The sequence below is a fragment of the Kitasatospora humi genome (assembly GCF_020907985.1).
GTDB classification, from domain to species: Bacteria; Actinomycetota; Actinomycetes; order Streptomycetales; family Streptomycetaceae; genus Kitasatospora; species Kitasatospora humi.
Genome location: NZ_JAJJPA010000044.1, coordinates 1 through 57,345, shown reverse-complemented (window position 1 = coordinate 57,345; position 57,345 = coordinate 1). Strand labels below are relative to the sequence as shown.

At 71.5% G+C, this 57,345-nt stretch carries 46 protein-coding genes and 5 pseudogenes; 22 read left to right on the top strand and 29 right to left on the bottom strand.

The genetic code is table 11. The features are described 5' to 3' along the window. Nucleotides 1–1,574 (bottom strand): hypothetical protein (locus tag LN042_RS29330; RefSeq protein ID WP_230054431.1); only part of this gene is annotated, 1,574 nt, incomplete at its 3' end. Nucleotides 1,575–2,040: 466 nt separating this feature from the next. Here LN042_RS29330 and LN042_RS29325 point away from each other — a divergent pair. Together LN042_RS29325 and ligA are read left to right on the top strand one after the other, a co-directional pair. Continuing rightward, nucleotides 2,041–2,967, top strand: a complete 927-nt coding sequence (locus LN042_RS29325; protein WP_230054430.1) for a L,D-transpeptidase family protein — start codon at nt 2,041–2,043, stop codon at nt 2,965–2,967. A 246-nt stretch (nt 2,968–3,213) separates the two neighbouring features. Then, the gene (ligA, locus tag LN042_RS29320) at nt 3,214–5,250 is read left to right on the top strand and encodes an NAD-dependent DNA ligase LigA (RefSeq protein ID WP_230054429.1); all 2,037 of its coding nucleotides are present in this window, start codon (nt 3,214–3,216) and stop codon (nt 5,248–5,250) included. A gap of 57 nt (nt 5,251–5,307) precedes the next feature. Here ligA and LN042_RS29315 read toward each other — a convergent pair whose 3' ends face one another. Both LN042_RS29315 and LN042_RS29310 read right to left on the bottom strand, forming a co-directional pair. Then, nucleotides 5,308–7,986: an amino acid permease gene (locus LN042_RS29315; RefSeq protein ID WP_230054428.1), complete on the bottom strand. Its 2,679-nt coding sequence runs from the start codon at nt 7,984–7,986 to the stop codon at nt 5,308–5,310. A gap of 237 nt (nt 7,987–8,223) precedes the next feature. Next, on the bottom strand, nt 8,224–9,393 hold the full coding sequence (locus LN042_RS29310; protein ID WP_230054427.1) for a hypothetical protein: 1,170 nt from the start codon (nt 9,391–9,393) through the stop codon (nt 8,224–8,226). Nucleotides 9,394–9,692: 299 nt separating this feature from the next. Here LN042_RS29310 and LN042_RS29305 point away from each other — a divergent pair, with 299 nt between their 5' ends. The 6 genes from LN042_RS29305 (at nt 9,693) to LN042_RS29280 (ending at nt 18,152) form a co-directional block, all read left to right on the top strand. Then, nucleotides 9,693–11,294, top strand: coding sequence for a PP2C family protein-serine/threonine phosphatase (locus LN042_RS29305; RefSeq protein ID WP_230054426.1), 1,602 nt, complete (start codon nt 9,693–9,695; stop codon nt 11,292–11,294). A gap of 327 nt (nt 11,295–11,621) precedes the next feature. After that, nucleotides 11,622–11,957, top strand: coding sequence for a helix-turn-helix transcriptional regulator (locus tag LN042_RS29300; protein ID WP_230054425.1), 336 nt, complete (start codon nt 11,622–11,624; stop codon nt 11,955–11,957). Nucleotides 11,958–11,964: 7 nt separating this feature from the next. Further along, a complete protein-coding gene (locus tag LN042_RS29295; protein WP_230054424.1) occupies nt 11,965–14,175 on the top strand; it encodes a hypothetical protein in 2,211 nt (736 codons plus the stop codon). Next, entirely contained in the window at nt 14,172–14,882 is a 711-nt protein-coding gene (locus LN042_RS29290; protein ID WP_230054423.1) for a helix-turn-helix domain containing protein, read from the top strand. The genes LN042_RS29295 and LN042_RS29290 overlap by 4 nt, the downstream gene beginning before the upstream one ends. Further along, nucleotides 14,879–17,194, top strand: coding sequence for a DEAD/DEAH box helicase (locus LN042_RS29285; RefSeq protein ID WP_230054422.1), 2,316 nt, complete (start codon nt 14,879–14,881; stop codon nt 17,192–17,194). The genes LN042_RS29290 and LN042_RS29285 overlap by 4 nt, the downstream gene beginning before the upstream one ends. A gap of 28 nt (nt 17,195–17,222) precedes the next feature. Beyond that, the gene (locus LN042_RS29280) at nt 17,223–18,152 is read left to right on the top strand and encodes a hypothetical protein (protein ID WP_230054421.1); all 930 of its coding nucleotides are present in this window, start codon (nt 17,223–17,225) and stop codon (nt 18,150–18,152) included. Between the two features lie 64 nt (nt 18,153–18,216). Here LN042_RS29280 and LN042_RS29275 read toward each other — a convergent pair whose 3' ends face one another. The 4 genes from LN042_RS29275 to LN042_RS29260 all read right to left on the bottom strand — a co-directional run bounded on the left by LN042_RS29275 (nt 18,217) and on the right by LN042_RS29260 (nt 21,882). Continuing rightward, nucleotides 18,217–19,233 carry a zinc-dependent alcohol dehydrogenase family protein gene (locus LN042_RS29275; protein WP_230054420.1) on the bottom strand — a complete coding sequence of 339 codons (1,017 nt, stop codon included), beginning with the start codon at nt 19,231–19,233 and terminating at the stop codon, nt 18,217–18,219. A gap of 268 nt (nt 19,234–19,501) precedes the next feature. After that, nucleotides 19,502–20,197 carry an alpha/beta hydrolase gene (locus LN042_RS29270; protein ID WP_230054419.1) on the bottom strand — a complete coding sequence of 232 codons (696 nt, stop codon included), beginning with the start codon at nt 20,195–20,197 and terminating at the stop codon, nt 19,502–19,504. Between the two features lie 546 nt (nt 20,198–20,743). Further along, a complete protein-coding gene (locus LN042_RS29265; RefSeq protein ID WP_230054418.1) occupies nt 20,744–21,280 on the bottom strand; it encodes an EF-hand domain-containing protein in 537 nt (178 codons plus the stop codon). A gap of 47 nt (nt 21,281–21,327) precedes the next feature. Then, nucleotides 21,328–21,882 carry a hypothetical protein gene (locus LN042_RS29260; RefSeq protein WP_230054417.1) on the bottom strand — a complete coding sequence of 185 codons (555 nt, stop codon included), beginning with the start codon at nt 21,880–21,882 and terminating at the stop codon, nt 21,328–21,330. A 653-nt stretch (nt 21,883–22,535) separates the two neighbouring features. Between LN042_RS29260 and LN042_RS29255 the strand changes: the two genes are divergently transcribed. Then, on the top strand, nt 22,536–23,786 hold the full coding sequence (locus tag LN042_RS29255) for an alpha/beta hydrolase family protein (RefSeq protein ID WP_230054416.1): 1,251 nt from the start codon (nt 22,536–22,538) through the stop codon (nt 23,784–23,786). Nucleotides 23,787–24,207: 421 nt separating this feature from the next. Here the strand turns inward: LN042_RS29255 and LN042_RS29250 are convergent, their stop codons facing one another. Beyond that, complete coding sequence (locus tag LN042_RS29250; protein WP_230054415.1) at nt 24,208–24,840, bottom strand: HAD family hydrolase; 633 nt, start codon at nt 24,838–24,840, stop codon at nt 24,208–24,210. A gap of 383 nt (nt 24,841–25,223) precedes the next feature. Here LN042_RS29250 and LN042_RS29245 point away from each other — a divergent pair, with 383 nt between their 5' ends. Beyond that, nucleotides 25,224–26,450 (top strand): serine hydrolase domain-containing protein, encoded by a 1,227-nt coding sequence (locus LN042_RS29245; protein WP_230054414.1) that lies wholly within the window; start codon nt 25,224–25,226, stop codon nt 26,448–26,450. 281 nt (nt 26,451–26,731) lie between these two features. On the opposite strand, the pseudogene LN042_RS29240 reads toward LN042_RS29245, so the two are convergent. From LN042_RS29240 to LN042_RS29230, 3 genes and pseudogenes are all read right to left on the bottom strand, one after another. Beyond that, nucleotides 26,732–26,995 (bottom strand): annotated as a pseudogene (locus tag LN042_RS29240) (IS481 family transposase); the annotation flags it as partial. 109 nt (nt 26,996–27,104) lie between these two features. Continuing rightward, nucleotides 27,105–27,560 (bottom strand): hypothetical protein, encoded by a 456-nt coding sequence (locus tag LN042_RS29235; protein ID WP_230054413.1) that lies wholly within the window; start codon nt 27,558–27,560, stop codon nt 27,105–27,107. Between the two features lie 499 nt (nt 27,561–28,059). Then, on the bottom strand, nt 28,060–28,788 hold the full coding sequence (locus LN042_RS29230) for a ricin-type beta-trefoil lectin domain protein (protein WP_230054412.1): 729 nt from the start codon (nt 28,786–28,788) through the stop codon (nt 28,060–28,062). Between the two features lie 263 nt (nt 28,789–29,051). On the opposite strand from LN042_RS29230, the gene LN042_RS29225 reads away from it, so the two are divergent. After that, complete coding sequence (locus LN042_RS29225; protein ID WP_230054434.1) at nt 29,052–29,324, top strand: hypothetical protein; 273 nt, start codon at nt 29,052–29,054, stop codon at nt 29,322–29,324. 103 nt (nt 29,325–29,427) lie between these two features. After that, nucleotides 29,428–29,688, top strand: coding sequence for a hypothetical protein (locus tag LN042_RS29220; protein ID WP_230054411.1), 261 nt, complete (start codon nt 29,428–29,430; stop codon nt 29,686–29,688). A gap of 29 nt (nt 29,689–29,717) precedes the next feature. On the opposite strand, the gene LN042_RS29215 is transcribed toward LN042_RS29220, so the two are convergent. The 9 genes and pseudogenes from LN042_RS29215 to LN042_RS29175 all read right to left on the bottom strand — a co-directional run bounded on the left by LN042_RS29215 (nt 29,718) and on the right by LN042_RS29175 (nt 42,236). Next, entirely contained in the window at nt 29,718–30,218 is a 501-nt protein-coding gene (locus LN042_RS29215) for a metallophosphoesterase family protein (RefSeq protein ID WP_230054410.1), read from the bottom strand. A 420-nt stretch (nt 30,219–30,638) separates the two neighbouring features. Next, nucleotides 30,639–32,177 carry an FAD-dependent oxidoreductase gene (locus tag LN042_RS29210; RefSeq protein ID WP_308191880.1) on the bottom strand — a complete coding sequence of 513 codons (1,539 nt, stop codon included), beginning with the start codon at nt 32,175–32,177 and terminating at the stop codon, nt 30,639–30,641. 22 nt (nt 32,178–32,199) lie between these two features. Then, a complete protein-coding gene (locus tag LN042_RS29205; protein ID WP_230054409.1) occupies nt 32,200–33,411 on the bottom strand; it encodes a lycopene cyclase family protein in 1,212 nt (403 codons plus the stop codon). 34 nt (nt 33,412–33,445) lie between these two features. After that, nucleotides 33,446–34,467 (bottom strand): annotated as a pseudogene (locus LN042_RS29200) (DUF5914 domain-containing protein). Next, nucleotides 34,464–35,456: a phytoene/squalene synthase family protein gene (locus tag LN042_RS29195; RefSeq protein WP_230054408.1), complete on the bottom strand. Its 993-nt coding sequence runs from the start codon at nt 35,454–35,456 to the stop codon at nt 34,464–34,466. The pseudogene LN042_RS29200 and the gene LN042_RS29195 overlap by 4 nt, the downstream one beginning before the upstream one ends. After that, nucleotides 35,453–36,985, bottom strand: coding sequence for a phytoene desaturase family protein (gene crtI, locus LN042_RS29190; RefSeq protein ID WP_230054407.1), 1,533 nt, complete (start codon nt 36,983–36,985; stop codon nt 35,453–35,455). Before crtI ends, LN042_RS29195 begins: the two co-directional genes overlap by 4 nt. A gap of 542 nt (nt 36,986–37,527) precedes the next feature. Beyond that, a complete protein-coding gene (locus tag LN042_RS29185) occupies nt 37,528–38,031 on the bottom strand; it encodes a hypothetical protein (protein ID WP_230054406.1) in 504 nt (167 codons plus the stop codon). Nucleotides 38,032–38,817: 786 nt separating this feature from the next. Continuing rightward, nucleotides 38,818–40,257, bottom strand: coding sequence for a nitrosuccinate lyase (locus LN042_RS29180; protein WP_230054405.1), 1,440 nt, complete (start codon nt 40,255–40,257; stop codon nt 38,818–38,820). Continuing rightward, a complete protein-coding gene (locus LN042_RS29175) occupies nt 40,254–42,236 on the bottom strand; it encodes an FAD/NAD(P)-binding protein (RefSeq protein ID WP_230054404.1) in 1,983 nt (660 codons plus the stop codon). Before LN042_RS29175 ends, LN042_RS29180 begins: the two co-directional genes overlap by 4 nt. Before the next feature lie 916 nt (nt 42,237–43,152). Here LN042_RS29175 and LN042_RS29170 point away from each other — a divergent pair. Continuing rightward, a complete protein-coding gene (locus LN042_RS29170; protein ID WP_230054403.1) occupies nt 43,153–43,530 on the top strand; it encodes a hypothetical protein in 378 nt (125 codons plus the stop codon). Between the two features lie 906 nt (nt 43,531–44,436). Here the strand turns inward: LN042_RS29170 and LN042_RS29165 are convergent. Then, nucleotides 44,437–44,973, bottom strand: a complete 537-nt coding sequence (locus LN042_RS29165) for a phenolic acid decarboxylase (protein ID WP_283843944.1) — start codon at nt 44,971–44,973, stop codon at nt 44,437–44,439. Between the two features lie 111 nt (nt 44,974–45,084). Between LN042_RS29165 and LN042_RS29160 the strand changes: the two genes are divergently transcribed. Then, the gene (locus LN042_RS29160; RefSeq protein ID WP_230054402.1) at nt 45,085–45,522 is read left to right on the top strand and encodes a MarR family winged helix-turn-helix transcriptional regulator; all 438 of its coding nucleotides are present in this window, start codon (nt 45,085–45,087) and stop codon (nt 45,520–45,522) included. Between the two features lie 69 nt (nt 45,523–45,591). Here LN042_RS29160 and LN042_RS29155 read toward each other — a convergent pair whose 3' ends face one another. Next, nucleotides 45,592–45,912: a hypothetical protein gene (locus LN042_RS29155; protein WP_230054401.1), complete on the bottom strand. Its 321-nt coding sequence runs from the start codon at nt 45,910–45,912 to the stop codon at nt 45,592–45,594. Between the two features lie 691 nt (nt 45,913–46,603). After that, nucleotides 46,604–46,999 carry a hypothetical protein gene (locus LN042_RS29150; RefSeq protein ID WP_230054400.1) on the bottom strand — a complete coding sequence of 132 codons (396 nt, stop codon included), beginning with the start codon at nt 46,997–46,999 and terminating at the stop codon, nt 46,604–46,606. Nucleotides 47,000–47,676: 677 nt separating this feature from the next. Between LN042_RS29150 and LN042_RS37450 the strand changes: the two are divergent. Then, a pseudogene (locus tag LN042_RS37450) lies at nt 47,677–47,916 on the top strand (transposase); the annotation flags it as partial. A 74-nt stretch (nt 47,917–47,990) separates the two neighbouring features. Here the strand turns inward: LN042_RS37450 and LN042_RS29140 are convergent. After that, nucleotides 47,991–48,743, bottom strand: coding sequence for an aminoglycoside phosphotransferase family protein (locus LN042_RS29140; protein ID WP_230054399.1), 753 nt, complete (start codon nt 48,741–48,743; stop codon nt 47,991–47,993). Between the two features lie 334 nt (nt 48,744–49,077). Here LN042_RS29140 and LN042_RS29135 point away from each other — a divergent pair, with 334 nt between their 5' ends. After that, nucleotides 49,078–49,353, top strand: coding sequence for a transposase (locus tag LN042_RS29135; protein ID WP_230054398.1), 276 nt, complete (start codon nt 49,078–49,080; stop codon nt 49,351–49,353). Further along, nucleotides 49,350–49,847 (top strand): transposase, encoded by a 498-nt coding sequence (locus tag LN042_RS29130; protein ID WP_230054397.1) that lies wholly within the window; start codon nt 49,350–49,352, stop codon nt 49,845–49,847. The genes LN042_RS29135 and LN042_RS29130 overlap by 4 nt, the downstream gene beginning before the upstream one ends. On the opposite strand, the pseudogene LN042_RS38110 reads toward LN042_RS29130, so the two are convergent. Together LN042_RS38110 and LN042_RS29125 are read right to left on the bottom strand one after the other, a co-directional pair. Next, nucleotides 49,804–50,350 (bottom strand): annotated as a pseudogene (locus LN042_RS38110) (hypothetical protein). The gene LN042_RS29130 and the pseudogene LN042_RS38110 overlap by 44 nt on opposite strands. Nucleotides 50,351–50,458: 108 nt before the next feature. Then, nucleotides 50,459–51,373 carry a CPBP family intramembrane glutamic endopeptidase gene (locus LN042_RS29125; RefSeq protein WP_230054396.1) on the bottom strand — a complete coding sequence of 305 codons (915 nt, stop codon included), beginning with the start codon at nt 51,371–51,373 and terminating at the stop codon, nt 50,459–50,461. Between the two features lie 127 nt (nt 51,374–51,500). Between LN042_RS29125 and LN042_RS29120 the strand changes: the two genes are divergently transcribed. Both LN042_RS29120 and LN042_RS29115 read left to right on the top strand, forming a co-directional pair. Continuing rightward, entirely contained in the window at nt 51,501–52,727 is a 1,227-nt protein-coding gene (locus tag LN042_RS29120; RefSeq protein WP_230054395.1) for a sensor histidine kinase, read from the top strand. After that, a complete protein-coding gene (locus tag LN042_RS29115; RefSeq protein ID WP_230054394.1) occupies nt 52,715–53,365 on the top strand; it encodes a LuxR C-terminal-related transcriptional regulator in 651 nt (216 codons plus the stop codon). Before LN042_RS29120 ends, LN042_RS29115 begins: the two co-directional genes overlap by 13 nt. 142 nt (nt 53,366–53,507) lie before the next feature. Here LN042_RS29115 and LN042_RS29110 read toward each other — a convergent pair whose 3' ends face one another. Next, nucleotides 53,508–53,831 (bottom strand): hypothetical protein, encoded by a 324-nt coding sequence (locus LN042_RS29110; RefSeq protein ID WP_230054393.1) that lies wholly within the window; start codon nt 53,829–53,831, stop codon nt 53,508–53,510. Between LN042_RS29110 and LN042_RS29105 the strand changes: the two genes are divergently transcribed. Then, nucleotides 53,818–54,033: a replication-relaxation family protein gene (locus LN042_RS29105; protein ID WP_230054392.1), complete on the top strand. Its 216-nt coding sequence runs from the start codon at nt 53,818–53,820 to the stop codon at nt 54,031–54,033. The genes LN042_RS29110 and LN042_RS29105 overlap by 14 nt on opposite strands. Before the next feature lie 508 nt (nt 54,034–54,541). Here LN042_RS29105 and LN042_RS29100 read toward each other — a convergent pair. Continuing rightward, nucleotides 54,542–55,393, bottom strand: coding sequence for a hypothetical protein (locus LN042_RS29100; protein ID WP_230054391.1), 852 nt, complete (start codon nt 55,391–55,393; stop codon nt 54,542–54,544). A 28-nt stretch (nt 55,394–55,421) separates the two neighbouring features. Here LN042_RS29100 and LN042_RS38240 point away from each other — a divergent pair. Together LN042_RS38240 and LN042_RS29090 are read left to right on the top strand one after the other, a co-directional pair. After that, nucleotides 55,422–55,843 (top strand): annotated as a pseudogene (locus tag LN042_RS38240) (transposase); the annotation flags it as partial. A gap of 175 nt (nt 55,844–56,018) precedes the next feature. Beyond that, nucleotides 56,019–56,525: a hypothetical protein gene (locus LN042_RS29090; RefSeq protein WP_230054390.1), complete on the top strand. Its 507-nt coding sequence runs from the start codon at nt 56,019–56,021 to the stop codon at nt 56,523–56,525. Between the two features lie 275 nt (nt 56,526–56,800). Here LN042_RS29090 and LN042_RS29085 read toward each other — a convergent pair whose 3' ends face one another. After that, nucleotides 56,801–57,217, bottom strand: coding sequence for a hypothetical protein (locus tag LN042_RS29085; RefSeq protein ID WP_230054389.1), 417 nt, complete (start codon nt 57,215–57,217; stop codon nt 56,801–56,803). Nucleotides 57,218–57,345 lie beyond the last annotated feature (128 nt).

The window sequence follows — 57,345 nt, the reverse complement described above, 5'->3', positions numbered from 1 at the left end:
CGGGTGTTCCAGTTTCCGGTGCCGTCGGTCGGTTGGTACTGGTTGGTGTACCAGAACGTGCAGTCGTCCACCGGGTCGATCGCCATGGAGGTGTAGTCACCCCAGCGGTTGCTCCCGGTCTGGGAGCCCGTGCCGGTCCACACGGTGGTCTCGCGGAAGGTCATCACGTTCTGCGGGTCGTTCGCCAGGCGTCCCGTGACGCGGATCGAGGGATGGGTCCGGGAGGACGACGACGAGTATCCCAGGGCGATGTCGCCATCCCCGTTCTGGGCCGCGGAGCCCATCCACCGGTTGCCGGGGCCTGGCGCGTAGGTGCTCTGCTGGTGAACGACCGGTCGGCCGTCGTCCAGCCGCAGTTCGTACCAGCGCACGCCCACGCGGCCGCCCGGGGCGTCGACCGCGTGGTTGACGACCAGGGACTGGTGGTCGCCGAAGTTGCGGTAGGCGAGCCGGTACATGGCGGAGTAGGAGAGCGAGTCCAGCTTCTGGGCGGTGCCGGCCTGGGGGACGCATTGAGTGGGATCGGTACTCGCGCAGGCCGGGGTGTAGGGGGCCACCTGCAGCTCTCCCGGGCCGGCGACGGCGGTGCGGGTCTGGTCGGCCCAGTCGACGTGGAACCGCCAGTACTGCAGGCTGTCGTGGGCGGGGTTGAGGGCGATCAGCAGGTTGGGCTCGCCTTGCGGGGGCGGGGCCGTGCCGTCGAGGTCCGAGGTGAGCGGGATGGTCGGTGACGCGAGGGTGTAGCACTGCTGGTCGGCGTCGGCTCCGCGCAGCATCCTGTGCCGGTCCCAGGCGCACGTCTCGAAGAACGCCCCTGCGGTGAGGGCCGCGTAGTAGGCGTCCGGCCACACGGAGACCTTCGGGTGGTCGATGAAGTGATGATATCCGAAGTCGTACCGGTAGTACTCGCCGGTGGCGTCTGCGGTGCGGGAGACGGCCACGCACAGTCGATTCGTGTTGCCTGCCTGGTCGAGGGCGAACTGGTTGAGGATCCAACGCTGGGCCAGGGAGTCCCAACGGACCACGGGGTCCCCGATGTCGGCGTTCTGAGCGGTCTCGCACGGCCCGCCGAACCCGCTGAACAGGGTTTGGGTCGTCAGCGGGCCCAGTAGCGTGGCACCGGTCTTGGAGTACACCGCGAGATCGAAGTTGGTGATCTCCACAATCTGGCGGGAGCCCACCGAGGCGTTGGGGTCCGGCGGCACGCCCCCGCCTTGCCGGATGCCCTCGAAGCCGACGCCCAACGGGATCCGCCCCCGGCTGCCGTCGCGGTCCTGGACCGCCTGGTCGGCACTGGCGGCCTTGGCGCGGAACGGCTGCGGCGCCTTCGCGGGGGGCATGACGCTGGGGACGGACGGGCGCCGGCCGGTTCTCTGCGAGAGTTCACGCAACGGTGGCGAGGTGTCATGGTGCACCGCGGGGCCGGAATCAGTGGACCGATAGGCATGGGTGTGGACGGCCGGATTGGGCGCGGCCCTGGCGCCGGGCGTGACGGACCACGCCGGGGAGGCCACCAGCGCCGCTCCCACCGAGGCGACGGCGATGATCGAACGAAGGACACGGGATGCGTGCATCAATCCTCCGAGCAGGTCGGTGAGCCGACCCGCTCGGCCGCCTGGTGGCGGCATCGTCCGAGGCAACCCCCACCCGCTGCGGCGGGCTGACGCGGCCTTCCGGCGCCCGGGTACGCCGGGCGTGTTTCGAGGCCGCAACACGAGGCGGTCGACAATGAGGTGGGCGGCTCATGTGATGGTGTGACGAACGTAGTTATTCATGCCGCCCGCACGACGCCCGGGTCATCGGTGTCGTGTCGGTCGCGACTCAGCCGTACGGCGCTGCCCGCATGACGGCCATCGGGAGCGATCCTCCGCCCACCGGAAGCACGACAGGCGTCCACCTCTGCTTCACACCTACCAATGCCTTCTCGCAGCTGCTCCAGGAGTGGGACGGCCGCGCCTGGCTGCCCGTGGCGCTCACCGGGGAAGGGGCGCCGGTGCTCATGATGGTTCCCAGTGGATTCCCATGCCAGGAGGGACTTCGATGCCCGCGTTCCGGGACCGTCTCGCCAAACCTCGAGCGTCGGTTGCCCGCCGCGCGGCAGCCGCCGCGCTCGGGGCGGCCGCCGCTCTCTCCGGGCTCGCCGCTGCCAACGGCGCGCGAGCCGGCGCCGCCCCGCCCGGCACCGTCCTGGCGTCCGGCTACCTCGTGTGCGCGGACGGCCTTTCCGGCTCCGCGCACGAGGAGCGCGCTCCCGGCAGCTGTCCGGCGCCCGCCGTCGCGAACCGCGCCGGCCCGTCCGGCATCGACCGCCGGGACGGGAAGCCGGTTCTCCCAGCCGGCCCCCATGTCGGCAGCCACACCGCGAGCCCCTTCCCGGTGCCGGTGGCAGTCGGTCGGGCCACCCAGGTCATCACGGTGAAGGCATCCGGTACCTACGCCGCCGTCACGCTGTGGGCCAGGACGGCTCACTCCTGGCACACGATCACCTCCACCACCGCGGCCCGGATCGGCTCCCACGGCATCACCGACGGGGCCACCCGCATCCAGGGCAGCGACACCACCCCCACCGGCACCTACACCATCACCGAAGGCTTCGGCGTCGGCGCCAACCCGGGCACCAAGATGCCCTACCACCAGGTCACCGCCCACGACTGGTGGGTCCAGGATCCCACCAGCGCCTACTACAACCAGATGCGCACCGACACCCAGGGCGGCTTCCACCTCACGGAGACCGGTGACGACGGCAGCGAACACCTCATCAACCACCCGATCCAATACCACAACGCCCTGGTCATCAACTTCAACACGAGCCCCGTCGTCAAGGGGCGTGGCGCCGGGATCTTCCTCCATGACCTCGGGCCCCAGGCCGGCCCCACCTCAGGCTGCGTCGCCGTCCCGGCGGACTTCATGACGCGGGTCATGCGGTGGATCAACCCCGCTGACCACCCCGTCATCGCCATCGGCTGACCGCCGCGACCCGAACAAGGTCATCCCCGGCGCGCCGGGCACCACACCGCTGCGCCGCACCGCGGACCCCACCCTGATCGACGCCCACCGCGCCCGCGCCCTACGCCCATCCCCGCGCCCTCCACCCATCCCCGCGCCCGCCACCCAGCCCCGCGCCCGCCGCTGAGAGCGCCGTGACATCACCACGACGCGCCCCCCGTCCCCGTGGCCGGCACCGCTGTCAGTGCCGGTCGGGATGATGAACGCATGACCGACGCAGCCGCTCCGACCTCGCGCACCGCCTACGCCGACGCCGTCACCACCGCCGTCCAGGCGGCCGCGGCCTACTACGCCGACGGGTCCTCACCGCTCGGCGACGACGAGTACGACGCCCTGGTGCGCGCGATCGAGGCCTATGAGAGCGCGAACCCGGACCAGCTGCTGCCCGACTCGCCGACCGGCAAGGTGGCCGGCGGCGCGGTCACGGGCGATGTGCCGCACTCGGTGCCGATGCTCTCGCTGGACAACGTCTTCTCCGCCGAGGAGCTGGCGGCCTGGGCCGAGGGCCTGGAGCGCCGGCTCGGACACCCGGTGGGCGGCTGGTGCGTGGAGCCCAAGCTTGACGGACTGGCCGTCGCCGCCCGCTACCGCGCCGGTCGGCTCCAGCAACTGCTCACCCGGGGCGACGGCCTGGCCGGCGAGGACATCAGCCACGCCGCCGACGCCGTGCTCGGTCTGCCCGCCGAGCTCACCGAGCCGGTCGACCTCGAACTGCGCGGCGAAGTCCTGCTCACCCACCGGCAGTTCGAGCACGCCAACCAGGTGCGCACTGCCCACGGCGGGCTCGCCTTCGCCCATCCGCGCAGCGGCGCGGCCGGCACGCTGCGTGCCAAGGACCGCCCCTACCGGATCGAACTCACCTTCTTTGCCTACAGCGCGGTCGGCCTGGACGACCTCGGACACGCCGCCCTGCTGGAACGCCTGGCCGATCTCGGCGCCAACACCGCGGCGAGCACGCCGGCCCGCCCGGTGCGCTGCGAGACGCTGGCCCAGGTGCAGCAGCGGGTGGCGGAGATCGCCGACCTGCGCGCCTCGCTGGAGTTCGGCATCGACGGCGTCGTGGTCAAGGCCGACTCGGCCGCCGACCAGCGGCAGGCGGGCTCCGGCTCGCGCGCGCCGCGCTGGGCGGTGGCCCGCAAGCTCGCTGCGCAGCACAAGGTGACCCGGCTGCTGGCGGTGGAGTGGAACGTGGGGCGGACGGGGATCATCGCCCCGCGCGCGGTTCTGGAGCCGGTGGTCATCGACGGGGTCACCGTCAGCTACGCCACCTTGCACAACCCGGCCGACATCACGCGCCGTGGCCTGCTGATCGGGGACCAGGTCTTCGTCTACCGGGCTGGGGACGTGATACCGCGCGTGGAGGCGCCGCTCGTGGCGGAACGCACCGGAGCCGAGACGCCGATCGCCTTTCCGGAGCGCTGCCCGCGCTGCGGGGACGCCATCGACACCACCGAGCAGCGCTGGCGCTGCGTGCGCGGCCGGGGCTGCCGGGCGGTGGCCTCGATCCGGTACGCGGTCGGGCGCGACCAGCTGGACATCGAGGGTCTGGGCGGCACCCGGGCGGTGCAGCTGGTGGAGGGCGGGCTGGTGTCCGACGTCGCCGACCTCTTCACCCTGACCCGTGACCAGTTGCTGGCCCTGGAGCGGATGGGCGCGGTCAGCACCGACAACCTGCTCGCCGCGATCGAGACCGCGCGCAACGCCCCGCTGCACCGGGTCTTCTGCGCCCTGGGGGTGCGCGGGACCGGGCGCACCATGTCCCGCCGGATCGCCGCCCACTTCGGCAGCATGGCGGCGATCCGCGCGGCCGACGAGCAGGCGCTGGCCGCTGTGGACGGGATCGGGACCGAGAAGGCCAAGCTGGTCGTCGCCGAACTGGCCGAGCTGGCGCCGGTACTGGACAAACTCATCGCCCAGCAGGTGGGCACCGCGGTGACCGGGCCGGCCGTGCCCGCCGCGGGGAGCGGGAGCGTCGGGGCCGGGGGACCGGCCGGGCCGCTGGTCGGTGAGGCTGTGGTGGTCACCGGCGCCATGACCGGTGCGCTGGCCGAGCTGTCGCGCACCGAGGTGAACGAGCTCGTCGAGCGCGCCGGCGGCAAGGCCTCGTCATCGGTCTCCAAGCGCACCACCCTGGTGGTCGCGGGGGAGAAGGCCGGCTCCAAGCGGGCCAAGGCCGAGGAGCTGGGTGTGCGGATCGTCAGCCCCGAGGACTTCGCCGCACTCGTGGCCGACTACCTGGGCTGAAACACCGGACGGCGGCCGCCGCCCCCGGCGGTGGGGCGGGGTTCCGGGCCGGAACAGCTAGGGCGTGCCGTCGGCGGACGGCAGGCTCTGTTCGGTCCACAGGGTCTTGCCGGTGGCGGTGTAGCGGGTGCCCCAGTGCCGGGTGAGCTGGGCGATGATGAACAGGCCGCGCCCGCCCTCGTCGTCCATGGCGGCATGGCGCAGGTGGGGGGAGGTGTGGCCGGTGTCGGACACCTCGCAGATGAGGGTCTCGTCGCGGATGAGGCGGACGCGGATCGGTCCGCCGGCGTAGCGGATCGCGTTGGTGACGAGTTCGCTGACGATGAGTTCGGTGGTGAATCCGAGTTCCTCCAAGCCCCAGTCACGCAGTCGTCCGGTGATCGCGGCGCGGGCCGTGCCGACCGCCGCCAGATCGGAGGGCAGCTCCCAGACGGCCGTCTGCCGGTCGCTCAGTCTCCGGGTGCGGACCAGGAGCAGAGCCGCGTCGTCGTCCACCGGTCCGGGTAGCAGCGCCGCCAGGGCGCGGTCGCAGAGCTCTTCCAGGGAAAGGCCGGGCCGGGCGAGGACGCCGGCCAGCCGGTCGAGGCCGACGTTGACGTCGGGGTCCAGGGCATGGACCAAGCCGTCGGTGAAGAGCGCGAGCAGGCTGCCTTCGGGCAGGTGGAGTTCGGCGCTCTGGAAGGGCGGCCCGCCCATGCCCAGGGCCGGGCCCGGCGGCAGCTCGGGGAACCCGGCCGCGTCGTCGCCCGGCTGGACCACGGCGGGTGGCGAGTGGCCCGCGCGGGCCATCGAGCACCGACCGGAGACGGGGTCGTACACCGCGTACAGGCAGGTCACCCCGAGGGCCTCGTCACCCCCGTGTGCACTCGCGGCCTGCTCGACCACGTCGTTGAGCTGCGAGAGCAGGTCGTCCGGATCGAGGTCCAGCCGGGCGAGGACGCGCACGCTCGTGCGCAGCCGGCCCATCGTGGCGGCGGCGCGCAGCCCGTGGCCGAGCACGTCGCCGACCACCAGGCCGACCCGGGCACCCGAGAGCGGCACGGCGTCGAACCAGTCACCGCCCACCCCGGACCGGCTGTCGGCCGGGACGTACCGGCTCGCTGTCTCGACGGCCGTCAGCCGCGGCATGTGCTGCGGCAGCATGCTGCGCTGCAGGCGGAGTGTCGCGGTGTGCTCACGGGTGACCAGCGGCATCAGCACCGCGCCGATCAGCAGGGCGCCGAGGCCGAGGACGGTCACCCCGCCGGTCCGGCCGATCAGCGGCAGGTCGACGGAGGTCGCGCCGAACCCGGGGTCGGCGTACACGTCGAATGCGGCGTAGCAGAACAGGGCGAGCATCACCAGCCCGCCCAGCCCGGGCAACAGGCCCTTGAACAGGAAGTCCCGGCGGCTGCGGGTGAGCACCCTGCGGTAGTACCAGACACAGGCGAACCCGGTCAGGCCGTAGTAGAACGCGATCGCGAGGCCGACCGAGTCGATGGAGTCCGCGAGGATGTGGCGGCTGATGGACGTCAGCAGGATCAAGAACCCGATGGAGACCAGACCCATGCCGACGGTCGACCAGGTCGGGGTGAGGTACCGGCGGTGCAGACGCGCGAATTGCGAGGGCACGGTCTTGTGCGCGGCCATCGAGAAGACCGTCCGGGCCGTCGGCAGGATGGTGGTCTGGGTGGATGCGGCGGCCGAGGTCAGCACCATGAGGATCAGCAGTTTCCCGAGGAACGGGCCGATGCCGCTGCTGCCGAAGACCGCGTCGCCCAGGCCGGAGAGCACATCCCCGGAGTGCGCGGAGTTCCCCAGCCCGATGCCTTGGGTGCCGACGCCGGCGAAGGCCTGGGCCGAGGTCGCGACCAGCCCGAAGAGGAACAGCAGCAGCACGGTCGAGATGACCGCCGCGCGCCCCGGGGTGTGCCGGGCGTCGGTGGTCTCCTCGTTGACCGTCACGGCGGTGTCCCAGCCCCAGTACACGAACACGGCGGCGAGGATGCCCGAGGTGAACGCCCGTCCGGACGGGACCCCCAAGGGGTTGAACCAGGAAGCCGAGACATGGATCGCGGTGGGTGGACTGCCGGTGTAGGCCTTGACGAGCGCGGTCACGGCGAACAGCAGCAGCACCGCCACCTCGAGGCACAGCAGCCAGCGCTGGAGGGCGGCCGAGACCTCGATGCCGAGGTAGCAGACCGCGGTCATCACGGCGATCCAGATGATTGCGGCCAGGGTGGTCCACAACCGGCTGGCCGCCAGCGAGTCCAGACCGACCAGCCGGAAGCCGTACACGCCGGCGATCTCGGCCAGACTCGTCATCACGATGACGTCGGCGACGATGATTCCCCAGCCACCCATCCAGCCGGCGCGCGGCCCGAAGGCGCGGGTGGCCCAGGCGAACGTGGTCCCGCAGTCCGCGTTCCCCGTGTTGAGTTCCCGGTAGGCGTACGCGATCAGCAGCATCGGGACGAAGGCCAGCATGGTGATGATGGGGGCCTGCAAGCCGACTCCTGCCACGATCAGGCCGAGTGTGGCAGCGAGGCTGTACGCCGGGGCAGTGGACGCCAGGCCGATGACAACTGAGGAGAAGAGCCCCAGGGCACCGGCCTTCAGCCCTTTCGCACCCGCGCCCGAGCCAGGCGCGAGCGGAGCACTACCGGAGAACTTCACGCTTCGCCTTCTCCAGGGAGTATTGCGAGCACCATTTTCCCCCGGGCACGGTGCGGCGTGCCAGCCAAGGGAGACCACCATGGCCCAGAGGCGTGGTCGGGTTGCTTCAGCCCCTGCCAAATCGGCAGCCGGTCTCCCCGACCTGCGCGGACGCCCAGGGACCGAGTCAGACTGAGGGACAGTGGATCGGTCCCTGCGCCCCACATGATGGCCTGCCGGGCCCCGGTCATCACGGACGCGGGACGACCAGAGCCGTGTCGTCGGTGAGTCCGGCGCGGGATGAGATCGGCCGGGAGGGTGTCGGCGAGGCTGTCGGGGTCAGTGCTGCGCGGCGCAGCTCGTGTTCGGGTAGTCGTTGGCCTGCTGCGGGACGCCGTCGCGGGTCCGGGTGGTCTGCGGGGTGAGGGCGGCGACCTCCTGGGCGAGTTGCCGGTAGGTGGCTCGGACGTGCAGGTCGGCGGCATCGGGCTGGTCGATCGTCGTCAGCGGCTCGTGTGCGGCCGCTGCCAGGGAGTTGATGGATTCCTGGCCGTAGGTGGCGACGATCTGCTCCAGCGAGAAGACCGGAATCGTTTTCTGGCCGAGCGTGGCCAGCAGGCGTATGTCGTGGACCAGTGGCGCCAGTGTGGTGTACGGGGCGAGGCCGGCGACGCCGACGGTCAGGTCGCCCGCGTCACCGAGGTGTTGACGCGCGGACTCGTAGTAGGAGGTGATCAGGCCGCTGCTGACGGTGGGGCCGAAGTCGCTGCTGAAGTCGGAGCGGTATGCCTGGAAGTAGTTGGCGTTCCAGGTCGTGGGTGGGTTGCTGGTCGCGTTGAGGGTGTCCTGCAGGGCCAGGGTGCCCGCGTCGAGGTCGTCCAGCGACTGGGGCATCGCGGTCTCGTCGAGCGAGAGGCCCTCTCGGTGGGCGCGCTCGATCAGGGCCTGGTCGGCGGCGATGGCCCGGCACTGCTGGGCTGGATCGATGTTGGTGGTGAGCAGTTGCTGCTGGGCGCTCTGGTCGCCGGCCATGGCCTTGCCGACCAGGTCCATGGTCTGCGCGGTCCCTTCGTCGTCGACGACGATGCCCTGGGCGTGCAGCCGGTCGGTGTCGAGCCAGGTGTGGATCGCGTCGACCTCGGCCCGGGTCCGCGCGCCGGTGGTGTCGTTCCCGCCCGTCCAGATGGTGACCGGCAACGCCAGTCGATTGGCCTCGCCGACGATGTCCGTGGCCCAGGTGTCGGGGGCGCCGGGACGGTAGTCCGCGTCGTTCACCTGGACGAACAGGGCGACGTGGTTGCGTGCCAGGGTGTGCCACAGCTGCGGGGTCCAGATCGCCATGGTGTGCGAGGAAGTCCACACCGCGAGCCGCCCGCTGCCGCCGTGCCCGGGCGCGGCGGCCACGGGCGGTGCGCTGCCGTGGGGTGCGGCGTCGGCCGGGGCGCTGACAGTGCCCAGGGTGAAGGCCGTGGCGGCGAGGACGGTGACGCTGAGAAGCCTACTGCTCATGGGGCGCTCTCCCGCTTTCCGAGGATGGCGGTGCCCTTGCACCGCCCAGGCGCGTTCAGGGCTCAACTGACATGAGTGGCAGTCATGTTGACTGTACTGTCCCCAAGGACAAGGCTTCTAGTAATCGAGCACGACTCATCTTGGTCACACCATCCGGTCCGCCGACCGGCGCTGGAACGCCGTCGCCGGGGACACTGAGCGCCGCGCGGGGTGAGACGCTCGGCCGTGCAGACCTCCCCATCAAGGGGTTCGTCCCGGGTGGTGGTTCGCGGGCGTTGGCGACGTGACATGCTCGTTGCATGACCGAGCGCGAGTATCCGCAGGCACCACGGGGCGGCCTGTCGCGCCCCCAGCCCGCAGAAGGTGCCGCCGACGGGCCGGAGGGTCTGGCGGGGTCTGTGGTCCGGGAGGTCCTCGGCGGCCTTTCCGGTTCGGTGGTCTTCCTCCAGCCGGTCGTCGGGCCGCGAGGGGAGCTGGCGGACTTCCGGTTCACGGCCGCCTCGCCCGACGTGGTCGACATCGCCGGGCGCCGTGGCCGGGAGCTGGTGGGGCGGAGCATCCTCCAGACGTATCCGGGAGTCGCCGGTACCGGTCTGTGGCAGGGCTTTCTGAAGGCGTTGACGACCGGCGTCTGCTACGAGGGCGAGCTGGACTACGAGGAGGTCGCCGCGGGTGTCCCGCGCCTGTCCCGGTTCGCGGTGCGGGCGGTGCCCTGCCTGCAGGGACTGGTCGTGTCCTGGGCGCGCCTGGACCGCGGAGAGCGCGAGCGGCGCAGACTGGCGCTCATGCAGCACCTGGGCCGGATGGGCTGGGTGGACCGCGACCTGGTCCGCGGCGAGATCACCTGGTCCAGCGAGGTGTACTCGATCTTCGACCGGGACCGGTCGCTGGGACCGATGACGCTGGAGGAGCTGGCCACCCATGCCGTCGGCCCGGACCGCGCCCGCCTGGAGGACGCCGTCCGGCGCCTGCTGGAGGGTGGTGAGCCGATCGACGACACGTTCCGCGTCCGTCTGCCCCAAGGGCGGGTGCGGCACGTGAGGATCATCGCGGAGGCCGAAACCGATGCCCACGGCTACCCGGTCGAGGTCCACGGCCTCTTCCAGGACCTCACCGACGCCAAGCACACCGAACAGCAACTACTGGAACACCGGCAAAGCGCGCTCGCCCAGCAAAGCCTGCTGGCGGCCGAGCGCAACCTCGCCGCCCACCTGCAGGACACCCTGCTCCCGGTGCCGCAGCGGGTGCTGCACCTGGCGGACCTCACTGTGGACGTCGCCTACCGGCCCGCGCAGGAAGGCCTCAACCTCGGGGGCGACTGGTACAGCGCCATCGAACTGCCCGACGAAAGCGCCCTGCTCGTCGTCGGAGACGTCGCCGGCCACGGACTGGACGCGGTGGCCACCATGGCCCTGCTGCGCTTCACCGCCAAAGGCATGGCCATCACCGGAACGCCGCTGCCCACCATCCTCGCCCGCCTCAACACCCTCCTGCTCCACACCATCGAGCGGCACTCCAGCACAGCCACAATGATCATGGCTCGCTACCAACCCGCCGCCTCCCGGCTCACCTGGGTACAGGCCGGCCACCTGCCGCCCCTGCTCCTGCGCCACGGCCGCGCCCGCTACCTCCCCTCCCCCCAGGGCATCCTCCTGGGTGCCACGACCGCTCCCGTCTACGAGGCGTCCAGTCTCGACCTGCTGCCCGGCGACCACCTGCTGCTCTACACCGACGGCCTGATCGAGAACCCGGGCGAGTCCATCGACGAGGGCCTTGCCCGCCTGGCCCGCACCGCGACGGCCCACACCGACAGCCCCCGCTTCCTGGACGGGCTCCTGGACACCCTCGTCGAACCGCACGCCCGCCGCGACGACATCTGCGCCCTGCACATCAGTCACTGACCGCCTCCCGCTGCCACCGCCCCACCCTGACCCCGGCTCCCGCCCGAACGGGTGGCCGGCCGGGTGGGCGGGCCTCCCGGTGGTCACACGGCCATGACCAACCACCCGGCATGCCGCACCGCCCCGACCCCTGCGCGGCTGCCACCCGGTCGCCCAGTCGGTCCCGCCGTTCTTCGAGCCGCTCACCGGGACCCGGATGCCGGCGGATCGGGACTGACCGGGAGGCCACACGAGCACCATATGCGGTCATGAATGAGATGCTTGTGTGCTTGAAAACGTTGCGTATCAAGCGGTGCATCTGTTACCATCCAGCGCAGGAGGTATGTGATGTCTGAGCTGTTCGCGGCGGTGGACGCGCTGCTGGCCAAGGCCCGGAACGGTGGCGACCTGCCGGAGCCGGCCGAGCGGGAGCGGTTGCGCAAGGCGGCCGGCCTGACCCAGGTCGAGGTGGCCGAAGCCCTCAGTACCCGGCGGGAGACGTTCGCCAAGTGGGAGAACGGCACCGCCCAGCCGCGGGCCCCCAAGCGCGGTGCCTACGCCTTCCTGCTCGCCGGTCTGGCCGACCTCCACGGCACCCGGGGCCCGGCCGGCTGGCTCACCCTGGCCCGTCAGGCCCGCCCCCTCGACGCCGACGCAGACGCCACCACCGCGGAAGGGGCGTGACATCCTGATGGACCGCAAGGCGTACACCGCCGAGCTCGCCGGTCTGCGCGAGCTGCGCACCGAGATCACGGCTGCCGAGAAGGTCGTCGCCGCCGCGCAGAAGGAGCTGGACAAGCTCACCGCCCGGCGTTCGCGCCGCGTGGCCGGGCTCGCGGGGTACGAGGGCGCCCAGGCGCCGGCCATCGCGAAGGCCGCCGGGCTGTCGGTCGGTGACGTCGTGCGGATCGCCCCGCTGCTGGACCCGACCCCGGCCGCGGCCCGTACCGCCAAGGCCGACGACCAGACCGCCGCGCCCGCGCCCGTCGAGGCGCCCAAGGCCGAGCCGGTCGTCGAGCCCGCCACCGCGGTCGCCCCGACGCTGCCCCGGCCCGCCGTCATCGAGCAGCCACCCCCGGCCGACGTCGGGGGCCGGGCCGTCGCCGAGCAGCCCGCCCCCGCCGTTGCTGCGCCGGCCGAGGCGGTGGCCGTGTCGGTCGCTCCGGTCGCCGCCCCGGTGCGTCCGGTGGCCGAGGCCGGTCCGCGTGAGCTGCCCACCCTCCCTGAAGGCCCGGCGGGTGCGCGGTTCGAGGCCGTCACCACGGGCCTGGTCTCCAAGCGGCCGAACTTCGTCCAGCAGGCCCGCAGCACCGTCTTCCTGGACGCGGCGGCCGGTGTGCTCGCGGTGCGCGACCAGACGATCCGGGTCGACCTCGGCTCCCGCACCCCGGCCGAGATCCTGGACGCCGTCCTGGCCACCGCGCCGGGAACAGAGCGGATCTACATCACCGCCGGCGCCCCCTGGCACGACGGCGCCGAGCGCTACTCCACGCTCAAGGACGCGGTCGCGGCCTGGCTCAACACCCCGTCCGAGCGGTGGACCACCGCCGTGGGCTCGGGCCGGGACAAGTTGGCGGGGCACTTCGTGCACCAGCGCCAGCCGGTCGGCCGCTACGCCCCGTCCGCCGCCCCGGACGGCGGCAGCACCGAGATCCGCAGCATGGGGGAGTGGTTCGACCCGGACGGCGCCGATGTCGTCACCTGCCGCCAGGCGTTCACGCTGCTGTGGCAGGCGCTGCGCCGGCACTGGGACGACGCGGTGCTCATGGGCTCGCCGTCGCAGACCGGCCGTGACCTGTGGTCGCGAACCGTCCCGACCACCGGCAAGTGGGCCGGCGGCTACCCGGTCCTGTCCGAGGAGTTGCGGGGTCTGCTGCACGCGACGGGTGGTCAGGGCCGCACCGAGCTGATCCTGCCGCCGCGCGTTCCGGAGCAGCTGCCCGCGCTGGTGGAGTACGACCGCACCTTCGCCTACGCCAAGCACCTGTGGAAGTCGCCGGTCGGCACGCCGCGCCGCATCACCGCGCGGGCGTTCGCCGCGATGACGGAGGCCGAGCAGACCAAGGCCCTGATGAGCTGCTCGCACTGGAACATCAAGGTGACCGTCCCGTCCGGCTGGAACCACGTCGGCCTGCTCCCCGCCCCCGTCACCGGTGACCGCGCCTGGGTCTACCCGTCCGAGCCGGGCGCCACCTTCACCACCTGGGCGGGCGGTGCGGAGGTCCACCTGGCCCTGTCCAACCACCTGATGCCGTGGCGGATCGAGATCCTGAGCGGCCTGCTGTGGGAGGACGGCAAGCCCCTGGACGAGTGGGGCAAGCGGTTGAAGGCCGCGTGGGCGGACCTGACCAACCTCTCCCGCATGCACGGCGACGAGCGCCAGCGCCAGGCGGCCTACCTCGCCTCCCGCGCCGTCCGCTCCGTGCTGCTGTTCGGCCTGGGCGGGTTCGCGCAGCGCCCGCGCCTGGTCTCCGGCACCACGCCCGTCGGCGAGGCGCTGCCGGCCGGGGTGGAGATCCTCGGCCAGGACGACGCGGTGGTGACCTGGCAGCGGCAGACCGGCTTCTCCCGCGACCCGTATGCGCACCCCGAGTGGGCCGCCTACGTGTGGTCCGGCGCGCGGGCGGCGCTACTGGACACGAAGTACCGGCAGGGCAAGGAGGTCATCGGCTACGCCGGGGCCCTCCACGCCAGGCCGGGCACGGTCGTGTACTTCGGCACCGACGGCATCGCGCTGACCGAGCGCCAGCCCTGGCCCTACCGGGGCGAGGTCGGCGACTACCTCCTCAAGGGCCACCTCACCGGTCCCGTCGAGCACCCGACCAGCCAGGAGCAGTACCTCAAGCTGCGCGGCCTGGGCCGTGCCGAACTCGCAGCCACCGAAAAGGGAGCTGACCAGTGAGCCCGGCCGACCCGAACACGCCGAACGAGGCCGCGCGTCTGACTCAGGAGTTGATCGACGAGGGCTACACCAAGCGGCAGGTCGCCAAGATGCTCGGCCGCGACGCCTCGCTCGTCTCGCAGTTCTTCACCAAGGGCAAGGGCGCCGCGTTCGTCGGCGCACTGCGCCAGATGGTCCGTGCGGTGCGCGGCGGCGAGCGCGACACCGAGGCGCTGGCTGGCATCGCGGAGGCGAACACCACCCGCCGCCGCACCAGAACCGGGCAGAAGGCGCGGGTGCGGGGCAAGGATACGATCGGCACGCCTGGCGAGTCGATGGCCGGCCGCGCCGGGAAGCAGGCCATCAAGTCCGGGGCGAGCCACCTCGCCCCGGTCGTGCACGAGACCGGCCGAGCCGGCGGCCGCCTCGCGTTCACGGTCCGGATGAAGGCCGACCAGTTCACGATGTCGGCCGGCTCGGCGCAGGACTCCCCGGGTATGCGCCGCGGATTCATCCCCCGCGCGGACGGCACCGAAGAACGCACCTACGGCTCCAGCTCGACCGGCGGATTCGACGCCGCCGAGTGGTCCCAGCGCGTGGCGGACCACCACGGTGACGTCACCGAAGCGATGAAGGCCTGGCTGGTGGAGACCGGCCGCGCCGTCGAGGACGCGGACATCGCATTCCTGGAGGTCCGCGGCTGGGTGCCCCAAGGACCGACGCCGTGAGCCCCGCCGCCGCGAACCCGGTGGCGCTGCGCATGATCGAACCCGGCCTGCCCGCTCCGGCCAAGCCGCTCCGCGGCGTACTGCCGCTGCACGGATTCCAGAGGGACGCCGTCGCCGCAGCGGTGCGCGAGGTGAAGGACGGCGGCCGGGCGACGGTGGTCGCCGCGACCGGCTCCGGCAAGACCCTCATCGCCGCCGCCTGCGCCCGGCGTCTGGCGGCGAAGGGACGGGTGCTGGTGCTGGTGCCGACGATCGAGCTGCTGGAGCAGACCGCCGAAGCGTGGTCGACGAAGGGCGGGCGCCGGGGCCTGGCGGTGGCGGCGTGCTCGCGGGAGGAGGCGCTGGAGAGCGCGGAAGCCGGCGGCCGGATCGACGCGGCCGTGACCACGCAGGCCGCCGCCCTGACCGACCTGGTCAACGGTGCCCCGGACGGCCACCCGGTGACCGTGTACGCCACCTACGCCTCGCTGGAGCGCATCGTCCAGGCGCACCGGTTGTTCGGCCTGCGGGCCTGGGACGTGGTTGTGGTCGACGAGGCGCACCGCACCGCCGGTAGCGACGGCAAGCCGTGGGCGGCCGTGCACACCGACGACCAGGTCCCCGCCGCGCGCCGGCTGTACTTCACCGCCACCCCCCGGATCGTCGACGAAGCCCGGGTGCCGCACGAGGTGGCCGACGTCGCCGAAGGCACCGTCATCTGCTCGATGGACGACGAGAACGTCTACGGCAAGACCGTCTACCGCTGGTCGCTGGGCGAGGGGATCGAGCACGGCTACCTCGCCGACTACCGCGTGCTGGTCCCGGTGGTGACGGACGAGGACCTGCGGGAACTGCTCAACCTCCCCGCCGTCGCCGACCTGCGCTCCCAACGCTCCAACGAGGACCTGCTGCGCCTGGCCCTGCAGATCGCGGTGCTGCGCGCCGTCGCCGACCTGGGCCTGCGCCGGGTGATCACCTTCCACTCCCGGATCGCGGGGGCGCGCGCGTTCGCCGGCGACCTGCTCCAGGCGGCCGAGTTGTTGAACGACCAGGACCGGCCGGAGCGGCTGTGGGCCAGTGCCGTCGCGGGAACGGACCGCCTCAGGGACCGCCGCCAGGCCTTCGCCGACTTCGCAGCCCACACCGGCGAGGACGGCGAGGAGTGCGGCATCCTCGCCAACTCCCGCCTCCTGTCAGAGGGGATCGACATCGCGGCGGTGGATTCGATCGTCTTCGCCGATCCCAAGTCGAGCATCATCGACATCGTCCAGGCCATCGGCCGCGCCCTGCGCCAGTCCTACCGTCAGGGCAAGGTCTCCTGGATCATCATCCCCGTCTACCTCCCCAGCCCGACGGTCGGCGACGACACCACCACCGCCGACCCGGCCGAGGTCCACGACGCCGGTGAGGCCGTGAAGGCGGAGGCCGACGCGGAGATCGAGGCGTCCAGCTTCCGCACGATCTGGCGGGTCCTGCGAGCGCTGGCGGCGCACGACGCCCGGGTGGTCGGCCGGATCACCGAGCTGCGCAGCAAGCGGTCCCAGGGCACCGCGCACACCACCGCGACCCAGCCCGCCGAGGGCGAGGCCGCCGAAGTCGGGGAGGGCGAGCGGCCGCCGGTGGCGGTGGAGTCGCCGATCGAGTGGCTGCGGATCAACGCCCGCCGGCACGCCGCGCAGATCCTCCAGACCGTCAAGCTCCGCGTCCTCAACCCCCGCGCGGTCGAGTGGCAGCGGATGCACGCGGTCGCGGCAGTGTTCCACCTCCAGCACGGCCACCTCGACCCCACCGACCGTGACAAGCACGCGGAGCTGATCTCCTGGCTCACCCGCCAGCGCCATCTGCACGGCCAGGGCCTGCTCGACCCGGCCCGGGTCAGCGAGCTGGACGCGCTCGGCATGATCTGGTCGAAGAACGCCAACGCCTGGGAACGCGGCTACGCCTACGCGAAGGCCTTCCACCAGCAGCACGGGCACCTGGCGATCCCCGCCACCGTGAAGCTGGACGACTACGCCGTGGGGGCGTGGATGCGCCGCCAGCGCAGGGCCGACAGACTCACCAAGGACCAGGTGGCGAAGCTCGACGCGCTGGACGAGTTGTGGCGGCTGGAGCCCGACTGGAACAGGTCGTACCGGCGCCTGCTCGCCTACCTCGCCGCCGGCGGAACGCTGACCGGCCCGGCGAACCGGACCGGCCTCGGCGCAGACCCGGCGTTCCGGCCCGGCAGCTGGCTGCGCAAGCAGGCAAAGGCCCGTAGCGACGGGAAGCTGACGGATCAGCAGGCCGCGCTCCTGGACGCGCTCCAGCGGCACGCCGAGACCGCGGTCGGCTGACCGCCGCCGAGAACAGGGGAGAGGCACCATGACCACGTTGGATTCCACGAAACCAGTCCCGTCCTACACCGGGTGGGGCGACCTGCCCGCCCACCTGGTCACCAAGACCCAGCTCGCCGACCTCGACCTGCCCCGCCGGCCCGGCGGCCCGGTGCGCGCCCGCATCACCGCCAAGGGTCCTTCGGGCCGCAGGGGCACCTTCGACCTGTACGACATCCGCGAGTCCGTGCCCAGCTCGGCCACGACCTCGCAGCTCGCCGCGGCCGCCGCCCGCCGCACTCCCGGCACCCGCGTCTGCGAGCAGTGCGGCGCCCACCCCGAGACCCCGTGTGCCCAGGTCGACGGCCGGCTGCTGTGCCGCACCTGCGCCCACATCCACCAGCTGCGCCGAGCCCAGAAGCAGGCCACCGCCCAGGCCACCCAAGCCCGCGAGCGCGCCGCCCGCCTTCTCGCCGACCAGCGCCTGGCCGTCCTCGCCGTCACCTACACCCACCGCCCCGCCGACCCCGCCACCGGCAAGGCACGCCCGCCGGTCGCCGCCCACATCACCGCCCTCGACCGCACCGGCGCCACCCTCTACGACCGCACGCTGCGCCTGACCGGCCCCCGCACCCCGGGCGCCCCCGCCGACGCGGTCGCGCCCGGCCCGGCCATCGCCGACCTGGGCGACCGGCTCGCGACGCGCACCGTGCTGCTGTGGGACGACGAACTCACCCCGCTCCACGACGCGCTGCGCCGCTTGAAGGTCCAGCACGAGCCGATCCTGCCGACCGACCACCAGCGGGTGCAGCACCTGAATACGACCGTGACCCGGTGGCGGGCCGACGTCGACCCCGCCACCGGCCACCACCGCATCCCCACTCCACCCGGCACCGCCAACCGTCTCCTCTACCTACTGAACCAGGTCGCCACAGCCGAACCGGTCCACCACCTCGGCGAGCTGCGACCAGCCCCCTGACGCACCGACAGGTGGTGACCTGGACGACGCCGGTCTCCGACGGGTTGGCCATGGCCCGGCGCCGTCAGGGCTTGAGGAGGGCCTTGATGGCGCGGCGCTCGTCCATCGCTCGGTAGCCCTCGGCGACCTCGGCGAGCGGCAGCGTGAGGTCGAAGACCTTGCCCGGGTCGATCCCGCCCGACAGGACGCGCTCGATCAGGTCGGGCAGGTAGCGCCGCACCGGGGCGGGGCCCCCGCGCAGACCGACGTGGGAGAAGAACAGCTCCTGGCCGTCGATGGCGACCTCGTGCGGAACGCCGACGAAGCCGACGCCGCCACCCGGGCGGGCCGAACGCAGGGCCTGCTGCATCGCCTGTGCGGTGCCGACGCACTCCAGTACGCTGTCCGCGCCGATGCCGCCGGTCAGCTCCTTGACCCGGGCGACGCCCTCCTCACCGCGCTCGGTGACGATGTCGGTCGCGCCGAACTCCCGGGCGAGCTCCTGCCGGGCCTCGTGCCGGGACATCGCGATGATCCGCTCCGCGCCCATCTCCTTCGCGGCGATCACCGCGCACAGGCCGACCGCCCCGTCCCCGACCACCACCGCGGTCGACCCGGGCCGCACCTGGGCGGCGTCGGCGGCCCACCAGCCGGTGCCCATCACGTCCGAGTTCGCCAGCAGGTTCGGCCACAGCTCCTCGCCGGGCACCTCGTCGAGGGCGACCAGAGTGCCGGCTGCGTTCGGGATCCGAACGTACTCGGCCTGGCAGGTGGACATGAACTCCCGGTGCAGGCAGTTCGACGGGAAGCCGTTCAAGCAGTTCGGGCAGGTGTTGTCGGACGTGGCGAACGATCCGACCACGAACTGGCCCGGCCGCAGACCGGTCACCTCCGAGCCGACCTCCTCCACGAGGCCGACGTACTCGTGACCCATCGGGTGCGGGTCGCCGATCGGCTCCGCCCCGCGGTAGGGCCACAGGTCGGAGCCGCAGACACAGGTCACCGCCGTGCGGATGATCGCGTCCGTGGGCTTGAGGATCTTCGGGTCGTCCAGCGTCTCGAAGCGGACGTCGCCGGGGGCGTGGATCACTGCACCGCGCATGAGGGGTTCCTTCGCGTTCCGGGGCGGACAGCCGGACGGGCCGGCCACCGCCGAGTGCGGGTCGGGCGCGGGGCTTCGCAACCGGGCGGTCGGGGCCCGGCCGCAGAGCGCCACGTGATCCAGGAAACCCGCTTTCGGCGGGCGCGGCGAGTCACCAGCGAAGGGTGTACCAGCAGTACCCGCTGCCCACCTGCTGCACACGCTCGATCGCCGCTGCGCTTGAACCGGGTGACGCTCTGCTCCGGGGCGGTGTTGTTGCCGCTCGCCGTCACAAACTCAGCACGAGGTCGCGGACCGCGGCCGGCTGGGACAGGAACGGGTGGTGGCCGGTGTTGAGCTCCACGACACTGCCTGCCCGGCCGGCGAACTCGCGTTGCAGCTCGGCGGGGGTGCCCCGGTCCTGCGCGCAGACGAGGTACGTCGTGGGCACGTGCTGCCAGGCCGCCGACTGCACCGGCTGCCCGAGGACCGCCAGGCTTTGCCGGGCCGTTTTGGCCATGGCCTGTCGCTGGATGTCCGGACCGCAGTCCTGGAGGAACGTCTGGGCCAGGGCATCCGGCCGGACGGTGAACGTGCCACCCCCGGGATCGAAGTCGAGGAAAGGGGCGGGCTCCCGGCCGCCGAACGAGGAGAGGCTCTGCCCGACCTCGGGCAGGTAGCTGGACACGAGCAGCAGATGACGCACGGCTTCGACGCCGGCCGCTGCTTCCGCGGTGACGATGCCTCCGTAGCTGTGGGCGACCACGACGGTCGGCTCGTCGCTCGCCGTCAGCACCCGCCGGACCGCCGCGACGTCCTCCGCCAGTCCCGGGCCTTGCAGGCTTGTGGGCTCGCCTGTCTCGCCGCAACTCGGCAGGGCGGGCGCCTCGCTGGCGACGTCCCGCTCGGCCAGCAGCTCAGCGGCGCGGTGCCACCACCACGATCCGTCCTTGACGCATGCTCCGTGTACGAAAACGACTCTCATGACGACCTCCTGGCTCGAGCAGCCACGGTGTTCGGTGAACGAGACGGACATCGATAGCCACCCGATCCGCCGGGCCGGCCAACCAGCGTGCAAAGGTGCCAACCATCGTGCGGAGGCGCACGCGCCGGTTGCCACTGCAGGGTGCTACTGGGCGTTGCTACTCGGGGTTGCGCTGACCTCTGCCGCCGGAGGTTGCCTTTCAGGGCCGCCTGCTGAAGGCGGCGGCGCGCTTCTCGCCGCGCTGCGCGAAGTCCTGAGCAGGCCGCAGCGGACCCGCACCACCACCCTCGCACTGCGCAGCAGCGAGCAGGCCTCGCCGGCCCGTCCCGGGGCGCACCGCAGCCAGCCCTGACGGGCCGCCAGGACCCAGGGTCTGCTGTCGTCTCGCCGCGCGGCCCTGCCGGTGACTTCCGGCTGTGCCGCGCAACTCTGTCGACAGCGCCGCCTCTTCACAGCCGGCCTCGGCCGGGGTGGTGCCGTGGCGACGATGAAGGCGGCAGCACCCGGCCGCCGTGGCGGTGCCGTATGGCCTGTCGGGTGTGAAGGTCAGTACAAGGCTTCACCCATGGGGGAGTCGTCGCCGGTGACGTACGCTCGGATGGCCGCCAGGTATTCGCTGCGGCTGACCCGGCCGTCGCCGTTGGTGTCCAGTGCGTCGAAGGCCGCGTCGGCGTTGTCGGTCGGATTGCCCAGTGCCTGGCGCAGCATGGTGAACTCGGACCGCTGGAGCTCGCCGTCCTGGTCGGCGTCGGCGAGGTCGAACAGGGCCGCGAGGGCGTACCGGCAGACGTTGTCGAACTTGTCCCCGTCCACCCACGCCGTGTACTCCTCGTAGGTCATCACACCGTCGCCGTTGGCGTCCATCGCGGCCCAGGCCCGTTCGCCCGCGGTCTGTGCGGCGATGACCAGGGGATCGTCCTGCGCACGCCCGGTGGCCTGCCGGGCTCGTTCGATCCGGACGAAGTAGTCGTGCCTGGAGGCGGTTCCGTCTCCGTCGGTGTCCAGCATCGCGTAGATGCGGGCCTTCGGGGTTGTGGGGGTGGCCGTCGCGGTTGCCCGCGGTTCGGGCGGGGTGAGGGTCATGTCGGTTCTTCCTTCACGTGCGGCTGTGCACCGGTCGGCGGTGTTGTTCAGTGGGTGAGGCGGAGGACGAGGGTGGAGTCGAGGGCGGTCTCGCCTGCCGGGGTGCCGCAGCCGGTGCCGGAGCTGGTGCCCACGGCGTTGATGGTGTCGTTGGCGAAGCGCGTGCTGTCGGCGGTGACGGTGCCGCTGACGACCAGTGAGGCGGTGCCGTTCACTTTCACGACGTCGGTCTTGTCGAACCTGAAGGTGGAGGTGGTTCCGTCGGTCCAGTGGATGGTCGTGGTGGACGTGTCCCCGTGTTCGTCTCCGGTGCACTCCGTGCCGGGCATGGTGACGGTGCGTTGGAAGGTTCCGGCGGCCACGGGCGCGTGGGCAGTGTCCACACATGTCACGGTTCCGGTCATGACCAGCGTGTCGGCCAGCGGGAGGTTGACGCCCCCTGGATCGACTGCGGTGGCGAAGACGCCGTGGGCGTTGAGCACGCATGTGGCATCGGTCGTGGGTGCGGTGGAGTTGGCGTGGGCCGAGGCGCCGGCGAACAGCGGTACGGCGGCGAGCAGCGGGGCGCAGGCCAGCAGGGCACTGCGGGCAGTGATCTTCATGGTGTCGGGTTCTCCCGGTGTCTGGTTGGCGCGTTGATGGAGCTCACCGGGATAACGCCCCGCGAAGCCGGCGGTTGCGGCTACCCGCTGCACGGAAGTGAGCCAAGGGTCGAGCCGTGGGCGGGCAGTGGGCGGTGGTGGCCATCGGGTGGTGCTTGAGCTGCCGTTCGACTGATGTGGCCCGTCCTGGACGGGCGGTCAGCTCCGCCTCGAAGCATTTCCAGAGCGGACAAGAGGCTCGCTGTCGGAGGAGAAGTCCCACTCGGGTGTGAGCATGGCGTTTCCTGTGTCACTCACCAGGAAGTCCCTGACTGCGGGGCGGGCCCGCTGCGCAACCTCGCTGATTTCACGAGCGAGTGCTGGGTTGTCGTGCGTCCTTGCGCCAGAAGCGCCGTCAAGGACCCGACGGCCCTGGGAGCACGGAGCGGACAACTCCCCGGGCGCTGAAGGAACTCAACCGCCAGCCGCTCGCCTTCTGGCGCTCCGGATTCGCCTCGCTCGACACCTGAGGTCCCTGTTCGCCCCCGGGCGTACCGGGGGTTCTCCCCACCCCCAGTACGCCCGGCAGCTCCATCGTTCCCGGGCCGCCGCGCTGGAAGTGTTGGGGGCACCGGGAAGCTCCCGGGAGCGCGACCGAACGAGGGAAGACTTCGATGACCAACCCGATGCCGAAGCAGCAGTCGCACCGCCGCACCACCCTGCGGCTGTCCGCAGCCGCCGTCGTCCTCTGCCTGACCGCCGGGGCCGGCAGCGCCACCGCGACGGCGGTCGACCTGGGCGCCGGCCGGGCACACCGCGGCGCCGTGGTCTCGGACACCCCGCTTGCCGCACTGGACGCCCAGCAGGCCACCACCAGTGTCCGGGACGCCGGCTTCGTCACCCCGGCCGAACGGGGCGGGGTCGAGCTGGAGCGGGTGGTCTACCGGACGGTCACCCCAGACGGGCGGCCCACCACTGCGAGCGGGCTGGTGGCGCTCCCGCGCGATCCGGGGCCGCGCGCACTGACCACCGTCGAGTACGCGCACGGCACCATGGCCTACCGAGGTGAGGCCCCCTCGGTGGCGGACGGGCCCAACCGCGCGGCGGCGGTGATGTTCGCCGGGGACGGCTTCGCCGCGGTGGCGCCGGACTACCTGGGGCTGGGCGTCGGGCCCGGCACCCACCCGTACCTGGACGCGCCCTCGGAGACCACGGCCTCGACCGACCTGCTGGTCGCCGCCCGAGAGGTCGAGGCCCGGCACGGCATGCGCGCCGACGGCCGGGTGCTGGTGACCGGCTTCTCCGAGGGCGGGGCGGCCGCGATGAGCATCGGGCGGGCGTTGCAGCATGGGCAGGTCCCCGGCTACCGGCTGACCGCACTGGCCCCGGTGAGCGGACCGTACGACCTGACGGGCAGCGAGCTCCCGGCCGCCCTCGGCGGCCAACTGCTCGGCACGGACGCCACGTTCTACGCCGCCGACCTGGTGATCGCATGGAACCGGCTGCACCCGCTCTACGGCTCGCCGGCCGAGGCCTTCCAGGCGCCCTACGACCGCACCGTGACCGACCTGTTCGACGGCGAGCACACCGACGAGCAGGTGGCCGCCGCCCTCCCGGACAGTCTGCAGCAGCTCTTCACTCCCGCCTTCCTGCAGCAACTCCAGCACCCGACCGGCAAGTTCGCGCAGATGTTCCGGGTGGCGGACAGCGTCTGCCAGTGGGCCCCGCAGGTGCCGGTCCAGCTCTACGACGCAAACGGCGACCGGGACGTAGCACCCGCCAACACCCTCAGCTGCAAGGCACAGTTGGCGGGCGCCGGGGTCGACGCGCCGGTGGTGGACGCGGGTGCCGCCGACCACAACGGCTCGGCGCTGGCCTCCTACCCCCTCATCCGCACGTGGTTCGACACCCTCGCCGGACGCTGAGGTCGGCCTCAAGGCCCACGCCTGCGCGCGTCGCTGTCAGGACGACGCTGCCCGCCGAGCGGCACGTCGCCCCAGCCAGAAGAGGCGACACCCGGATCACCGAGGCCGTGTGCGGCGCGATCCAGATCCGCACCCGGTGAGGTTGGCCGCGCGGGGCAGTGCGGGCAGGTGCGGGTCATCGTGCCCAGGTATTCGTCGTGCTCGTTCGAGTCGATGTTAGTGGCCAGTTCAGATTCCCCACCGACGGCCATCTGACGGGGAGTCATCTGGCCGTACGCGAATCACCGTCCGTAGCCAAAGATCGGGGCCATGTCGGTGATCTGTGCCAGACGCGGTGGTCACGGCAGATGTCCACCTATGAACTCCGTGCCGACGAGTGGGCGAGCGATACCCTAAGGCCGCGGTGCCGGAGCGGAGTGCCTCAGCTGAGTGCGCGCATCGCCAGAAGGTCCAGCGCCTGCTGGGGAACGGCCAGAACCGAGTCCGCGGGCTCGGTCCCGTCGTACATGTGCCCCCACCCGGCCGCAGCACTGTGGCTGCCCGCTGCTCTGGCGGCTCGAATGTCCAGCGGCGAGTCGCCGACGTACGCCAGTTGCGTTGTATCCGTGCCGAGCTCGCCTGCGGCGAACAGGATGCCGTCGGGCGCCGGCTTAGGACGGTGAACCTGGTCCCCGCCGATGACGAGATCGGCCTCCAGGCCCGCGGACTTCAGCAGCATGGCGGCCGCCCGGGTGCTGGCCCCGGTGAACACCGCGCGGACCCGCCCCTGGGAACGCAACACATCGAAGACTTCGCGCACCCCGGGGTAGAGCCCAGGCTCAGCGCTCTCCAGCTCCCGGTAGTAGACGTCCGTCTCGTCCGAGGCCAGTCGCCGGCCGACGAGGTGCTCCAGGATGACCTCGGGTGTGCCGCGCCAGTAGGCGCCGACCACCTCGGCTTCGTCGATGGACCGCCCACCCAGCGCCCGCACCGTCCTCACGAACGCTGCGGGCACCACCACGGTGGTATCCAACAACGTTCCGTCCATGTCCCAGAGCAGCGCTTCGATAGCCATTGCACGATCCTCGATCTCAAGCCGCTGACGATCAAGAGTCCGAACACCACGTGAGGCAAAGCCTTGGCATGGCGTCACGGTCTGTGACACGGCCTTCTGGCGTGCTGCCCGAACTGGCCGCCGGCGGGGACTGGCAACTGGCCGTACCTGGGGAAAAGATCTTGGCCGCTGACAGTCGAGGGGGCGTCGTCCGGAAGGGCGGCGCCGACGCCTTGGTCCAGCCCGCGTCCAGCCCTGATAGGTGGTCACCCCGAGGCGGGAGGCGGAACTGATCAGGGGTGGTTCAGGGGCGATCCCGATACCCACCAGGGGTGGTGGCGGAGCAAGATCGATCATGTCGCCATGAGGCCGACGCAACCGCAGATCCTTCAACGGAGTGTCACATGAAGCCCCTCGCCCGTCGTGCCGCCGCTCTCGGGCTGGCCTGCTCCGCCCTCGTCGGCCTCACCGCCGCCTCGGGGACCCAGGCCTTCGCCGAAGGCAGCTCCGGTCCCGATGCCGGGTCCACGACGGCCTTCCCGCCGCTGGACCCCGCCGCATTGGAGGCCGCCATCCAGACCCACCCCGGCGACGACGCCACCGGCGCGATCGCCCGGGTCGCCGAACCGGGCCGGCTGTGGAAGGGCTCCACCGTCGACAGCCAGAGCGGCCGAAAAATCCCGGAGAACGCGCACTTCCACGCCGGCAGCATCTCCAAGGTCTTCGAGACCACCGTCATCCTCCAACTCGCCGCCGAGGGCAGCATCGACCTCGACCAGACCGTCCAGCACTACATGCCGGGCCTGCTCCCCAAAACCTTCGCCCCCATCACCGTCCGCGAGCTGGTGAACTACACCAGCGGCCTGCCGAACGTGGACGAGGGCAAGCCCGCCGACAGCGCCGACGACACGATCGCCAACCGCTACACCTACCGGACCTTCGACGAGATCATCCAGGACACCCTGCGCCCGGCCGACCGCCCGTGGCCCGGCCCGCACTTCGCCCCCGGCACCAAGCAGGAGTACAACTCCCTCGGCTTCCGTATAGCGGCCAAGCTCATCGAACAGACCACCGGCCACTCATTCAAGGACGAGGTCACCGACCGCATCCTCCAACCGCTGCACCTCGACCAGACCTCGGTGCCCGAGGACGACCCCCAGATGCCCCGCCCCTACCTGCACGGCTACATGACCGACGACAGCGGCCGGGCGGTGGACGTCAGCGAGCAGGGCGGCGACCCGTCCAATATGATCTCCACTCCCGCCGACCTGGACCACTTTCTCACCGCCCTCTTCCAGGGCCGCCTGCTGCCCGCCGCGCAGCAGAACGAGTTGTTCACCCTGCCCAAGGACAACGAGGGCAAGCTCGTCCCGTTCGTCGGCGGCACTTCCTGCAACAAGCAGGCCTGCTTCGGCGCCGGCCTGATGTCCACCCCGCTGCCGAACGGCACGGTGCTCTGGGGCAAGACCGGCCACGACGACGGCTACGCCAACGGCATGTTCGCCACCCGCGACCTGTCCATCCGCGCCGTCTACTCCGTCTCCAACCTCGGCCTCGACTTCGGCGCCCCCACCCCGCTCGCCAACCGCCTCCTCGGCGCCGTGCTGAACCCGTCCGCCCCGCAGCACTGACGCGACCGCGGCGCGGGGGCTGACATCGCGTAAGGTCCGGGGGCCTACTTGAGGACCCCGAAGGCGATTATGAGGCCTTGATGACGGCTGCTCAGGGCCGGTCTCCGCACGCAGCTGCTCGGTCGACTCCCGGGCCCGCGCCTCGTCGACCGGGCCGGCCTGGTCCTGGTGCTCGCTGTCCATGCCCGGAGCGCTCCCGGGGTGCGGAGCCGGAACCGCCGGTTGGGGCTGCGGGCGCTGCTGGAGGAGTAGCACTGCTTCCTCGACGCGGCCGAGGTCGACCGGGAGTGGTCGTCGACGGCGTTGTGCAGGTAGCTGTAGCCCACGCCGGAGCGGGTCTTGCGGCCGGCCTGGCGGCCGAGTACGTGGTGCCCGCCGGCATCGGGGATGTTGCCGAGCTTCTTGATGTCGACGTGGACCAACTCGCCGGGTGCGTCATGCTCGTAGCGTCGGATCGTTCGGCCCGTGGCCCGGTCGAGGTGTGCGAGGCGGGCGAGCTTGTAGCGGGTGAGGACCCGGTGCGCGGTGGCGGGCGCGGGACCCAGCGGACGCCGGTGAGGGCGTTGTTGTCGGCGAGCTGGACCTGCTGCCGACCGTCAGCGCAAAGAGGCGGCCGCGATCTCGCGGCCGCCTCGAGACACGGTATGGACCGGGTCAGATGGGGTTGGTGCAGTGGGTGGCACCCGTCCAGCCCGTGAGGTCGGTCATGTAGAAGCATGCCTCGGCGAGGTAGCCCGGGCCGTCCCAGTACTGCCCGGTCGACCACAGGTTGACACCGCCGGGGGTCGGGCCGAGATAGATGGGCTGGTTGCCGTAGAGGCTCGTAAACTTGCCGTAGTTGCCGGACGAGTCCCTCTGGGCACGCTGGATCCAGAAGTGACAGTTGAACGTGTCCCCTGTGTTGTGGTTCCAGAAGTTGCTCTGGACGTAGTCCTGGTCCGTGCCAACCAGCGAGATGTTGGCCTCGCAGTCTCCGTAGTTGGTGTTCACGGTGACGTCCGCGTACTTCGGCGCGTTGGTGGCGGTGTCGGCGAAGGCCGTACCCGATCCCATCGACACGGCCAGCATGGCCGCACCGCCCGCTATGACTGCCTTGAGAGACTTGCGCATCGCGACTCCTGCTGAGCTGAAAGATGATCACAGGGTTTATAGCGCATGTCGTGTGCGGACACGAAATCTGCATTCGCGCCGTTGGAGGACTCCATCACGTAAGGCCCTCTCTCCCGCTGGAGTCGCGCGGCCGCGCAGCCGCAGCCAGCGGGCTGCTGCCGTGCGGACTGTGCACGCCGCTGCTGGACCAGCCCGCACTGCACGGGGCCCCGACGATCGACGGCGCTGAAGTGCCCTCGGAGTGGTCCCCGCCTGGATGGGGGACCTCTCCGAGGGCACCAGCCTGCGCGAGCAGTTGGCCGCTCGCCGCCGCGAGCGCGAACTCGCTGGGAGCCGCTGATGAGGCACGGCCACCGGTACCGACCTGCACGCCGCCCGCCGACTCGCCCGCAGGAACGGCAACGCCCCGCCCCGCGCACCGGCACCGCCAAACCGGCGGCCTCGGGTAGCCGGTCGCATCTGCGGAAGACCGCAAGGGTGGAGACGGGGCGTCAGGCCGTCAGTGGGGCAGGCTCCACTGCTGGGCGCCGGAATTGTTGCAGTCGTAGATCTGAACCGGGGTGCCGTTGGCGGTGCCGGCGTTGCGCACGTCCAGGCAGCGGCCGGACTGCGGGTTCACCATCGAGCCGTTCGGCTGCGGCTTCCACTGCTGGGCGCCGGAATTGTTGCAGTCGTAGATCTGCACCGCCGTGCCATTGCCGGTGCCACCGTTGCGCACGTCCAGGCACTTCCCGAGGGCGTGCAGCGTACCGTCGGAGGCCACCGTCCACTGCTGGGCGCCCGAACCGTTGCAGTCGTAGAGCTGGACCTGGGTGCCGTTGGCCGTGTTCGCGTTCTGGACGTCAAGGCACTTGCCGGCCAGGCCCGTGATCTGGCCCGTCGGACCCGAGACCGGTGGCCCGCTCACGACGATCTCCGAGATGTTCTTCGTCGCGTAGGTGCCGTATCCGCAGAACCCCGTCGATGTCCCGCTCCCGTTCACCTGGTTCCCGAGCACCTGGAAACTGACCGGGAAGCCAGAGCTGTCAAGGTAGAAGCAGCCGACCTGAGCCTCCCAGATCTCGCCCGCGGGCACTCCGGAACAGTTCGCGGACCCCAAGTAGCCGCTGTAGCTGGTGCTGCACTGGCCGGGGTCGGCCTGTGCGGTGGTGACCGAGCCGAAGACCCCGAGGAGCGCAAGTGTCGCCGTCAGCAGGACGGCGGCGGAACCCTTCAGTCTGCTACGCATGGTGATGCACCTTCCGTTCATTGGTGATCGGATGAGCTGCTAACCGGCCTACAGCCTGGCGTCGGCACTCCGCTCTGTCAACTCTCGTGAATCAATGGCAGCATTGAATTCACTTCAGCTCATGTGCCTTCCTGGTGCCCAAGACGTGCATCCCCGGCGACCCGCGGACGTTCGGCGCCCGGCTTCCCCAGGACACGCCGAGACACGGTGAGGACCGCAGCCGACGAGGACGGCTGTCGGTGGCAGCCGGCAAGCTGACCGGCATGGACGAGGAGGCATTGATGCGGGGCAGGGTCTACGGAGCGGACCACGACGACCCCGATCCCGGCCCGCAGCCGGGGCACGTCTACCGCGAACTCTGTGCCGGCCCGCTCGACGGACTGCTCCTTGACGTGACCGGCTGGAGCACCGAGGAGCTGGCCGACGGTGCCGCGCTGCTCACCGAGATCGGTCGACACGGCCCGGGCGGGCGCGCGCACTACGAGCCCCGCGCCCAGGATCCGCTGCGCTGGGACTGGGTCGGCGACACTCCCTGATGAGGTCAGCGGGCTGTGCCTGAAGGGGAAGGCCGGTGTCGGCAGCGGTCGGGAGGGTGGAGACGGTACCCGGAGCCCGTCGCGCGCACCCTTCGGAGGCACGGTGAGCACCGCACCCGTGCGTGGCCACCACGACGACCGGCAGCCGATCGCCCGCACCCAGTACGGCGTCGCGGCGGCCCTGCCACCGGCGCAGCGCGTGGAGTTCTACCAGGAGATGGGCGAGGGGCCCTCCGACGAGACGATCGGCGGCCCTGCCACCGGCGCGCTGGTGGCTGCGGGCCGAGCTGTACCGGGCCCCGGAGGCGACCGGATCCACGCCGATATCCAGGCAGGTAATGGGCGTAGTCGCCGGCGACGCTGAGCTCACCGGCTCGGCTGCGTGCCGGCGGGTCAGGAACGGCGGGGCAGGGGGTGGAGTCGGACGTCGGTGAGCCGGCCGCCGGTCAGTTGGGCCGTCAGGTAGCTGGCGAACGGCTGGCGGCGGCGGTCCGTGGGGGAACCAGGGTTGAGCAGCCGCAGCCGTCCACTCCGACTGTCCCAGGGGATGTGGCTGTGCCCGAAGACCAGCACGTCGGTCTCCGGGAAGCGGGCCGCGCAGCGTTGCTCGCGGCCCCGGGCGGGGCCGGTCTCGTGGACCACGGTGAAACGGAGCCCGTCCAGTTCGGCCTCCGCCACCAGGGGGAGCCGGGCGCGCAGGGCCGGACCGTCGTTGTTGCCGTGCACGGCGATCAGCCGGGCGGCGCGGCGCTCCAGGAGGTCGAGGGTGTCGGTGTCGACCCAGTCGCCTGCGTGGAGGACGACATCGGCATCCTCCACGGCGTCCAGCAACTGCCCGGGAAGGGACCGGGCGCGGGTCGGGATGTGCGTGTCAGCGGTCAGCAGCAGGCGCACGGTGATCAGTTCCGTCGTGCGGGCGCACGGTGGTCAGTTCCGTTGTGCGCAGGGGCGCTTGGTCCACCGGTGCGGCCTTGCGGCCGGCCGGCGGGTCGGGCGCCGGGAAAGGACTGCTCCGCCGCCTGCCGTTCGGCGCCGGCTCGACGCTCCGCTCCCACCGGGACCGCGTGCCGGGGTCGGGGGTGCGCTGGGTGCCATCGGTCCACCTCTCCTCGGGTCCCGGGCCGAACGGCCGGGACCGGACGTCGGCCGTCCCGCCGGGCAGCGGCCCACCGTCCCGCCGGGCAGCGGCCCACCGTCCGTCCCGCCGGGCAGCGGCCCACCGTCCCGCCGGGCAGCGGCCCACCGTCCCGCGCCTTTCCGGTCTCCGTTACCGGAAAACGGACGGCGCGGACGGGACCGCCATTGTGGTTTGGTTCAGCCACCGCAGAGGCCGCGCAGGGGGCGGGTGCGGCCGCGGATGGGAACGGACCACAGGTCGTGGCCCCGGATGCCGAAGGTGGTCAGCAGGGCGTTGGCGGCGAGGAAGCCGGTGGTGGCGGCCCGCTCCATCAGCGCGGCCGGCAGCGGACAGCGGACGCCGTCGCCGGCGAGCACCAGGCGCGGGTGGGGCGTGCGCACGCCGGGGCGCCGGTGGTAGCCGCCGACGGCGAAGTGCGGGCAGTCCCTCTGCCAGAGGTGCCGGGTGTCGACGATCCGGGCGGCGGCGAGCTCTGGGTAGAGGGTGCGCACGCGAGCCAGCAGCTCCCGTTCGGTCGCGGCCCGGTCGGCGGTGGGCGGGACGGCGTAGGCGTGCAGTTCGACCACCGATCCGCCGGTGCGGGCCGCCCAGCCCGCGGCCTCGTCCTCCCACCGGTTGACGACGCTGACGTTGTCGAGCGGTCCGTGGCCGCTGGTGCCGAGGAAGCCGGGGCGGTCGGGCCGGACGGCGGTCGCGGTCCAGTAGCGGCTGACCAGGAAGGGCGGCGCCTGCCGGAGTCCGGCCGCGGCGGCGCGCCAGGCCGGGTCGGCGAGCCGGTCCGAGCGTTGGGCGAGGGTGCGCAAGCCGGCGGTGTCGGTGGCGAGGACGACGGCGTCGACCGTGGCGGTGGCGCCGTCGGCGGTGCTGACGTCGAAACGGCCGTCGGCACGCGGCAGCACCCGCTCGACGGCGGTGGCCAGTTGGATGCGCGCCCCCAGCGCCGCGAGCCGTCCGGCGAGGGGGTGCCACAGCGCTTCGGGGAACGGCCGGTTGGCGACGTCGAAGAGCAGTCCTTCGGATGATCCGAGGAAGTAGATGTGGAACATCAGCGCGAGTTCAGCCGCCGACAGGGTGTCGGGCGCGCTGAAGAAGCTCCGGGAGAAGACCTCGAAGGCCAGGTGCCGGGCGGATCCGGGGAAGTTCACGGCGGTGAGGAAGTCGGCGGCGCTGACGTGGTCGAGGGTGTCGTAGACGGCGGGCACGCTCACGTTCCCCAGCGGGCGGGCGGCGCGGGCGTCGATCCTGACCAGGTCGCGGAGGCGGAAGGTGGGGCTGCGCAGCGCGAAGGCCAGCGCGTTCCAGGGTGGGGTGCGGGGCAGTCGCAGGAAGCTGTCGGTGTGTCCGGTGCCGCTGTGCAGCGGGTATTCGGGCAGGGCGGTGAGGAAACCCAGGCCGGGGTCGATGCGTCTGAGCAGGGCACGCAGGTTGTAGTACTGGCGGAAGAAGGCGTGGAAGCCGCGGTTCATCGTGGCGGTGGTGCCGTCCGCGAGCACGGTGGGCCAACCGGCGAGCCGGCCGCCGAGCTGGGGGTTCCGCTCGTACAGGTCGACGGTGACGCCGCGTTCGGCCAGCGCGGTGGCTGCGGCCAGCCCGGCGATGCCCCCGCCGACCACGGCCGCGCGTGGCGCCGGGGCTTGGGCGTGCGGGAGCCCTGGCGGGGCGGGCCACTTGACGGCCCGCCGGTCACGGGCACCGGGCGGGAGCGGACGGGTCACGGCGACTCCGTGGGCAGGCGGGTCACGGTACCTCCGTGGCTGGGTCGGCAGTCTGCGCGCGGGCGGAGCCCAGGTGGTGCCGGGCGAGGTCGAGGCAGCTGCGCAGCATCGGCCGCAGCGGGCTGCGCAGGCCGACGGCCAGCTCCTGGGCGGGGTTCGAGGTGCCGTCGAGGAAGCGCAGCACGTTCGCGGTGCGGTTGGCCCGGAACAGGCGGGTGAAGAAGTCGGGTCCGATTCGGCCCTGGTCGAGGGCGCGCAGCACGACGGCGTCCATCAGCAGGTGGCGCCTGGGGTAGGGCCTGGGCGGCACGGGTGGGCGGCCTGCGGCCACCGCGCGGGCCGTGGCGCGGGCCTGCCGCTGGCTGGTGGCGAAGCTGTAGCCGGTGGCGGGGCGGACGGCTCCGCCGGCGGTGCCGATCCGCAGGTGGCGGGCGCCGTCGGCCCGGGGGTGGGGGGCGTCGGTCATCGGCACGGCGCCGGCCTCGACCGCCGTGACCTGGTAGTCCCCGACCCGCAGCACCTCACACAGGTAGGCGGCGAGGGGCTGGTGGTAGGCGGGCCGGGGCCACGGCGCGCGGCCGAAGACGGTGTACTCGACCAGCGCGTTCCGGTCGTCCAGCGGCAGCAGGTAGCCGAAGGCGAGGCCGGTGCCGGGTGGCTGCGGGACGCGGAAGTCCATGAGTAGTGGTGCGGCGGGGTCGAAGGCGGGCCGCTCGGTGCGGACGAACCAGCCCTCGAAGTGCTGCACCAGGTTCGTCCGACCGCCCGGGGGCTGCGGGCGCGGCCGGGAGTCGAGCACCCAGCCCGCGCGCAGCGTGCTGCTGGCGCCGGCGTGCTCGACGGTGACTTCGGCGTGGCCGGGCCGGGTGCGCACGCGGGTGACCGTGCCGGTGACCCGGCCGGAGCCCGGCGTGCGCGCCAGCCGGCCGAGGACCGCGTCGGCGAGGTGATCAGAGCGCAGCATCTTGTACCGGCTCGGTCCCAGTGGGTGGCGGGTCCGCAGGCCGTCCGCGGACCAGACGTCGGCGTGGTCCCAGCTGGCGGTCAGCAGGTCGTCGAAGGCCCCGGGACCGGTCTCCCAGTAGCACCAGGTGCGCGGGCCGGGGCGGCGCGGATCGGTGCGGTCGGGTTCGACCAGGGCCACGCTCGGACCGCCGGGCACGGCGCACAGGTGGTGGGCGAAGGCGAGCCCGGCGGCGCCCGCTCCGATGACCGCGATGTCGACGCTCCTCACCCGGGCACCCTCCCCGGGCGCGCGTCGGCGCCGTTCACCTGGCGGCCCCGTCGGGGCGGGCGCGCAGCGCGTGGCGCCGCTCGGCGTAGGCGAGGTCGTCGCGCCAGAGCCGCGCGCAGGCCCGCCGGATCAGTGGCCGGGTCAGGGGCGCCAGCGCGCGGGCGAGCGCGAAGCCGGTCCGGTCGGAGGCTGCCACGACGGCTTCGGTGACGATCGTGCGGGCCGGCTCGCCTGGCGCGCAGACCGGGGTGGCGTGCGTTTCGACGGTGCTGCCGACTCCCTCTCCCTCGATGATCTCCATGACGACGGTGCGCGGCCCCGGCGCGGTGAAGGCTGCGGTGACGGGCACGGCCAGCTGCCGGCCGAGCCGGAAGTCGAGCCGGACGATGAACCGGTCCGCATCGGCGGCCAACCGCCCGGCGGCTGCGCCGGCGGGCTCGCCAGGACCGTCAGGGCCCCGAAGGAGTGCGGGTGGAACCAGGCGCCGTGCCACGGGTCGAGGCGGTTGGCGATCACGTCCTGCGGCTCGCACCGGCCCGCGACGCTCAGCACGGCGGTCAGCGACGTCCGCAGCTCCAGCCGCCGGACCAGCGGCGGTGCCGGGGTGGCCTGCTCGCCGCCGGCCTGGTCCAGCCGCACCCAGAGCAGCAGGCCGTCGTCGTGGCACGGGTGGGTGCGCCAGGCCGGGGTGCCCCCGGGGCCGAGCCGCATGCCGTGCCAGCGGCAGACCAGGTCGCAGCCGTCCACCGCACTGTCGCCCAGCGCGGCGCCCAGGTGCGGGCAGGCACCCGGCCCGGCGTGCACGCCGCCCGTCCGGTCGCGCCACACCACGAGTTCCCGTCCGGCGACCCGGCGTGCCGCGGCCCGGCCGGGCGGGAGCGAGCGGCTGGCGCCGATGACGTACCAGTTGCCGGCCGCACGCGCGGTGCAGCGGGCGAGCGCCGCCTCGATCACCGCCGCCCGCGCCTCGGGCCAGGCGGGCTGCTGCTCCAGCCACCGCTGCCGCCGCACCCGCCGCAGCGGCAGGCCACCACCCGGCCGGCGCCGTTCGCTCACCGCGTTCCTCTCACGTGCTCGGCGGCGGCCTCGCCGACCGGGTCCACTCCGCGCCGCGCGGCCCGGCGCGCCGCCAGCACGCCGTACAGCCCGATGGCCGCAACCCGGGCGCGCCGACGCCTGGGCACGGACACCCGCCGGTGCAGCACCGCCATCGGACCCGCCTGTTCGATCTCGTCGAGGATCCCCCGGTAGAGCACCAGCGCGGCGCCGACGCACGGCCGTGACTCCACCGCCAGCATCGGCACGCCGAGGGCCGCCCACCGGTAGAGGCTCCTGGCGTGGCCGATCTGGTCGCGCAGCGCCGCGACCACCCGCTGGTCGCCGCGGCCCGTGCGCCGGCACCAGGCCAGCAGCCCGCGGTCCACGCCGTGGGCGGCGAGCTGGTCGGCCGGCAGGTAGACCCGGCCGCGGTCCAGGTCTTCCCCCACGTCGCGGATGAAGTTGGTGACCTGGAAGGCGATGCCCAGGCCGGCCGCGTGCGGGGCCGCGGTCCGGGGATCGGTCACCGTGCCGAGCACCGGCAGGCACTGCAGGCCGATCACGGCCGCCGAGCCGTGCATGTAGGCCCTCAGGTCCGCGAAGCTCGGGTAGTCGGTGGTGTGCAGGTCCTGGCGCATCGCGGCGAGGAAGTCCTCGAAGTACCGGTACGGGATGCGGTAGCGGCGCGCGGTGTCCGCGACGGCCACGCAGACCGGTTCGCTGCTCCACCCGGTGGCCATCGCGCCGCGCAGGTCGGCCGCCAGCCGGTGCAGCGCCGCGGCGCGGTGCTCGACCGGTACCCGGCACCGCTGGTCGTCGACGATCTCGTCCGCCCACCGGGCGAACCCGTACAGGGCGTGCACGGCGGGCCGCCGGTCGGGGCTGAGCATCCGGGTGGCGAGGAAGTAGGTGCGGCCGTGCGCGGCGTTGAGCGCGCGGCACTGCCGGTAGGCCTCGCGCAGGGCCGGCTCGGCGATGCCGGCCCGGTGCAGCTCGCGCGAGCTCACCGCGCCGCTCCAGCGCCGGCCGGTCGCGAGGCGGCCCGGCCGGTGGTTCCGGTGGCGCCGGTGACCCGGGCGGCCGCCAGCTTGCCCGAGAGGAGCACCGTAGGCACCCCGACCCCCGGCGTCGTACCGCACCCCGCGAGCACGACGTTCTGCTCCCCCGGCACCAGGTTGCGCGGCCGGAACGGTCCGGTCTGGCCCACCGTGTGGGCGGCGGAGAACGGCGTGCCGGCGCCGAACCCCTCGGCCAACCAGTGCGCGGGGGTGACGACCCGTTCGAACTCGACGGCGTCCGCGAACCCGACCAAGCCCCGGCGCTCCAGCTCGCGCACCAGGGCGTCACGGTACCTGGGCGCCTCCCACGCCCAGTCGATCGGACCGGTCCGCAGATTGGGGCAGGGCGCGAGCACGTGGTGCAGGTGCCGTCCCGCCGGGGCCAGTGCCGGGTCGGTGACGGTGGGGTTGGTGATCAGCAGCGACGGATCCGTCATCAGCCGACCCTGGCGCATCACCTGGCGGAACGTCGATTCCCAGGCCGCGCCGAAGGAGAGCGTGTGGTGCGCCAGCCCGCTCCAGCGGCGGCTGGTGCCGGCGTGCAGCACGAACGCCGACGGCGACCAGCGCAGCGGCAGCATCCGGCGGGGGCGCCGGCCGAGCAGCCGGTAGGCGCCGGGCAGGTCGGCGGTGACCACCACGGCGTCGCAGCCCAGCACCTCGCCGTCGGCGGTGCGCACCGCCACGACCCGCCCCGAGGGGCCGCGTTCGAACGACTCGGCGGTCGTGCCGTACCGCAGCTCGGCGCCGGCCGCCACCAGAGCGGCGGCGAGCGCGCGCGGCACGGCGTGCACCCCGCCGCGCGGGAACCAGACCCCGGCGACGGTGTCCATGTAGGCGATCACGCCGTACGCCGCGAGCGCGCGGGCCGGCGCCACTCCGGCGTAGAGCGACTGGAACGAGTAGAGCCGCCGCAGCCGGTCGTCGCGCAGGAAGGAGGCGACCTTCGGGCCGAGCCGGCCGAACCCGCCCAGCGCGACCAGCCGGGCCAGGTCCGGGCCGAGCAGGCCGAGCGGCGAGTCGAAGTTGGCGTCCACGAAGGAGCGCAGCTGCGCCCGGTAGAGCTGCTCCAGCCATGACCGCAGCCGCCGATAGCCGGCCGCCTCGACCGGACCGGCAGCGCGCCGGACCTCCTGCTCCATCCGTTCCGGGTCGCTGTGCACGTCGATCGTGGAACCGTCCGCGAACCGGGCCCGGTAGGCGGGGTCGAGCCGGACCAGCTCGACGCGTTCGCGCAGCGAGCTGCCCGCGGCGGCGAACGCCTCCTCCAGCAGGTCGGGCATGGTCAGCACGGTCGGCCCGGTGTCGATCCGATAGCCATCGTGTTCGAGCAGACCGGCCCGGCCGCCCGGCTGCGTCCCGCGTTCGACGACGGTGACGCGGCGGCCGGCGGCGAGCAGGTGCGCGGCGCACGAGAGTCCGGCGAGGCCCGCGCCGACGACGACCACGTGATCGGTCCTGCCGGTGACGGACTTCATCCCGCCGTCCTTCCTGGGACCGGGTCTGTCGGCGCGGGGGCGGGCGACCGCGCCGCAGCCGGAAGTGGAGGACCTGGCCAGCCGCTGGGGCCAGGCGGTTCAGAATGTATCCCTTTTCCCCATGAATCGGATGTTTCCACTCCGGGACGCGCCCCGGCCGTCCCACTCAGAACGCCATGAGCCTCAGAAGTTCGCGGCGTAGCAGCTGCCCCGAAGCGGCATTCGCGGAACTCGCGCCAGAGCCCGGGATTTCCCCACAGACGGCCGGTTGCCACCGTCACGTTCCGGGCCCGACGGTGGCGGGGTCGGCGGCGGTCCTCGCTCGGGTGTTCAGCGCCTCGGCCGGAGGATGACTCGTCGGGAACGCCCGCTCTCACCCGGCGCCTTCCTGCCGGCAACGGCCTGGCTCCGTGCGGCGTGCCACACGGACCCAGGCTGGTTGGGGGTGCCGTGGCGTCGCGGCTTTTCCCGCTGCCGGCGGAGGAGGAGGAGCACGACTGACCTGCGGTCACCGGCCGGGCGGGGCAGAGGTCCCGCGGAGCTCAGGCCCCGGCTGGGGCGGCCGGGTGGGCCAGGAGGTCGAGCTGGCGGTGTAGCAGGGCGCTGGCGCCGGCTTGGTCGGGGGTGGCGGCGGTGAAGTAGTGCAGGTAGATCGCGGTGTCTCCGCGGTGGGTCATCAGGATCACGCCCGCGTTGCCCAGCTTGTCCAGCTTGGTAACGGAGAGTCCGGTGGCCTGGTCCGACGCGTCGTCGAAGACAGTGCCTTCGTCAGTGTGATCGCGCCAGGTGTTGGTCACTCCGTCGTAGAAGCTCTCCGCGCCGGTGGCGGCGGAGAACTTGATCAGGTAGGCGTGCACCTGGGTGCCGTCCTGGGCCCTCCAGCCCCGGGTGGCCGCGACGACGAAGCCGCGCCGGGTCATCAGCGGCAGTTCCTGCTGCTGGGCGTCCGGAGCGTACATCAGCTTGACGAAGGAGTTCAGGTCCTGGGTGCCGGTATCGGCCGGCCACTCGTGGGCCCCGGGCGGCAGCGGCAGCAGACTTGCCATCAGGGCGGCGTCGGCCGGGGTCGCGGCCGTGGCGGAGCCGGACGCGGAAGCCGAAGCTGAAGTCGATGGTGAGGCAGGGGGCGTGACCGTGGCGGCCGTGCCGGGGCGGGTCGAGGCCGCGACGGTCGGAGCCGGCTGGTCCGGCCCGCACGCCGTCAGCGCGCCTGTCAGGGCGACGGCGACGGTGGCAGCGCGGAGGGAAGTGGATATTCGCACGCCGGGATCATAGAGCGGAGCCCCCGCGTGCGAGCAGCGCACGCTCGCCGTCACACCGGTCCGCTCGGCCACCGTGAACGTCGACGGACACGACTTACTGGTCGCGGCCGTCGACCCGGCCCGGCTCAACTCCCGTGCCGACGGCGTCGGTCGGGCTCGGGCACTGACCGGCGAAGCCGCGCTGAGCGGTCTCGCCGACGGCCCCAAGAGCGTTCGAGTCACTGTTCCAGGGCGACCCGGCAGCAGCCTGCGGCTCGAACCCGGGCGCGGTAGCCTGCCGTTCGCGCTTCAAAGCGGGGCCGTCCTGCCGGTGCGGATCCGTGACGGCTGCGGGGCGGGCTGGCGACCAGGGGGGCGGACTTCGAGGACGCGGGCGGCTGGCTGCTCACCATGAAGAAGTCAACGCTCGCGCCGAACGACTACGCCGGCTACCGAGCCTGCGTCGAACGCGACCCCATTCAACGCCTTTGGTGCAGGCAACGCCCGGGACTGGCGGCGGGCGGCCAACAAGCAGGGGCGGGATCCGCGCGATCGTGCGCGAATCCCACCGAGGCTTCGTACAAGAGTTCGTCAGTTGTCTGTTTCGGTGCCGGTCGTGGGGCTGATCGCTCGGTCGACCAGGGTCGCGGCGGCGCCTGTGTAGTTCGCCGGGTCGCACAGCGCGGCTAGTTGTTCGGCATCGAGCAGCGCGCTGATTTGCGGGTCGGTGCCGAGTACCACGGGTAGCGGGTCGCAAGTGCGCTGTGCACGGGTGGAGGCGTCGGTCAGTAGTGTACGGGCGGCGGTTTTGCCGAGTTGAGGGGCGAGGACGGCGGCCAGGCGTTCCGAGACGACTTGGCTTCCGGTCAGGTGGAGGTTTTCCAGCATCCGATCCGGGCGCACCTGCAGGCCTTCTGCCAGTTCGACCATCGTGTGCGCGGCACCTCCGGCCAGTCGTAGGCATTCGCGCAGCATTTGCCATTCCGCGTGCCAGGCACCGCCGGAGCGCTCGTCCTCGGCGACCAGGCACTGGGTGAGCGCGGTGGCGATCGGTGGGACCTGGATGGCTGCGGAACGGATCAGGGTGGCCAGTACGGGGTTGCGCTTGTGCGGCATGGCGGAGGAGCTGCCGCGGCCGGGTGCACCGGGTTCGGCTACCTCGCCGACTTCGGTGCGGGTGAGGTTCTGCACGTCAATGGCGATTTTGCCCAGGGCGCCGGCGGTGAAGGCCAGGGCCGCGGCGAGGTCGGCCAGCGGTGTGCGCAGTACGTGCCAGGGCAGTGTGGTGCGGGCGAGGCCGGTTTCGGTTGCGAAGGCGTCGAGCAGCTCGTCCAGGTAGCGTCCGGGGTCCGGCTTGCCGGCCGTGCTGTCGAGCCGGGCGTACTCCAGGTAGCCGGCCAGGGTGCCCGCTGCGCCGCCGAGTGAGACCGGCAGGCCCTGTTCGTGGACCCGAGTCAGCCGCTGCTCGGCGTCCAGGAGCAGTTGCCGCCAACCGGCTGCCTTGAGTCCGAATGTGGTCGGCACCGCTTGCAAGGCCAGGGTGCGCCCGGCCATCGCCGTGTCGCGGTGCTGCTCGGCGAGCAGCCTCAGGGCGGTCGCCGCCCGGGCCAGGTCGGCTCGGATGATCCGCAGCGCGCGCTTGGCCACCAGCATCGCGCCGGTGTCGAAGATGTCCTGGCTGGTGGAGCCGCGGTGGACGTACTCCGCGGCGGCCGGGTCGGTGGTGGCCACCTTGCGGGTGAGGGCCTGGACCAGGCCGACCACCGGATTGGCGGTTTCCCGGGCTGCCAGGGCGAGTTCACGCAGTGAGAAGTATTGGGCCCGCGCCGCCGCGGTGATCGCTTCGGCTGCCGTCGGTGGCAGTGTCCCGAGCCGGGACTGGGCGCGGGCCAGGGCCGCCTCGGCGTCCAGCATGGCCTGTAGCCAGGCCCGGTCGCTGACCGCCGCCTCGACGGCGGTGCCGGCGCGCACCGGTGACAGCAGCCCCGCGTCTTGCTGGTCCCATTCGGTCTCTTCCTGCTGGGCGGTCACACGATCACCCCGGTGCGGATGGAGTGGGTCATGGCTGGTTCCTCGTCGGCGGTCGGCTGGGGTGCGGTGGCGGGCAGGGCGAGGACGGCGCGGGCGATCGCGTCGGAGTCCCCGAGCGTCACCGAGTCGACACCGGGGCGGATGCCGGCGGCCGTCACCCAGTGCACGGATTCGGTCGGGATACCGTACGCGAAGCGGCGCGGGTGTGCGCGGGCGTGTGCGTCGAGCACCCGGTAGGGGCGTTCGGTGACGGCCAGTCCGCCGGTCTGGTAGTCGCCGGTGGCCGAGCTGATCCGGTAGGGCACGGCCTCGCCACGCGCCACCAGGTCACGTAGCAGCGGATCACCGGTCCGCCGGAGGTCGGGTTCGTGCAGTCGGGCTTCGATCAGCACCGTGGCGTGCACCGGTGCACCGGGGACGAGTGGGCTGGAGGCCATGAAGGTGCCTGTCGCCGGGTCGATCCGGATCTCGGTACCCGGCCCGGTCAGGTCCAGGATCCCAGCCTGGATCAGGGCTGACATCTGCTCAATCCGCGAGGTCGGCGGGCCGATCGACAGGAAGGCGTTGAGCGGCGTGTACCAGCGCTCCAACTCGTCGCGGTGCGAGACGCCGTCCAGGCCGCCGTGGTCGACCGCGAGCCGGATCTCGTTGCGCAGGTCCCGCAGTACGTCCAGAGCCGCCTTGAGCGGACCGCTCAGGTTGCCCTCGCGGGCGGCGGCCACGTCGTTGGCCAGGTAGTCGAGCAGCCAAGCCCGGAAGTCGTCCCGGTCGGCGAACTTCCTCTCGCCGTAGGGCTTGGCGAGCCGCTGCCAGCTCCACCGTTGCTCCGTGGCGATGCCGAAGGCGTCGAGCGGCGCCGCCTGGTCTTCGGCCGCCAGGTAGGCCTCGACGAAGGCCTCCCGCTCCGCGTCACGACCGTGGGCGGTGAGCAGCGCACCGTAGTAGACGCTCTCCACCTCGCGGGCGATCAGCGGCCACAGGTCGGTGGCGAAGGTCACCTGGTCGCCCTTGTCCGCGCGCTCGCGCAGCTGCGCCACGTACTCGCCTGTGAGCAGCTTGGGGTGGTAGCGCCCGAACGCGCCCTTCTCGTTCTCGCCCCGGGCGTGGTAGGGCACCCCGCGCCGGGAACTGGCGAACAGGCGCGGTTCCAGGCCGGAAGGCCGGTAGCTCAGTTGCCCGTCGGCGCCGCGGGTGAAGACGCCGCCGCGGCCGACGGTGAACAACGCCATGTGGTCGAAGAAATTCAGCCCGAGGCCGCGCAGCAGCACCGGCTGGCCGGGCCGGATCCCGCTGAGGTCCTGGTCGGCAGGGTTGCCCGGGTGAATGTAGGTCAGCCGATGGGCGGCGGCCAGCTCGGCGGTGGCCGCTTCCTGCTCGGACGGCTCGGTGGGCACGTGGCCTTGGGCCAGCACGACCGCGTGCAGGCCGTCCAACCACAGGCCGTTTTCGAGGCGGACGGCCTGGCGCGCCCCGTCGGGCCGGCCACCACCGGTTTCGGCGTCGGTGACGGCGACCGCACGGACGCGGTGCACCTGGATCGTGACGTGCTCGGGCGCCCTCGCCACCACCTCCTGGAAGGCGGCGGCCAGGTAGGCGCCGTAGAACGCCCGGGTGGGGTAGGCGTTCGGGGTCAGATCGCGGGCTTCGGCGAGGGACCGGTCGTCGAGGTCCGCCGAGCCGGTGTCGGCAAGCTTTCTGGCCCACTCGTAGAGCGTCGGGCCCGGCTCGATCGGTCCGTCGATCCGGCAGCTGTCGTCGGTGTACACGGTGATCTGCGAGGCCACGGTGTTCATCAGGAGGTGGCAGGACTGGTCGGTCCGCCAGACCTTGCCCGCCCCCGGCCGGAACGGATCGACCACGTGCACTTTGAGGCTCGAACTCCGATGCTGTGTGCGCTCGTTGGCGCAGATCCGCTCCAGTACCGATAGCCCGCGGGGCCCCGCACCGATGATGCAGACCTCAATCCTGCTGGCGGTCATCTGCGATTACTCCCGAACTCGGTGAACTGAGCAGGTTGACCGTAAGCCACCCTTCGGCCACACAATGAGCCACTCGCCGACCGTTCCTGTGGGCCACTTGCGGTCAGCCGGCCCTCGATCGCCCATGCACGACCTGGACGACTTCTGTCGTCTCCGGGTATTGACGTGACATCACCTGACGTCACCGAGTGCGGTGCGGGATGATGCGGGCACCGATGCCGAATGCCGCCGTGTTCCCCTCGCGCCGCCAACCCGCCGATCCGCCACCAGGGATGGCCAGCGGTCGCAGCGCCCGGTGGACGACGTTGCGGTGGCCGCGTACGACGCCTGCCAACAAGGTCCACGTCTCGCTGTCAACCGGGCGGGCGAGGCCGCGCAGGACGAGCGGGACGGGGTCCGCCGGCCCGGCCCGGCCGGAGTTCGAGCTGCGCCGCGCCGCGCCGCGCCGAGGAGAGGCTGATGCGGCGGTCTGCGCCCAGGCGGCAGGGCGGCCGCCAGGGTGCGCGGCGCGATTGCGGACCCGCACCTGACCGCCGAGCCCCGAGGGCCGCCCTGCGCCCGCCCGGACCGGCACGGCGCTTGCCGTTCGCCTCACCGGGCCGGCACCCGGCTTTCCGGCTCGCCACCCCCGCGGCGACGGTATCGGCCCTGTCGGCCGATCACCCGAACCGGCGACCCTCGCCATCGCTGGTCCCGGCTTCGGCCGGGCAGGAAACGCCTCGTCGACCCGAAGCCGCGACGTTCACGAACCGATGACACGACGACTACTCTTCCGGCCGTAGCTTCACAGGAGTTTACGAACGGCGCCTTGATCCCGATCCGGTCGGCCAGCCACAGTCAAGTCTCGCTCATCAGCGTCAACTCTCCATCCAGACGCCGAACTTGAGTCCGTACCCGGAACAACAAGGGAGTCCCGATGACCAGGACCGCTGTACGCCTCGCCGCTCCGCTGCTCCTTGCACTGGCCACTTTCGGCGTCGCTGCCCCGGCCCACGCCACCACGACGCTCACCACCGGCTTCGGTGTCGGGGCCTGTACGGACGACGGCCTGATGCCGGGCAAGGTGAACGTCGACGAGTTCGACTGCCAGGCGTGGGCCAGCGGGGGCACCGGCAGCTACACCTACACCTTCACCGGAGTGGTCAACGCCACGTTTCTGGGCTACATGAGCAGCCCCGACGACGGCTGGGGCATGTGCAACGACGGCCAGCACACGACCATCCAGGTCACCGTGACGGACTCCTCCGGTGCCACCGCGACCGCCCGGACCAGCTTCCTGTGCGGCCGGCTCTAGCGATAGGCGCCCCACAGCTCCGGTGGCCCGTCCGGCCCGGTCGGCCGGGCCACCGGTTCCAGGAACCGGTCGGGGGCCGGCCCGCCAGCGCCGGCGGTGGCGTCCCCGGCACAGTCCCCGAGTCTGCCGGCGCCGCTCCCACGCCTGCCTCGATCCGCCGGGCTGCCAGCTCAGAAAGCTGGTACCAGTACTTCAGCAAGGAGCTTCTGGGCAGCGGCGACTGGACCTTCTTCGCGCGGGCTCTCAGCGCGGCAACCGTCTATGAGTAGTCGAACACTGGCGCCACTCAGAGTACTCGCGGTTCCCGCTCCACAAGATTTTCGACAGAGCCGCATTACGTGACCGTCCACAGGGGTCACGACTCCGACGTCAGAAATCATGGGCTCGTCGTGCCTGGCGATCGGACCGTGGCCGTGGTCCCAGGCCCAATTCCCGGCGGTGACCCCGCCGATCAGGAAGAGGGGGAGCACCATGCCGAGGACGACCGGCCACCTGCGGGTCGTGGTGCGCTCACTGGTCTGCATCGTGTTGTCCCCCGTCGTCGGCCGAGCGGTATGCGGTCTTGATCACGACGCTACCGGGGTTCGGTCCTGCGGCCCTGAGCACGGGTACTCAGATTCGGGCTCAGGCCGTAGACGCCCACGACGGTGCGGTCCTCGGCGGAGGCGGGCGAAGCGCTGCCGGTTGGTGACCACTTGGCCGGTGTCGTCGACCACGCGCTGGGGCATCGTGGCCCACACTCGGCCGGCGTGGACGTCGCGGCGCAACACGGTGGTGCCGGGCTGGAACAGGCTGCTGTCGGTGTAGGTCACGGCGCAGAGTGTTCCCAGGACCCGGGACCCGGGGCCTGCGGCGACCGGGGGCAGTGGGGCCGGGCCGAGGCGTCCCGCTGCTCCCGAACCCGGTTCAGTTGGTGCGGTCGGACCAGCCCGCGGGGAGGTCGCCGGGGGCGACGGAGATCACGTCGTCGTCGTTCTCGCCGACGTTCTCGAACAGGGTGATCTTCGCGAACTCCGGGACGATGTAGATGGGGTAGGTCGGGCCGGCGTCGCGGAAGGCGCGCATCTCGTCCAGGTGGTCGTTCTGGAACAGGACGGTGCGCTCGCCGTGGTTGCGGATCCAGTCGGGGAAGAAGATCACGCCGTGCAGGACCCGCTCGGCGGGGATGATGTTGACGCAGACCGAGGTGCCGGTCGGCTCGTTCCAGGAGACCTTGTAGACGCCCTGGGTGAGCATGACGAGGTCGACGCTCTGGCCCTTGACCCAGCGGCCGCCGACATGGCCGGTGTGGATGCGGTAGTCGATGGTGGTGGCGTTCTTCACGTACATCTCGTACTGCCAGCCGTTGGCGTAGGTGTAGATGAAGCGGTGGCCGACAATGCCGGACAGGTCCTGCTGGGGAACGGGGTTTTCGATGGTGGTCGGGTACTGGGTGGCGGTCATGGGGTTGCGCTCCTTGCCTTGACCGGGGCGGGGGCCTGGTTGGGGGCCGCATCTCCATTTTGACTCAAAACTATTTTGTGTCAAATGGAAAAGTTGGGCAGACTTTCCCCTATGGACACTGCCTCCGAGCTCAGCCGCCTCCTCGGGCCCCTGCGCCGCGCCGTGATGCGCGCGAGCCGCAGTGCCGCGGGGCTCCCCGACCTTCCCGAAGCCCAGATCGAGCTGCTGCGCGCGCTCGCCGCCGAAGGCCCGCTCAGTCCGCGCACGGTGGCCCAGCGGCTCCGGATCGCCCCCTCCACCGTCAGCAACCTCGTCAAGACCATGGTGGCGGCGGGCCTGGTGAGCCGCGACCCGGACCCCGGCGACCTGCGCGCGGTGGTGCTCACCCCGTCCGCCGCCGCCCTCGACCTGCTCGACCGCTACGACCGCACCAGCTCGGCCGCCCTGGCCCACGCCATCGATCAGCTGCCCGCCGGCGAACGCGACACGCTGGCAGCCTCGCTCCCGATCCTCGCCGAACTCGTCACCGCACTGGAGCAGAGCGGGTGACCCAGCTCGGCCGCCGGCTCTACCTCCCCACCGCTCCGCTCCAGGACCCCACCTGAGCGGCACCGCCACTCACTCCATAAGCCAGTCATCCACGCTGCCGCTGACTTTGTAGAGGAGGCGGGAGGAAGATCCCGCCACGGCCTGGAGTCCAAGATTCCCGCACTGGTTGGCGGGGCCGCTGACAGGCAGTGCTGCGGCGAGCGCTGTGCCGATTCCTTGCGCCTGAGCGGTGGCGCCGTTGGTTCGGCCAGCCATGCCGCTGTTGGCGCAGGCGTTGTTGATCGCGCCGTTTCCGAAGCCAATGATCGTGGTTGCACCGGCTGATGTTGAGGCGACAGACGCCCCTGCAGCAGCAAGTGCGAAGGCAGAGATCGTCCTGATCAAAGTCATGTACCCCTAACGAAACTCGGACGCTTCCGTTTTCGCCCGAACGATGGTTCACACCGGCAACCACCTGCCTAGCTGCGGCCAGCTGATCCGCCCCGACGTCCTCAGCTCGCTACGACCCAAACCGACGACCTCCCAGTGGGCCGAGATCCAGGAGCAGCACTTCCCGCCGATGGACTCGGTCCCGAGCGCAAGGACTGTCCGGCCGGTCGGGTGAAAACGTGCCCAACCGGGCGACGCGGCTGCTCCGTTCGTCCTCCAACCTGTCAGGGGACGTTCCTAGCGTCCCTGGTATGACGAACCGCCTGCACACCACCGCCCGGACCAAGCCCCGGACCGGCACCTCTGCGGTGCTCCCCTTCGGCCCCGCCCGCAGCACAGTCACCGGCCGGCGGTGGACGGCATGAGCCTGACCTCCGGCCTCAGCTGCCCCCGCACACCACTGCGCGGCTTCCTGGACCGGGAGATGTCCGCCGGCCCCAAACCGCTGCGGGAGACCTCCGCGTCCGGTACGCCGCCGAACCTGTCCTGCTGCCACCTGCCCGGGCGGTGGCCTGCCGGAGCCCGTCGTGCCACGCCGAGGCGTGGCAGGCCGGCGCGCGCCTGAGGACCTGTGAGGACTGCCTGGAGTTCGGCGCGGGTCGGTGGCCGAAGGTGTAACTTCACGACGAGGGCCGGGGCCGTTACTCGGGTGTCAGGGTGGGGGAGGGACGGCGCGAGACAGGGGTTCCAGGTCTCCGTAGAGGGCGGCGTGGAGTGCGGCGGCGAGTTCGCGGGCTCGTTCTTCGCTGCGCACGCCGTGCATCATGAAGTAGACGGGTCCCGTGTAGGCGCCTAAATCGACCTCGCGGTCGTCGACCAGGCGCAGGATCGCGGCTCGGATGACATCGTTGACGGCGTCGGCGACCGTGTGGCCGGAGCCGGCGGTGAGGGTGTCCGCCTTCACGGTCCACTGGCGGCGTTTCTCGGATTCGATGGCGACGAATACGACGTTGTGCGCCATGGCGTTGCGGTAGACGTCGTGGAAGGCGTCGGTACCGGTGGCGTCCGGGATGAGGTGGGCGGGGCAGGGAACCGGTAGGGGCTGCACTCGTGCATTCTGCCAAGAATCGACGTTCATTCGAGCCCGCGACGCGATAGCGGGCACCTGCGATGACCGACATCACCACCCCGACCACCACACGGGCCCATCCCGGCACCGACAGCGGCCCGGTCGGGCGCCCAGCGCTTCCCGGTCTCCACCGGCACCAGCACACCCCCGCGGGTGCTGCTGCCGGACCCCGGTGCGCCGGCCGACCAGGCGCGAGGCGTTCCTGCAGCTGCTCCGCTACCAGGCCCAGGTGCTCGTGAAGAACGGAGGATCAAGGACTCAGGACGCCAAGGGCGTTCCGGGGTTACAGGGAATCCCAGGTGATGACCGGGCGTTCTACCAGTGGCGTTGACGTTCCGCGGTGCAGGCTGTGACTGAGCATCACAGTTGGCCAAAAAAGAGGGCGTGCCGCCGGTACCCGACGGGTACACCGAGCCGATGGCCCCATTACGTAACCTGCATCTATTGACCGGCTTTCTCCCGCAGATGGCCGAGCACCTGTCTGATACCGCGGCCAGCGTCACCACGGCCCGGGACCACTTGACAGGGCTCGGCTGGGACCTGCGGTGGACCGTGGTTGTCGACGGGCCTGGAGACTGATCGGCCGTCTGCTGCGCGTCCTGGTGTTGGGCGCTGTCGAGGTGCCGCGCCGCAAGGGCGACGCCGTGCCCGCCGCCTCGCGCGGCTACGACGCCGGAAAGAAGATCAACGGCCGCAAAGGGCACATCGGCGTCGACACCCTCGGCCTGCCGCTGGTCGTGATCGTCACCGCGGCATCCGTCAGCGACCGCGACGCCGGCCACGACCTGCTGCAGCGCCTGCGCGCCCGGCACCGCGCCATCATCACCCTGGTCCGGGCCGACGGCGGCTACACCGGCTGGCTCGTTGACCTTGGTGGTTGTTGCCGTTCCGATCTTGAGGGGTGCCAGTCGAACGGGAGTCTCGATCTGGTGAGCGTGACTGCTGCCGTGGAGCCGACACCCACATACCGTTATTCGATCAAATGCCGGTTGGCTCGGCTCCATGCGACACGATCTCGAAGCTCGTCCAGATGGCCTTCGGCAACCCAGGTGGCCTGGGGCTCGTGGCCCTGCTCGGCGAGGCGGCGAACAGCGTCGATGTCCTCTTCCTGAACGCCAATAACGGCGTCGACCAGCCCCGCCGTGTCAGTGAGGCCGTACGCACTGGCGAACACCTCAAGGCGGCGACGCCGGTCGGGCGGCTGGGGGTAGCGCAGCCGGCGCACGCACTCGGCGTCATCCCGGAACGGAGCGGCGTACTCGAGCGCGTAGGCGACATCGTGCAACCGCTGCGCCGGACGGGCGTGGTCCCAGTCGATGATCCCGATCGGCTGACTGCCGCACCAGACGACGTTCCACGGCCCGAAGTCCCCATGGCAGATCACCTCATCGCCCACAGGTCCAGCGGTCTTGGTGGACCAGCAGGTTGTGCCAGGAGGGCGGTAGCCGGCGACGGCGTCGTGGTACTCGCGCAGCAGACGGGCGAAGGCGATCAGGCCGCGGTCATCGACGACCTTGGCCCAGCCGTCCGGGCCGGACTCGCCATCAATCCAGGTCAGAACCTCCCTCCCCTGCTCATCGAAGCCGAGCACACGGGGTGCTTGCTCATAACCGACGGCCTCAAGATGACGAAGCAGCCCGTGAACCGCCGGTGTCCAAGGCGCCGCCGGTCGGCGCACCGTGTTGCCGATCCGCTCCACGCGGCCAAGGTCTTGTGATGTCACGTGGCAAAGGTGGCGAAGTGCCGGCCGGGACGCAACTGACTATCGCGCCACTGGTGGCGAGCCGTGGAGGCACTGCCAGTCGCACGGGAGTCTCGATCGACTGAGCGTGACGGCTGTCGTGCATGAAAGCAGGACCTCCTGGTAGCTCAAGGGATGTCTACGCCAACAAGCCGTCCAGGAGGCCCTGTTGTCGCGGCTTTACGGCATCGCGGGAGCGTGGTCCACTTCGGTCACTCTTGCGTGTGACTGCCTGGCACACCGGTTCGGGAACGCCGGCGATCACGGGGTGCGCGAGCGCCGCTACCTGACGGACATCTCCGACGCGGAGTAGACGGTGGTACGGCCGCTGCTGCCCGTGCCTGGCTGGCTGCGGGGCCGGGGCGGGCAGCCGGAGGCGTACTGCCACCGCGCGATACTGGACGCGATCCGCCACCTGGTCGACAACGGCACCAAGTGGCGGGCCATGCCCGCAGACTTCCCGCCGTGGGACCGGGTCTACGCCTTCTTCCGCCGCTGGCGTGACCACGGCCTGGTCGAGGAGTTCCACGACCGGCTCCGCCGCACAGTCCTGAGAAGGCGGGCCGTGATCCGGAGCCGAGCGCGGGAGTGATCGACTCCCAGTCGGTCAAGGCGGACGCCGTCGTCGGCGCCGACAGCCGCGGCTTCGACGACGGCAACCTGGTCAAAGGCCGCAAACGGCACGCAGTGGTCGACACGTTCGGCCCGCTGCTCGCCGGCATGGTCACGAGCGCGAATGTCGGCGACCACACCGCCGCACAGGCCCTGCTCACCCAGGTCTGCGCCGCGCACCACATGCTCGTCCTGGTCCGGGCCGACGGCGGCTACACCGGCAGCCTCGTCGAGCACTGCCTCGCCGCCCTCGCCCTGGTCCTGGCGATCGTCAAGCGCAGCGACGGCATGCGCGGCTTCGTCGTGCTGCCCAAGCGCCGGATCGTGGAGCGGTTCTTCGCCCACCTGATGCGAAGCCGCCGCCTGGTGCGCGACTTCGAGCGATCCACCGGCACCGCTGAGGCGATGATCTACTGGTCGATGACGCAGCTCATGACCCGCCGCCTGGCCCGGCCAGGCCCGTCGCGAGCGTGAACCGGCCCGATGCCGGCTCGGCCAGCCACCCCCGCGCCGCCAGCCGCTTCGCCTTCGACCGCAACGCTTCCACCTTCCCCGGTACAGGATCCAGGCCGAAGCAGGCGGCCATCTCCTGGCATGTCAGCGACCCCTGGCCGAGCCGGTTCCGGTCCGCGAGAGCCTGCGGGATCCGCTGGTAGTCCACCGACAGCGCCGACCAGGCCAACCCCGCACGCCACATCGGCACCACCGACTTCGGCTTGGCCGCCTGCGAAGGCCCGGGTCTGCACCGGCGGTTCACCGTGGTCCGGCAAGTCCTCGGCGGCGTCCGGCCCGTCGGCATCGCCGCCGCCCGGAGCCGGTACCTCGCCGACGCGTGAGCGGGCGATGACCCACTCGTTCCACTCCCGCTCGACCACGGCCGGCTCCGCGTCAATGCGGTCGGCCTCCTCCCGCAGCTCGTCCATGCGACGGCGAGCGATGAGCTCACGCTGTTCCAACAGCCCCACGACCGACGGCATCCCCGACCTCAACCAGAGCGACGACTCGACACGTCACCACTCCCCGAGACCACCGACCTATGCATGACCAGCAAAACGCAGCCCTCAAGCCCGGAAAGCAACAGCTTCTTAAACGTCAAGCCCGGAAGCCGTCTTCTTAGCGGACTTGATCGCTGCGTCGTCGCCGGGAGCACAGTGCCTGGCGCGCCGTCGGTAGGTCAGCCAGATGGCCAGCACGGCGATGGCGCTCGCCGGCCAGGTCGAGATGCTCAACGGCCCGGCGAGCAGCGGGTCGACGAGGTGGTCCGAGCTGTCGCGGGTCAGCGGCAGCGCGAACTCGTTGAGTGACAGGTGCGTTGCGACGGCTGCCCACACCGACCCGGTGGACAGCCGGACGGTGGCGATCACCGTTCCGAGCAGCATGGCGGTCACCACGGCGACGGGTATGCCCAGCAGCACCGGATGGCCGGGGTAGCTTCCGCCGAGCGCGGTCATAGGGACGTGCCAGGCTCCCCAGATCGCGCCGCCGATGAGTAGGCCGCGGGTCCTGCCGTGCCGTAGCAACCGGGGTAGTAGGTAGCCCTGCCAGCCGAGCTCCTCGCCGAAGTACAGCGGAGTGGATACCAGCGCGCTCAGCACGAGCGACGTGATGGTGGCGGGTCCAGGCAGGTGCGCGGGGGTGTACCAGCCGGCGAGCGTGGCCACGGTCAGGCCGGCGGCGGTGAGGCCGAGTGGGATCGTGAGGGCGGTCGCGACGGAGCGGACTTCGTGCCGCCACGGTGTGGCCCGGGCAAGTCCGAGGAGCCGCGCGGCCTCACGCGGCCCTCGGTGGCGCGCAGTGAGACCGAAGGCAGTCAGCGCCGGCACCAGCATCATGAGGATCATGCACAGCGCCGCAAGCCGCGGCGTCCCCTGTGCAGCGCTCGTCCGACGCAGGCCGTCGAGCCACAGTGGAAGCATGGTGATCCACGCTCCGATGAAGCTGACTGCCAGGAAGGGGACGAGACCGGGGCGCGAACTGCCCAAGGTGTTCGTTCGTTTCATGGCCGTGACGCTACGAATCTCGGGGTGACCGCGGCGATCGTGCACGCTCGCCGACCAAAGGTGTAGCGGGCTCCACTGCGCCGGGGGGCCGAGGAGGGGAAGACTGGCCGTCGTGAATGAGTTTTCGATGGCGCGAAGCACGGCGCGTTCGGCCCGTGCCGCCGGATACTGCGTGGTCGCGTTCGTCCGTGGAGTGACCCTGGTCGTGCTGGTGCCCATGATGATGTACTCGGCTGTGCTCTGCCTGGTCGGCGTGGGTCTGATCGTCCTGCCGCTTGAGCTCCGGTTGCTGCGCTGGCTGGCCGACAGCGAGCGCGACCGGCTGGGACGGTGGGCGGTGACATCCACGGCACCGGCCGGACCCCACGCGGGAAGGCGCCTGATGGCGGTGCTGTTGGACCCGGCGACCGGCCGCGACCTGCGCTGGGCGCCCGGCATGATGGTCGCCGGCACCGTGCTCGGGCTCCTGGGCGCGGCGCTGTTCCTGTTCCCGGCGGCCGTGCTCGTACTCGTATGCCTGTGGTGGTTGTTCCCCGCGGACGAGCCGGTCAGGCTGATGCTGAGCGTCCCGATCGACGGATGGGGATCCGCGATCTACGTCGGAGTGCCTCAGTTCCTGCTTAGCGTGCTGCTCGCCCTGTTCGGCCCGCCCCTGCTGGCCAGGCTGGAGGCGTCTGTGAGCCGGTGGCTGCTCGCCCCCTCGGCCGCCACGATCCTCGCCGAGCGCGTGTCGACGCTGGACCGGACCCGCATGGGGGCGATCAACGCGCACGGCAGTGAACTACGCCGCATCGAGCGGGACCTGCACGACGGCACCCAGGCGCGGCTGGTGTCCCTCGCCATGCAACTCGGGCTCGCCGAGCGGACGCTCGGCTCCGACCCCGCGGCGGTGGGCCCGCTGCTGGCCCGGGCGCGAGAGGGCGCTGAGGAGGCGATGGCCGAGCTGCGCGACGTGCTGCGCTCCGTCTACCCGCCGATCCTCGCCGACCGGGGCCTCACCGGCGCGGTCTCGGCGGTCGTCGCCCGCTGCCCGATACCCGCCACCGTGGAACTCGGTGAACTCGGCGACTTACCGGCGCAGGTCGAGGTCGCCGTGTACTTCGCTATCACCGAGGCGCTCACAAACGCGGCCAAGCACGGCCACGCCGCTTCCGTGTCGGTCGCCCTGACCCGGGCCGGCGGCAAGCTCCGCGCGGATATCACCGACGACGGCCAAGGCGGGGCAACGGAAGGCCACGGCACGGGGTTGCGCGGCATGCGGCAGCGCGTTGAGGCAGTTGACGGCGTGCTGCGGGTGCAGAGCCCGCCCGGCGGACCCACAGTGATCACCGTGGAGTGCCCGTGCGAATCCTGATCGCCGAGGACAACGCGCTTCTCGCGCAGGGACTTTCCGCGATGCTGGCGGCCTTGGGGAACGAAGTGCTCGCCACGACCGAGGACGCCGAGTCCTTCGTGGTGGCCGCTGTCGCCCACCGGCCGGACGTGGCCGTGGTGGACGTCCGTCTTCCTCCGTCCTTCACGGACGAGGGTATCAGAGCCGCGCTTCGCGCCAGGCAACGCCTTCCAGGACTGCCCATCCTCGTGCTCTCCCAGTACGTCGAGGACACTTATGCCCGAGAGCTACTCGCCGATGGCACCGGCGTCGGCTACCTGCTCAAGGACCGAGTCGCCCGCGTCGACGACTTCGTTGAGGCGCTGCACCGGGTAGCGGCCGGCGGCACGGCGCTGGACCCTGAGGTGGTCCGGCAACTGCTCGCGACGCGCAACAACCCTCTGGCGCGGCTCACCGAGCGCGAACGTGAAGTACTCGCGATGATGGCCCAGGGATACGGAAACTCTGAGATTGCCGATCGCCTCGTGGTCACCGAGCGGGCCGTGCACAAGCACGTCGGAAACGTTTTCGTGAAGCTCGACCTCCCTCCCGAGGACAGTGGCCACCGGCGGGTCCTTGCGGTTCTCACCTACCTCGGCGCCCCCCAGCGCGAACCCTGATGTCTGGGAATAGAAGCTGTCTTCTCAGCCCGACTCCGTCGGAAATCTTGGTCGCTGCTGCGTCAGCTGACGGCTCGTCATGAGCGTAGGCGCGGGATCGATGCCCTGTTGGTCGAGGTAGTCCTGAAAAGCTGTCGGTTGGTCACGGGAGCGCGCCTTCGCCGGGAGGCTGCTTGCTGAGGCGTTCGATGTTGACGGCGATGGCGGTCAGCACGTGCTGCGGTGTGTGCCGGCCTGCCCTCGGTGGCGGCAACGGCGCACACGTCGTGGCCGACACCACGGGCGAACTCGCAAGTGGTGCCCTCGGTACCAGGCCCTGGTTGACCTGCCCGGCGCACTTCGCCCGCGGCCACTGGGTGTCGACGACCACAGCCAGGTCGATGCCGTCGAACCGCCGCAGCCGCAGTCGCAGCCGCAGTCGCAGCGGCCGGGCTGGATCGTGCTTCGGCGCCGTGCCTTCCGCCAACCCGAACGGCTCGACCAACGCCCTGCGCTCCGACGTCCTCGGTGCGCTCGGCGTCCTCAAGGTCGCCACCGCCGACCAGCGCCAGCGCCTGCTGCGCCCCGGCGCGGCGTCGAACACCGTGATCCGGCAGGCGCTTGGCGATCTCGCGCTGCACGGCCTGGTCGCCTCCGACGGCAACACGAAGGTGCGGCACAAGACCTGACGGCTGGAGGGCACGGCCGGGCCCTCACTCATGGCGACCTCCTTGCCCTCCGCCGTCGCCTGCACGAGGTCGCGGACCTGTTCGGCGTAGGTGTCGTGCCACTCGTGGGGGTTCCAGTCGGTGGCGAGCGTGTCGCTCAGCTGCTCGGCTGGGCCGAGCTCCCGGTCCGGCACCTCCACCTTCTCGGCGTCGGTGAGGTTGTCGAGCTCCTTGCGGGGGTCGCGGATCTCGTCGGCGACCGCATCGTTCGCGCCACCAGCATGCCCTGCTCGGGGTGCACCGCGGTCAGGTACTCCTTGCCGCGCATCGTGAACAGCGCGAGGCCGGCCTTGCCGGCCTGGGCCACGGCGCGCTGCAGCAGGCGTAGACCTTGATTCTCTGGGGGAAGAGGTGCGGCACGGGGCGAGGTGGGACGACTTCGTGCAGCTCAGTGCCGGTACGCCGTGAGATCACTGTGTGCAACAGTCGTTGCACCACCCCTCGGCAGGGTGACCTGTCGTGGTAGCCGTTAGCGCTCTGACCGTTCTGGTTCGCCGGTAGCGAGTGGGGGACAGCTGTCGTGCTCGTCGGGATCGTCTGCGTGGGATTGCCGATCGGCGGTGGTGAGGGCGAGGAGGCGTCGGAGGCCGCGCCCGGGAGCGAGATCACGATCCCCAGTAGCGCGACGGGACGTTGCCATCTCGACGGTGCCGGAGAGGCGGTAAGCGGTGGAGGTGTCGATGCCGAGGGCGGCGAGCAGGTCGAGGGCGGTGGTGAGGGGCGAGGCGCCGGCCAGGCGGCCGGCGGCGAGGTGGGTGGGGAGGCGATTGGTGGTGGTCAGAGTGGTCCATTGGGTGGTGGAGAGGGCGAGATAGCGCAGGCCGGGGAGGTCGGCGAGCGTTGTCAGGTCCGGGGCGGGGGAGCGGGACAGGTCGAGGGAGCACAGCGCGGGCAGGGTGTGCAGCGGGGCGACGTCGATCGGGGTCTGGGAGCCGACGGCGAGTGAGGTCAGGTGGGGGTGGCCGGTGAGCGGAGTGAGGTCGGTTCCGTCGGTGAGGTTGATGGCGAGGTCCTCGAGGGGTAGTGCGGCCAGGGGGGACAGGTCGGCGGTGGTGCAGCGGTTGGGGTGCAGGCGCCGCAGGTGCGGGGTGGCGTGGAGTGGGGCGAGGTCGACGGGCGAGGGGGCGTCGTTGGGGTCGATCGCCTGGACGCCCGGCGCGAGCCGCTCGTCCAGGGCCGAGACCACCAACTGGTGCGCGCCGTCCTCCAACTGCTGCGGGGCATAGGGATCGGGTCGGCCCACCATCTGGCCGAGCCAGGCGGTGACGGAGGAGGCGACGTAGCGCGGCCCGTCGTTGAAGTCCCGGCTGACCTCGATCACCTGGCCGGGTCGGCCGCCCGCGGCGGAGATGCTCGGTTCGCCGGCACGTCGGGACCAGCGGGCCGGGGGCGGGCTGGATCTGCGCGGGCTGATGCTGGACGGCAAGCGCAAGTCGATGCGGCCGATGGCCGAGCACCTGGGCGTGGACCATCGGCAGCTGCAGCAGTTCGTCTCCTCCTCGACCTGGGACTACTCCAAGGTCCGTTAGCGGCTTGCCGTTGGGCTGCCTCGCACATCTCTCCCGAGGCGTATGCCATCGACGATGCCGGCTTTCCCAAGGACGGCTACGTCTCGCCCGGGGTGGCGCGGATGTACTGCGGTGCACTGGGCAAGCGGGGCAACTGCCAGATCGGCGTCAGCGTGAACCTGGTGTCCGACCGCGCGTCCTCGGCCGGCGACCTGCGCCTGTTCCTGCTCGAGAGCTGGGACGACACCAAGCACGGTCAGGACTCGCGCGGGAACCGCTCGCGTACGCCGGGCTCATGATTGTCCGGCACGAGAGCCCCTGTCACTCTTTCGAGCGATATGTCATCTGTACGGAGGGCTTCTACCTTGGCAGCGGCACATGCCATTGGCCTCTGCTTCGGGAGGAACCATGCGGGCCCTACGCAAGAGTCTCATCGCCGTGACCGTCGCCCTGCTTGTGGGTGCAACGACCGTGGCGACGCAGAGCAACGTCAGTGCGGCTCCGGCCGCGCCCTTGGCGACCTACGGGATCCAGCATCTGAACACGCAGGTCGATCTGCCGCCCGGCACCTGGACCGACACCCCTCTGGAGGTTGTTCTCCCAAGGTCCGGCAGCTACGAACTCGACGCGAACGTCCGTGGACGTCTGGACGGTGTCCCCCCGCTCAACACGTACATCACCGCGCGGCTGTGGGACGTCGGGGCCGGTGCGCAGGTGCCGCAAAGCGCGCGACTCGTCTACCAGATCATCGACTACAACGCGGGCAACGCCGAGACCGGCGGCAACGCGACCGCACCGATCAGCGAGCTGATCAGGGTCAACGGCCCGACGGTCATCCGGCTGCAGGCCCTGCGGACCGACGCGGTCGGGGCGGCGAAGATCGCCCAGATCTACTCCGACTACTACGGCTACACCTCGCTGCGCTACGAACGGGTCGGCCCCTGACCATCGCTCGCCGGGCCCATCGGCGCAAGGCCGGCGATGGCGGCGAGCGCGATGGTGGTGTGCGGCCGCCGAATCCGCTTCGATGCGGCGGTCGCCTCCACCCGTGAGCCCTACACGACTCGCGTCGGTGGATACGTGACGCCCCCGCGTTCAACCAGGGCGCGCAGGAGGACTACACGCAGCGCCTGAGGACCCGTGAGGACTGCCTGGAGTTCTGCGCGGGCTGGTGGCCGAAGGTGGAACTTCACGACGAGGGCCGGGTTGCTACTCGGGTGTCAGGGTGCGGGAGGGACGGCGCGGGAGAGGGGTTCCAGGTCTCCGTAGAGGGCGGCGTGGAGTGCGGCGGCGAGTTCGCGGGCTCGTTCTTCGCTGCGCACGCCGTGCATCATGAAGGAGACGGGTCCCGTGTAGGCGCCTAAATCGACCTCGCGGTCGTCGATCAGACGGAGGATCGCGGCTCGGATGACATCGTTGACGGCGTCGGCGACCGTGTGGCCGGAGCCGGTGGTGAGGGTGTCCGCCTTCACGGTCCACTGGCGGCGTTTCTCGGATTCGATGGCGACGAATACGGCGTTGTGCGCCATGGCGTAGCGGTAGACGTCGTGGAAGGCGCCGGTACCGGTGGCGTCCGGGATGAGGTGGGCGGGGCAGGGAAAGCGCCGACGGCCGCCGTTGCCGCTGCGATCAGCCACGCCCTACGTACCTGCCACCGTGCGGGTGCATGCCAGCGCCCGCCTGGGCGGACCTTCTCGGACGCGGCACCAGCAGGAGCGGACAGGCTGGGCGAAGCCCTGTCAGGCGGAGGCGTCGTGGCCCTCGA

Excerpts from the sequence above, each read along its gene's own strand:
- LN042_RS29305 (WP_230054426.1), top strand. The coding sequence starts at position 9,693 with ATGACCGAGCGCGAGTATCCGCAGGCACCACGGGGCGGCCTGTCGCGC.
- LN042_RS29165 (WP_283843944.1), bottom strand. The coding sequence starts at position 44,973 with ATGACCGCCACCCAGTACCCGACCACCATCGAAAACCCCGTTCCCCAG.
- LN042_RS29225 (WP_230054434.1), top strand. The coding sequence starts at position 29,052 with ATGGACGAGGAGGCATTGATGCGGGGCAGGGTCTACGGAGCGGACCAC.
- LN042_RS29125 (WP_230054396.1), bottom strand. The coding sequence starts at position 51,373 with ATGAAACGAACGAACACCTTGGGCAGTTCGCGCCCCGGTCTCGTCCCC.
- LN042_RS29315 (WP_230054428.1), bottom strand. The coding sequence starts at position 7,986 with ATGGTGGTCTCCCTTGGCTGGCACGCCGCACCGTGCCCGGGGGAAAAT.
- ligA (WP_230054429.1), top strand. The coding sequence starts at position 3,214 with ATGACCGACGCAGCCGCTCCGACCTCGCGCACCGCCTACGCCGACGCC.
- LN042_RS29300 (WP_230054425.1), top strand. The coding sequence starts at position 11,622 with ATGTCTGAGCTGTTCGCGGCGGTGGACGCGCTGCTGGCCAAGGCCCGG.
- LN042_RS29175 (WP_230054404.1), bottom strand. The coding sequence starts at position 42,236 with ATGACCGCCAGCAGGATTGAGGTCTGCATCATCGGTGCGGGGCCCCGC.
- LN042_RS29295 (WP_230054424.1), top strand. The coding sequence starts at position 11,965 with ATGGACCGCAAGGCGTACACCGCCGAGCTCGCCGGTCTGCGCGAGCTG.
- LN042_RS29170 (WP_230054403.1), top strand. The coding sequence starts at position 43,153 with ATGACCAGGACCGCTGTACGCCTCGCCGCTCCGCTGCTCCTTGCACTG.
- LN042_RS29230 (WP_230054412.1), bottom strand. The coding sequence starts at position 28,788 with ATGCGTAGCAGACTGAAGGGTTCCGCCGCCGTCCTGCTGACGGCGACA.
- LN042_RS29235 (WP_230054413.1), bottom strand. The coding sequence starts at position 27,560 with ATGCGCAAGTCTCTCAAGGCAGTCATAGCGGGCGGTGCGGCCATGCTG.
- LN042_RS29310 (WP_230054427.1), bottom strand. The coding sequence starts at position 9,393 with ATGAGCAGTAGGCTTCTCAGCGTCACCGTCCTCGCCGCCACGGCCTTC.
- LN042_RS29260 (WP_230054417.1), bottom strand. The coding sequence starts at position 21,882 with ATGAAGATCACTGCCCGCAGTGCCCTGCTGGCCTGCGCCCCGCTGCTC.
- LN042_RS29120 (WP_230054395.1), top strand. The coding sequence starts at position 51,501 with ATGGCGCGAAGCACGGCGCGTTCGGCCCGTGCCGCCGGATACTGCGTG.
- LN042_RS29245 (WP_230054414.1), top strand. The coding sequence starts at position 25,224 with ATGAAGCCCCTCGCCCGTCGTGCCGCCGCTCTCGGGCTGGCCTGCTCC.
- LN042_RS29270 (WP_230054419.1), bottom strand. The coding sequence starts at position 20,197 with ATGAGAGTCGTTTTCGTACACGGAGCATGCGTCAAGGACGGATCGTGG.
- LN042_RS29265 (WP_230054418.1), bottom strand. The coding sequence starts at position 21,280 with ATGACCCTCACCCCGCCCGAACCGCGGGCAACCGCGACGGCCACCCCC.
- LN042_RS29255 (WP_230054416.1), top strand. The coding sequence starts at position 22,536 with ATGACCAACCCGATGCCGAAGCAGCAGTCGCACCGCCGCACCACCCTG.
- crtI (WP_230054407.1), bottom strand. The coding sequence starts at position 36,985 with ATGAAGTCCGTCACCGGCAGGACCGATCACGTGGTCGTCGTCGGCGCG.
- LN042_RS29185 (WP_230054406.1), bottom strand. The coding sequence starts at position 38,031 with ATGGCAAGTCTGCTGCCGCTGCCGCCCGGGGCCCACGAGTGGCCGGCC.
- LN042_RS29325 (WP_230054430.1), top strand. The coding sequence starts at position 2,041 with ATGCCCGCGTTCCGGGACCGTCTCGCCAAACCTCGAGCGTCGGTTGCC.
- LN042_RS29155 (WP_230054401.1), bottom strand. The coding sequence starts at position 45,912 with ATGACTTTGATCAGGACGATCTCTGCCTTCGCACTTGCTGCTGCAGGG.
- LN042_RS29280 (WP_230054421.1), top strand. The coding sequence starts at position 17,223 with ATGACCACGTTGGATTCCACGAAACCAGTCCCGTCCTACACCGGGTGG.
- LN042_RS29250 (WP_230054415.1), bottom strand. The coding sequence starts at position 24,840 with ATGGCTATCGAAGCGCTGCTCTGGGACATGGACGGAACGTTGTTGGAT.
- LN042_RS29275 (WP_230054420.1), bottom strand. The coding sequence starts at position 19,233 with ATGCGCGGTGCAGTGATCCACGCCCCCGGCGACGTCCGCTTCGAGACG.
- LN042_RS29160 (WP_230054402.1), top strand. The coding sequence starts at position 45,085 with ATGGACACTGCCTCCGAGCTCAGCCGCCTCCTCGGGCCCCTGCGCCGC.